Genomic DNA, 57,671 nt, shown 5'->3' with positions numbered 1-57,671 from the left:
CGGGCATCTCCTCGAGCAGGAGCGGCTCACCGTCCTGGGCCAGCACAGCGATCGCGGCAGCGACGTCGAGCGCCGGCACGTCGTGCTCGAGCTCGTAGGCGGCGACCAGCTCGCGGAACTGCGCGATCTGCGGGTCACCGAGGGCCTGGCCGATGGCGTCGGTGAACTTCGAGACCCGGAACGCGTTGACGTCCTCCACCGTCGGGAGCTTCATCTCCTCGAGCGTGGTGCGGTTGGTCTTCTCGATCGCGCGGAGCAGGTGGTTCTCGCGCGGGGTGACGAACGAGATCGCCACGCCCGGACGACCGGCCCGGCCGGTGCGGCCGATGCGGTGCACGTAGGACTCGGTGTCGGTCGGGATGTCGTGGTTGACGACGTGGCTGATCCGCGGCACGTCGAGGCCGCGCGCCGCCACGTCGGTGGCCACCAGGATGTCGAGCTTGCTCTTGCGCAGCTGCTCGATGGTGCGCTCACGCTGCACCTGGGCGACGTCGCCGTTGATCGCCGCGGCCGAGAAGCCCCGGGCACGGAGGCGCTCGGCCAGCTCCTCGGTGGCGTTCTTGGTGCGGACGAAGACGATCATCCCGTCGAAGTTCTCCACCTCGAGGATCCGGGTCAGCGCGTCGAGCTTCTGCGGGTGCGCGACCTTGAGGTAGCGCTGGCTGACGTTCGACGCCGTGGTCGAGGTGGACTTGACCTTCACCTCGGTCGCCCCGGGCGCGTGCTGCTTGACGATCCGGCGGATCTGCGGCGGCATGGTCGCGGAGAACAGCGCGACCTGCTTGTCCTCCGGCGTGCCGGAGAGGATCTGCTCGACGTCCTCGGCGAAGCCCATGTTGAGCATCTCGTCGGCCTCGTCGAGCACGACGAACCGGAGCTGGCTCAGGTCGAGCGTGCCCTTCTCGAGGTGGTCCATCACGCGGCCCGGCGTACCGACGACCACGTGGACGCCCCGACGCAGCGCGGACAGCTGCACGCCGTAGCCCTGGCCGCCGTAGACGGGCAGCACGTGCAGGCCCTTGACGTGGGCGGCGTACTTCTCGAACGCCTCGGCGACCTGGAGCGCCAGCTCACGGGTCGGCGCGAGGACGAGGACCTGCGGGGCCTTCGCGGAGAGGTCGATCCGCGACAGGATCGGCAGCGCGAACGCAGCCGTCTTGCCCGTGCCCGTCTGGGCCAGGCCGACGACGTGTTGTCCGGCCAGCAGCGGCGGGATCGCCTCGGCCTGGATCGGCGACGGCGTCTCGTAGCCCACGTCGCGGAGCGCCTTGAGCACCCGGGGGTCGAGACCGAGGTCGTCGAAGGAAAGCGTTGTCTCGGTCACCGAAGCAAGGGTAGTTGGCGCGCGCGCCGCCACCTATTTGAACGTGATCTCGTCGACAGCCGGGGCTAGCGTGCCATCCATGGACATGCCCCCGCCGCTGGAGACCCTCGACGAGACCTGGGAGCGCGCGCTGTGCATCGTCGCGCACCCCGACGACATGGAGTTCGGCGCCGCCGCTGCCGTCGCCCGCTGGACCGGCCAGGGCAAGTGGGTCGGCTACACGATGGTGACCAGCGGCGAGGCCGGCATCGACGCGATGGCGCCCGACGAGTGCCGGGTGGTTCGCGAGAAGGAGGAGATCGAGTCGGCGCGGATCGTCGGCGTCGACAGCGTGGACTTCCTGCACCAGCCCGACGGCGTCCTCGAGTACGGCGTGCCGCTGCGCCGGCTCCTCGCCGCCGAGGTGCGCCGGCACCGCCCGGACATCGTGGTCACCGGCAACCACCGCGACACCTGGGGCGGCAACAACCTCAACCAGGCCGACCACATCGCCGTGGGCAAGGCCGTGCTCGACGCGGTGCGCGACGCCGGCAACCGGTGGGTGTTCCCCGAGCAGATCACCGACGACGGCCTCGAGCCGTGGGGCGGGGTCAAGCAGGTCTGGGTCTTCGGGTCGCCGGCAGCGACGCACGCGGTGGACACCACCGACGCGTTCGATGCCGGCGTCGAGTCGCTGAAGGCCCATGCGGCGTACATCGACGGGCTCGGCTGGGAGAACTGGGACCCGCGCGAGTTCCTCGAGGGGATGGCCCGGGCGACGGGCCAGCGTCTCGGGGTCGCGTTCGCGGCGCCCTTCGAGGTCGTCCCGATGGGCTGGGGTGATTAGCCGCCCTCAGGTCTGTCCCCGGAGGTAGGCAAGGACGGCGGAGACCCGGCGATCGGAGGCCGGGTCGAGGTGCAGCTTGGCGAAGATGTTGCCGACGTGCTTGCGCACCGCGGCCTCACTGACGACGAGCACCTCGGCGATCGACCCGTTGGTGCGCCCCTCTGCCATCAAGCCGAGCACCTCGCGCTCGCGCTCGGTCAGCGCGGCGAGCGGACCGTCGGTGCGCCGCCGCCGGAGCAGCTGCCGGACGAGCTGCGGGTCGATGACGGTCCCACCGGCCGCGACCCGGTCGACGCTGTCGAGGAACTCCCGCACGTGCCCGACGCGGTCCTTGAGCAGGTAGCCGACGCCCGAGTCCTCCGTCGACTCGAGCAGCTCGGCGACGTATGCCTCCGCGACGTACGCCGAGAGCACGAGCACCGCCGTCCCCGGGTGCCGGGCGCGGATCGCCGCGGCCGCCCGGAGGCCCTCGTCGGTGTGCGTGGGCGGCATCCGGATGTCGGTGACCACGAGGTCCGGGCGGGTCTGCTCCACGAACGCCAGCAGCGCATCGGCGTCCGCGACGGCCGCCACGACCTCGTGCCCGGCCCGCTCGATGATCCCGACGAGCCCCTCGCGGAGCAGGGCGGCGTCCTCGGCGATCACGACCCTCAGGCTGCGTCGATCGGACACTCCATCCTCACCTCCGTCGGACCGCCGGAGGGGCTCGTGACCGTCAGCCTGCCGTCGAGGGCGTCGAGCCGGAGCGCGAGACCGGCGAGTCCCGTGCCGGCGTCGATGCTCGCTCCGCCGACACCGTCGTCGACGACGGTCAGCAGCAGCCGGCCGTCGTGGGTCCAGGCCTGCACCTGGACCAGTCGAGCCGATGCGTGCCGGGCGACGTTCGTGAGCGCCTCGCTGACCACGAAGTACGCCGCCGCCTCGACGGGACCCGGCAACCGCGCCGGCAGGGAGATCTCCGTCTGGACGGGCACCGTCGAGCGATCGGCGATCTCGTGCACGGCGGCTTCGAGCCCGTGGTCGACGAGCACGCGGGGATGGATCCCGCGCACGGTCGAGCGGAGCTCGTCGAGCGCGTCCTCGGCCTGCTGGTGGGCCCGGCGGACGAGTGCCTGTCCGGTACCGTCCGCGACGTCGAGCTCCGCCTGGCCCAGCGTCATGGTGAGCGCGACGAGCCGCTGCTGCACGCCGTCGTGCAGATCCCGCTCGATCCGGCGCCTCTCCGCCTCGAAGGCGTCGACGAGGTCGACCCGGGACCGGCGCAGGTCCTGGACGGCCTCGACGAGCCGGCCCTGCTGCGGATCGAGGAGCAGGTGGGTCAGGCCTGCCTGCGCGGCGGCGAGCGCCGTCACGGCGTACGCCGAAGCGAGGAGGACGAGCACCCCGAGCGGCACCGCGAGGTTCGCCTCACCGGTCGTGTCGATCCTCCAGATCCCGACGTCGATGGCGTCGGCCCTCACGAGGAGAGGCGCCAGCAGCAGGGACCCCGACGTGGTCACGACGATCGACACCACCACCGCGTCGACCACCCACAGCACCAGGGACAACAGCGCCGAGTAGCCGACCTCGGACCATGAGACCGGCAGGTCGCGGCTCGCCCGGAGGCGCTCGGCCAGCGAGCCCTCGGGCCTGGTGGCCGACCCGGGCAGCACGAGGCCGATGCGCCGCCGCTCGAGCGCCGCGACGCCGGTCGCGATGGTCGGCACCGCCGTCAGCACGAGCAGCCCGACGACCACGACGAGGGTGACCAGGCCGACGCCGAGCACGACGAAGAGGGCGACTGCGGTCGCCACGCCGACCGGCACCGTGGTGACCAGGTAGAGCAGTGAGCGCCACGGCCACCGGGAGCCGAGGAACCGCCACGGTCGCCCGCGCAGGGCCGTCCAGGCGTCGGGGAACGGGCTCACCCGCTGACCCTAGAAGGCTTTCGGCGGTTCCGCGGTAGCGCACGCGCTACCTGCGGTGTCGCTCACGGGCCACTGTGCAGGCCCCGCGGACCGCGTGGGATGGAGGCATGACCATCACCGCGCCCAGCCACCCCGCCAGCGACACCTCGATCGCCGTCGCGCTCGACGGCATCACGCGCACCTACCGATCGAAGGCCGGGGAGGTGCACGCGCTGCGAGGCGTCACCCACGTGTTCCCGAGGGGGAGCTTCACCGCGATCATGGGTCCGTCCGGCTCCGGCAAGTCGACCCTCCTGCAGGTGGCGGCCGGTCTCGACCGGCCGACCCGTGGCCAGGTGCTCGTCGCAGGCACGTCACTGACCGGCCTCGGCGAGACCGAGCTGACCCGGCTGCGGCGGAGCTCGATGGGCTTCGTCTTCCAGGCCTACAACCTGCTCGACGCGCTGACCGCCTTCGACAACGTGGCGCTGCCGGCCCGGCTGGCCGGCCAGCGGGTCACACGCGAAGCCGTCCTCGCGGCCCTCGCCCGGGTCGGCATGCGGGAGCTCGCCCGCCGCCGGCCACCGGAGCTCTCCGGCGGGCAGCAGCAGCGCGTCGCGCTCGCCCGGGCACTCCACTCACGGCCCGCGGTGCTGTTCGCCGACGAGCCGACGGGCGCACTGGACCGCAGCTCCGGTCGGCAGGTGCTGGAGGTGCTCCGCTCGCTCGCCGACCAGCACGGACAGACGATCGTGATGGTGACCCACGATCCGCTCGCTGCGTCGTACGCCCACAGCGTGCTGTTCCTCGCCGACGGCCAGATCGTCGGCCGGGTCGACCGCGCCGACGCCGCCCGGATCGCCGCGACGATGAGCGAGCTGGAGCGATGATCCTCGAGCTGAGCCGCCAGACCGTGCGGCAGACCTGGCGGCCGTACGCCGGCGCGTTCGTCGCGCTGGCGTGCGGTGTCGTCCTGATCGCGCTCACGGTGAACCTGATCGGAGCGGTCGAGGCCACCAGCGAGTCGTCCGGTGTGAGCCCCGCCGACCGGTCCCAGCTGGCGGACCTGTCCTCGATGTTCGGCTTCATGGCGGCGATCTCGCTGTTCATGGCGATGTTCGTCGTGGCGAGCACCTTCGGCTTCGTGGTGGCCACCCGGCGACGCGAGCTGGGGATGCTCCGGCTGGTCGGCGCGACGCCACGACAGGTGCGGCGGCTGATCCTCGGTGAGTCCGGCCCTGGTCGCGCTCGCGGCGAGCGTTGCCGGTGGCACCGTGGCCACCCTGCTCACGCCCGCGGCGCTCTGGCTGCTGCGCAACCGCGGCGTCACCTCACTCCACCTCCATGCTCCGGCCCCGTGGGTCGCCTGGTCGATCGCCGTGCCCTGCGGTGCAGGGGTCGCCCTCGTCGGCAGCTGGCGAGCGTCGCGCCGTGCCGCGAAGATCTCGCCGGTCCCCGCCCTGCAGGAGGCGGGCCTGGAACGGCGCCCGCTGAGCTTCTGGCAGGTCGTCATCGGCGGACTCTGCCTCGCCGGCGTGGTGACCGTAGTCGTGCTGAGCACGCGGATGGAGCCGCTGTTCGCGCTGGTCGTCTCGATCCTGCTGCCGGAGGTCGTCGTCATCGGCTGCGTCTGCTTCGGCGGCGTGCTGTTCCCGTTCCTGGCCGGCGCGCTCGCCGCGCCGTTCGCGCCCGGCAACATCTCCGCCCGACTCGCTCGCGACCACGTCCGGACGGCAGTCCGCACGCCCGCAGCCCTGGCGGCGCCGATCGTGGCGATCTCCTCGATCGCCGGCGCGCTGATCATCGCCTTGTCGTTCACCGCCGACTGGACCTCGGCGCTCGACCGCGGGCAGCTCCGGGCGCCGCTGGTGGTCGAGGCCGGGAACCGCGCGGCGGTCGCAGCAGTGGCCGCCGATCCGGACGTCGCGGTCGCCGACGCACGCACCACGATTCCCCTGCGTCTCGGTCCCGACCGCGACACCGAGGACGTCGAGGCGCTCGATCTCCCTGCTGCCGCGGCCGCACGCGGAGTCCGAGCCGTCCGGGGCGACCTCGGGGCCCTGCACGGCCCGACTGCAGCGGTGTCCGAGACCTATGCGAGCGATGCCTCGGTGGGCGTCGGCGACCGGATCAGCACGTTCGTCGCCGGCACCACGGTGCGGCTTCGGATCGTGGCGGTCGTCGCCGATGCTCCCGACCTGTACGGCGAGGTGCTGGTCCCCCGCGAGCTCGTCGCGGCACGGGCGCAGCGGGCAGCCGCCGACCTGGTCTTCGTGCTGCCCCGCGACGGCGTCACGGTCGCGACACTGCGCGCATCTCTGGAGAGGTCGCTGGCGGGCACCGGCAGCCACGTGCTCGCCGCGGAGACCTGGATCGACCGGACCGACGACCAGACCCGCGCCGCGAACAACCTCGGGCTGTGGGTGCTGCTCGGTCCGGCGGGCCTGTACGCCGGCATCGCGATCGTCAACGCGATCCTGATCGGCAGCTCCCAGCGTCGACGCCAGCTGCGGGTGGTCGCGCAGCTCGGCGGCACGCCTCAGCAGCTGCGCGCGATGGCGGTCTGGGAGGCAGGCCTGGTCGGCGCCGCGGCACTGGCCACCGGCACGCTGGTGACCGCGTTCGTCGGCTGGATGGTGCGCCGCGCGATCACCTCCGACGTCGCGGGCGCGACCCTGACGATCCCCTGGATCCCGCTCGCCGCAGTCGCCGCGACCTGCGCCGGGCTCGTCCTGGTCGCGGCCCTGGTCGGAGCTCGCGGTGCGACCCGCGCCTGAGCCGAGGCCGGCCCGCTCGACGCTCACGACCAGGTGTCGGCGTCCTCCGGGATCCAGACCCGCATGGTCGACGGGCCACGGTTGCCCCAGTGGTGGTACGGCACCAGCCGCACGGAGCTCGAGCGACCCGGGGCCACGCCCTCGGGCTCCTCCCCGTCCGTCAGGTACGGCCATCGCGTGGGCGGTGGTGGCTCGGTGGCGATCCGCGCGGTGACGGCCTCGCCGTCGACGCCCAGACCCGCGGACAGGTCGATACTCGCGGTGCCCACGTCCGGCTGCACGCCCTCGGGCCCGCCCGGCAGATCGACGGACTCCAGGCACATGACCTCTGGGCCACGCTCGACCGCGACGCAACCCCGGAGCGCGTCGATCCGCGGATCCGGTCGGACGGCACGCGGCTGCATCGGGAGCTCGAGGACGACCACGTCGCCGGCTCGGAACCGGCGACGCACGTCGACGACTCCCGGCGCCACCTGGGAGACGTGGCGGGCTCCCCCGTCGTCGGTCTCGACCAGACGTGCGCCGGACTCGGCCCACTCCGGCACCCGGAGCGAGAGAGTCCACTCCCGCTCGGCACTGGTGACGACCTCGACCGCGATCGTGCCCGAGGCCGGGTAGCTCGTGCGGACGTCGACCTCGACGGATGTGCCGTCGTCGAGGCGGGTCCGGATCGTGCTCGGCGCGTACTGGTGGATCTGCAGACCCTCGGCATCCCTCGTCGCGACGTACGCGGCCAGGCTCGCGAAGGTGCGGGCGACGTTCGGCGGGCAGCACGACACCGCGAACCACGGAGCCCGCATGGAGGACTGCGCACGGAGGTGTGGCCGGTCCGTCGGAGCCGGCTCTCCCGGCGTCCGCTTGTGCAGGGTGTTGGTGTAGAAGAACGACCTGCCGTCCTCGGCCGGGGAGGCGGCGACGTTGTTGAACAGCGTGCGCTCCACGAGGTCGGCGTACGTCGGGTCTCCCGACGCGAGCAGCAGCCGCCACGAGAACATCACCGACGCGATGCTCGCGCAGGTCTCGTTGTAGGCACGGTCCGGTGGCAGCTCGTAGTCGTCGCCGAAGGCCTCGTCCAGGTGGTGCGACCCCTGTCCGCCGGTGATGTAGGTCCGGCGGTCGCGGGTCGCGCGCCACTGCGTCCGGAGGGCGTCGAGGAGCCCCTGGTCGCCGTCCTCGACGGCGACGTCGACCGCGGCGGCCGAGAGGTAGCCCGCGCGCACCACGTGTCCGCGCAGGACCGTGGCGTCGCGCACCGGGACGTCGTCCTGGAAGTACGCCGAGCCGTACTCGACCGGCCCGAGTGTCCCGTGTCCGCGGCGCCGGATGAACAGCTCGGCCTGCCGGACGTAGCGCTGGTCGCCGGTCGCGCGGCCCAGCTCGACCAGACCCAGCTCGATCTCGGGGTGGCCGCAGATGCCGTCACGCGCGCCTTCGCCGAAGACCTCGCAGACGTGGTCCGCTGCCCGGATCGCGACCGCGACCAGACCGTCGTCGGCCGCGGGGCGTGTCCGCAGGCGCGCCACGGCCGCCTGGAACAGGTGGCCCAGGCAGTACAGCTCGTGGCCGAACTCCAGGTCGGACCAGCGGGGCGCCTGACCGGGTCTTCCGAACATCGTGTTGAGGTAGCCGTCCGCCTCCTGGGCCGCCGCGATCCGCGCGACCGTCGACCGGAAGCGCTCCTCGAGCTCCGACCGGCCGGACCGGCCGATCTCCCAGGCCATCGCCTCGAGGAACTTGTAGACCTCCGAGTCCGAGAACTCCCGGCCGCGTCGGCCGCGTGGCAGCAACCCCTCGGCCGCCAGGTCGAAGTTGCCGATCCAGCCCTCACGCTCGAGCCAGGACTCGATGTGCGGCAACGTCGCATCGGCGTTGACGCTCTGCCGTGAGCCCCAGAAGCCCCCGAGGATGGACACCTCGTCGAGGCCGAGCGGCGTGAGCCGGCCGTGGAAGGGATGCACCGGCGTGGCCGGTGTCCGGACGGTCCGAGAAGGGGTAGTGCTCATCCCTTGAGTGCTCCTGACATGAATCCGCGGACGTAGTGGCGTTGCAGGACGAGGAAGAGGACGACGCACGGCAGCGCGAGGACCACCACGCCCGCCTCGGTGGCGCCGTAGTCGACGACGCCCTGCACCTGCACGCGCAGGTTGGCGACGGCGAGCGGCAGGGTCAGCTTGTTGCTGTCGGTGATGAGGATCAGCGGCGCGAGGAAGTCGTTCCAGGCGGCGAGGAAGGAGAACAGCGCCACCGTGACGAGCCCCGGCTTGACGGCCGGCAGCAAGACGTTGAGCAGGCAGCGGACGGGTCCGCAGCCGTCCATGAGCGCGGCCTCGTCGAGCTCGCGCGGAACTGCCTCGAAGGAGACCCGCATCATGAACGTCGCGAACGGCAGCTGGAACATGACGAGCACCAGCGCCACGCCGAGCAGGGAGTTGCCGAGCCCGACCCAGTTGAGGATGACGTACAGCGGGATGAGCAGCGTCGCGTACGGGACCATCAGGATCGCGAGCGTGAGCAGGAACAGTGCGTTCTTGCCCCAGAAGGAGAACCGCGCGAACGCGTAGCCACCGAGCAGCGACACCAGGACGGTGAGCGCCATCGTCACCAGCGACACGAACGCCGAGTTGGCCAGGTAGCGCCAGATCCCGGCCTGGTAGTCCGCCAGCGCGGTGTAGTTGCCCATGCCCCAGCCGTCGTGCTGGCTGGTCCCCTGCTGGGGCGCGACGGAGGCGACCGCCGTCCAGATCAGCGGGAAGAGAAAGATCACCGCGAGTCCGCCGGTCAGCACCCAGTACGGCGTCCGGGTGGCCAGCGAGCGGAGCCCGGGCACCGCCGTACGGGCCTGCGCCGGAGCGTGGGTAGTCGTCGTCATCGTCACTCCCTACGCGTCGGGGCTGCGCAGCAGCCGGATCTGGACGGCGTTGACCAGGACGAGCACCAGCAGCACGATCACCGACAGGGCGGCCGCCACACCCAGGTCGTTGCGGCCCTGGAAGGCAACGCCGTAGATGAGCTGGACCAGCGTGATCGTGCTGTTGTCCGGTCCGCCCTTGGTCAGGATGTAGAACTGCTCGAAGGCCAGCATCGAGCCGGTCACGCACAGCACCGTGGTCAGCGCGAGCGTCGGCCGCAGCAGCGGGATGGTCACCCAGCGGAACGTCTGGAACCGACTGGCACCGTCGATCCGCGCGGCCTCGAAGACGTCACCGGGGATGGACTGCAGCCCGACGAGCATGAGGAGCATGTAGAAGCCGGCGAAGCGCCAGACGATCAGGAAGGTCGTCGAGAACAGGGCAGTGGTGGGCGTGCCGAGGAAGGACAGCCCGTGGCGATCCATGAAGCCGGCGAACGGCCCGGTCACCGGCGAGTAGAGCGTGTAGAAGAGCAGCGATGCGGACGCGAGCCCGAGGGCTCCGGGCACGAGCCAGGCCGTGCGCAGGAAGCTCGACCACCGTGAGGCCTCCTGGACGATAAGCGCCATCCCGAGGCCGAGGCCGAGGAGCAGGACCGTCGCGAGCACGGTGTACTTGGCAGTGAAGACGATCGACTCGACGAAGAACCGCGTCGTCACTGCTTCGTGGTAGTCGTCGGGGAAGTTCACACCCTGGTTGCCGCCGAGCAGCGACCAGTCCGAGCCGGACATCCGCAGCACGATGAGCAGCGGGATCACGAAGAGCGCGACGACGAAGGCAGCTGTCGGGAGGGCGAAGGCCCAGCCGGTCAGGCCGCGGCGCAGGCTCAGGGCCCGGGCCCGTCGGTTGCTCGTCACGACGACGTCACGCGCTTCCCGGACGGGAGGCACGGTGGTGCGCACAGACATGGCGTCTCCTGGATCGGTGGGGCGGCTCGTCCCGACCGGCCGTGGTGGAGACCGGTCGGGACGAGCGCTGTGCTGCGGGGCCGGGAGCGCGTCCCGTGTCGCTCGGGGTCACGCAGCCGTCATGTGGTCCCTCATGTGGTCACTGTCCCAGCACGGAGGTGATCTCGGTGTTGTCGGAGTCGACCGAGTCCTTGCCGTTGAGCACCTGGTTGCGGACGAGGGTCAGCCACGGGCTGCTCGGAGCGTTGAACGCCTGCTGGAAGTTCAGCGCCACCGGCGTCTTGCCCTTGGCCGCGACCTCGTTGATCTTGACCAGCCGCGGGTCCGCGGCGGCGTACTGGTTGTTCGCGAGGTCACCGCGGGAGACGACGTCCTTGTCCTTGGCGAGCACACCGACCTGGGCGTCCTCCGACATCAGCCACGACAGGAAGTTCCACGCCTGTGCGGCGTTCTTGGAGTCCTTGGAGATGCCGATGCCGTCACCGCCGACGAAGGTGGACTCGCCACCGTCGACCCCGGGAAGACCGGCCACGCCGACGTCGAACTTGTCGGTGGACGAGAGCAACGTCGCCGGGTAGGGCATCACGCCGACCTTGCCGTTGGTGAAGCCGGCCGTCCAGGTCGGGCCCGCCTCGTCCTTGGAGCTGGGCAGCACCGCGCCGCTGGTCCACAGGTCGCGCCAGGTGTCGTAGACCTTCTTCGCAGCGGTGCCGTCGAGCGTCGACTTCGCGCCGTTGTCGCTCATCACGTCGTCGCCCGAGGCCCAGATGGAGGGGAACCACGTGAACACCAGACAGCCGCCGCAGTTGAAGCCGGTCGCGGTGCCGTAGACGCCCGGCTTGTTCAATGCCTGCACCTTCTTGGCGTCGGCCGCGAACTCGTCGAGCGTGGCGGGTGCCTTCTCCGGGTCGAGGCCTGCCTCCTTGAAGAGGTCCTTGTTCCAGAACAGCATCGAGAGGTCGAGCACGAAGGGAAGCACGTACTTCTTGCCGTCGAGCGTGCCCGCGGCGATGTGGCCCTGGTTGATCGAGTCGGCGTACGAGAGGCCGCCGATCTGCTTGGTGATGTCGGTGAACAGGCCCTGCTTCACCCAGTTGGGCACGTAGACGATGTCCGCCGCGAAGAGATCGGGCAGGCCCTTCGCCCCGGCAGCCGCGCCCACCTTGGCGACGTAGTCGTCGTTGGGCACGACGGTCAGGTCGACATGGTTCTTGTGGGTGGAGTTGTACGCCGCGACCAGCAGCTTGGCCTGCTTCTCGAGCGGCGCCCGGGTCCACAGGGTCAGCTTGGTGCCGTCGTCGGTCCCGCCCGAGGGAATCTTCGCGCTGCCCTTGGTCGGTGAGTCCGAGCTGCCGCACCCGGCCAGGGTGAGCGCAACGACGGCAGCGAGGATGCCGGCGAGCACCCGTCCTCCGCGTCGTGCCTGGATTGCCTTCATGAAAGCTCCTCGTACGTGAGTGCCGAGAAAGGCCTCGGCCTGGTGGTCCCGGCGTCGCCCCTGGGCCGTCACGGCGACAAGAGACACTGTGACGAGGGCCACTCCGAAAGCGTTTTCGATCCTTGCACACGGATGCCGCGACGTAAAGCGTTTTCGGAGTACTATCTGCACGTGATTCCAGCACATCCCGGCGGACCCAGCGACGCCACCGCATGAGCTCGCCCACGCCGCGGCGCCCGGACGGGCCGGTGAAGCTCAGTGACGTCGCGCGCCTGGCGGGCGTCTCGCTCGCGACCGCGTCCAAGGCCATGAACGGCAGGGCCCAGGTCGCCGAGAGCACGCGGGCCAAGGTGCTCGACGCCGCGGCACGGCTGTCGTTCACGCCGAACCCGATCGCCCGCGGGCTGCAGGGCGGCCGCACCGGCACCGTCGGGCTGCTCACCAGCGACCTCGAGGGCCGGTTCGTGCTGCCGATCCTGATGGGGGCCGAGGACGCCTTCGGTGCCGGTGAGGTGAACGTCCTGCTCTGCGACGCCCGAGGCGACGCGGTCCGCGAGCGGCACCACCTGAGGACCCTGCTCGGACGCCGCGTCGACGCACTGATGGTCGTCGGTCGCCAGACCGACCCGCGACCGTCCCTCGGCCGGGACCTCCCGGTCCCGGTCATCTACGTCTACGCGCCGTCCGACGATCCGGCCGACCGATCACTGACCACCGACAACGTCGGCGCCGGTCGGACCGCCGTGGAGCACCTCACGGCAACCGGTCGCCGGCGGATCGCTCACATCGGCGGCGACCCGAGCTACGCCGCCGCGCTCGACCGCGCTGAGGGCGTGGCCCAGGCCCTCATCGACGCCGGCCTGGAACCCGTCGCCGAAACCACTTTCGGGGAATGGTCGGAGGGCTGGGGTCGCGATGCCGCGGCGATGCTCCTCGAGGCCGACCGGGAGATCGACGGGCTGATCTGCGCTTCCGACCAGATCGCCCGCGGCGCCCTCGAGACCGCCCGCGACCTCGGCCTGCGGGTGCCCGAGGACCTCGCGGTGATCGGCTTCGACAACTGGGAGGTGCTGACGCTGAACTCCCGACCGCAGCTGACCAGCGTCGATCCCAGGATGCAGACCCTGGGCCGCGAGGCGGCGCGGCTGCTCTTCGCCGCCCTGGACGGTGAGCAGCTCGGGTCGGGCAGCCAGACGCTTCCGGCCCAGCTGATCGTCCGCGGCTCCACGGTCTCCCGTCGCTGAGGGCGTGTCTGCGGCTCACCCGCTGAGGCCGGGCGGGTTGACGTTCTCCCTCCGACCTCTTGGCGTTGATACCCCTCGGGGGTATCGTCGCAGCCACCAGATCGCGGGTTGGAGGACACATGGCGGACATGATCGGCTCCCTCGGGGACGCGCTCCGGATGGCCGGCGCGATGGGGTGGGAGATCCTCTGGCCGCTGGTCCTCGGCTTCTTCCTGTCCGGCGTCGTGCAGGCCGTCGTACGCCGCGAGCAGGTGGTCCGCTTCCTTGCCGGCGACTCACCGCGTTCCCTGGCCTGGGCGACGGGCCTCGGCGCAGCCTCCTCGTCGTGCTCCTACGCGGCCGTCGCCCTCGCACGCTCGCTGTTCCGCAAGGGGGCGTCGTTCAGCGCGGCCATGGCCTTCGAGATCGCCTCGACGAACCTGGTGGTCGAGCTCGGGATCATCCTGGCCCTGCTCATGGGCTGGCAGTTCACGCTGGCCGAGTTCGTCGGTGGCCCGTTGATGATCGTGATCGTCGCGCTGCTGTTCCGGCTGTGGATGCGCGGGCGGATCCTCGAAGCCGCACGCGAGCAGGCCGAACGTGGCGTCGCCGGGTCGATGGAGGGTCATGCCGCGATGGACATGTCGGTGACCGGCGGCGGCACGCTGTGGCAGCGCCTGTGGTCCCGCGACGGGTTCACGTCGGTGTCGCACTACTACGTGATGGACTGGGCGTCGGTGCTGCGCGACATCGTGCTCGGCCTGCTGATCGCGGGTGCGTTCGCGGCCTGGGTCCCGACCAGCTGGCTGCAGAGCTTCTTCCTGCAGGGCGACCCGACCGCGGCCAAGCTGTGGGGCCCGTTGATCGGCCCACTCGTGGCCGCAGTGAGCTTCGTCTGCTCGATCGGCAACGTGCCGCTGGCCGCAGTCCTCTGGAACGGCGGGATCAGCTTCGGCGGGGTGATCAGCTTCATCTTCGCCGACCTGATCATCGTCCCGATCATCCTCATCTACCGGAAGTACTACGGGACCAAGGCTGCACTCCGGATCACCGGCATCTTCTACCTCGCCATGGCGGCCGCCGGCTACGTGGTCGAGATCCTCTTCGGCGCGCTCGGGTTGGTGCCGGAGACTCGCAGCGCGAAGGTGGTCGAGGCCACGGTCTCCTGGAACTACACCACCTGGCTCAACCTGGCGTTCCTGGTCCTGACCGTCGCCCTCGTCGTGCGGTTCGTGCGAACCGGAGGCGTTCCGATGCTGCGCATGATGGGTGGTCCGGCCGACAACGACTCGACCCCGCCCCACGACCACGAGCACCACGAGCACCACGAGCACCACGGCCACTGAGACGGTGCCGGGCCGGGTGGCGTCCTCGCCGTCAAGCGTGCAGGGCGACGGCCCAGGGGCGCACCTCGACGGTGAAGAACCCGGTCGCGACGCTGACATCGTCCTCGGTGGCGAGCCGGGTCGCCTCCTCGAGGCGGTCCGGGCCGGCCAGCCGCAGGATCGTCATACCCTCTCCCGGCCGGTCGGTCAGCGGGCCGGCGGCGACGAGGTGGCCCGCATCGGCCATCCGGCGGAGGAAGGCCAGGTGGTCGCCGAACCGTTCGTCGGCCATCACCGCAGTGCCGCCGCCGGACAGGTCCGTGGGCCGGTGGACCAGTGCGACCCAGGTGTCCTCCGGCACGGTCATCCGGCGGCGACCTGTTCGACAAAGCGGCCGAGCACGACGGGCCAGCCGTGGTCGTACTCGTTGCGGGCCTCGGCGGCCTGCTCGCCGAAGATCTCCCAACCGCCGTGCTCGAGGGTCACCAGCGTCCTGCCGTCGGTCTCCTCGAAGGTCACCGTGACCCGGCTGGCCTCCTCGGCGCTGTTGCCGGGATGCCAGCTGAAGGCGATCAGCGCGCCCGGCTCCCAGTCGGTGATGGTGCCCCAGACCGCGTCGTCGGCGCCGGCCTTGGACTCCACGATGTGGGCGCCCACTCCGGGGTCGACGAAGGCGACGGTGGCCTCCGCACCATGGACGCTGTGCTCGCCGAGTGGCCACCAGGCCGCGATGCGGTCGGTGAACACGCTGAACGCGAGATCGGGCAGGGCGTCGACGAGCACCTCTCGCCGCAGCGGCGGAACGGCTGCGCCGGAGCCCGGGCTGCCATGGCTGATGGCGCTGGTCATCTGAGGTCTCCTCGTCGTCTCGTGCTGGTGCGACTCGGCCGCTGCGACCGGGCCTGTGTCGGCTCCTACTCGCGCAGCTGGTCGGCGGCTTCCTCTTCGACGGCCGCGTCTACCGCCTCGGCGAATGCCGCGAGCGCGGTGTCCCACATGCCGACCAGCCACTGCTGGGCCAGGACCATCCCCTCCGGCGCGAGGGCGTAGAGATTGCGCGTGCCACGCGACTCGTGGCGCACCAGCCCGGCGCCTTCGAGCACGCGCAGGTGCTTGCTGACGGCCGGCCGGCCGACCGTCAACTGGTCGGCCAGCTTGCCGACCGGCGTCGGACCGCCTCGCAGCCGGGCGATGATCTGGCGACGCACGGGCTCCCCCAAGGCGTCGAAGACGTCCTCGGCGTCGGTGGCACGGGCGGAAGCTGAATGGTTGCTCATGGGTGACGGTTACTCTAGGGCAACGGTCGCTTGGGAGCAACGCTTTCCCAGGTGCAAGATGCCGACCTCGAGACATCGGCGGGTGAGGGTTCGAAACGCACAACCCGCCTCACCTGTCGTCGCAGGTCAGGCGGGGTGTCGATGGCTCCCCCGGTTGGACTCGTACCGACAACCCTCCGGTGCGCGACATTGAATCGGGCTGATCGTCGGAGCGGCTTGCTGTGTCGTGCTGAGGGCTGATCGCGCGTGCGCTCATGTGCTCTGGCCTGCGGAAACGCAGAATCGACGCACCCGCCACGTCGGTGCCGGTTACTGAGGTCAGCAACTCTGACGTGCCCTTGGCGAGCAGTCTCTGATCCACACGACAGATGTCACGGGTAGAGACCCCTCGCCTTGTGTGCCTCGGCGACGGTCTTCACGGCCAGGGACGTCGCTGCCGCGCGGAGGGTCAATCCGTGCTCGACGCTGTGGTCGCGGACTCGGACCCAGGCCCGGTCCATCCTGTCCTTGAGCCGTGACTCGATCTCGTCGACCGACCACCAGTAGGCCTGGTTCGCCTGCACCCACTCGAAGTAGGAGACGACTACTCCCCCGGCGTTCGCGAGGATGTCCGGAACGACAACCACGCCGTTCGCGGCAAGCACGTCGTCGGCGGCGGCGGTCGACGGCCCGTTGGCGCCTTCGACGACGATCCGCGCGCGGACCCGGGATGCGTTGTTCTCGTGGATCACACCTTCGGTCGCCGCGGGGACGAGAACGTCGACTTCGAGCTCGAGCAGGTCGGCCTTCTCCGGCATAGCGTCAGCGAGGTCGAAGCCGATGACACTGCCGGTGCGGTCGACGTGCTCCTCGAGGGCCGGGACGTCGAGACCGGCATCGTCGCGGACGGCTCCGTACTGGTCGCTCGCTGCCACCACGCGCATGCCGGCATCGAACAGGAACCGTGCAGCGTCGCGGCCGACCTTGCCGAATCCCTGCACCGCCGCCGAGCCGCTCGCCGGGTTCATGCGCTGGTCTGCGAGAGCTGCGAGCGCGATGTGAACGACACCCCGGGACGTGGCGCTCGCCCGGCCGAGTGATCCGCCGAGGGACAGCGGTTTGCCGGTGACGACGCCCAGGACGGTGTGACCCTGGGCGACGGAGTAGGTGTCCATGATCCAGCCCATGGTGCGTTCGTCGGTGCCGACGTCGGGAGCGGGGATGTCGATGTCAGGTCCCAGGATCGGGGACAGCTCGCTGGTGTACCGGCGTGTGACGCGTTCCAGCTCGGCCTGGCTGTAGAGGCGTGGGTCGATCTTGATGCCGCCCTTTGCGCCGCCGTAGGGGACGTCGAGCAGGGCGCACTTCCAGGTCATCCACATTGCCAGGGCTCGGACCTCGTCGAGGTTCACGTCCGGGGCGAACCTCAGACCCCCCTTCGCCGGTCCGCGGGAGAGATTGTGCTGGACCCGGTGCCCGGTGAGGACCTCGACGCTTCCGTCGTCGCGGCGTAGCGGGATGCTGACGGTCATCTCGCGGCGGGGTTTCGAGAGCATGCTGAAGACGCTCTCGTCGTACCCGAGGATCTGGACTGCCTGGCGCAGCTGGCTCCTGGCGTCGTCGAGGGGCCCGCGTGGCGTTGGGAGGACCAGGTCCTCGTCGGTCATCGTCATGGCGTCCGCTCGCTACTCGTCGTGTACTCGAAGAATCCGCGGCCGGACTTGCGGCCGAGCTCCTCGGCTCGCACCTTGCGCAGCAGGAGGGCCGGGGACGCGAACAGCGGCTCCTTGAACTCCTCGTAGAGCGATTCGGCGATCGCCTTCGTGGTGTCGAGGCCGATGAGGTCCGCCAGCTCGAGCGGCCCCATCGGGTGGGCACATCCGAGACGCATCGCCGCGTCGATGTCCTCGGCACTTGCGAACCCTGACTCGAGCATCCGGATTGCGGAGAGCAGGTAGGGAACGAGCAGTGTGTTGACGATGAATCCGGCTCGGTCCTGCGACTTCACGATCTGCTTGCCCAGGGGTCCCGAGGCAAGTGCCGTGACGACCTCGACGGTCCGGTCCGAGGTCTTCAGCGACGTGACGAGCTCGACCAGAGGCAGCACTGGCACCGGGTTGAAGAAGTGCATCCCGACGACCTTGTCCGGTCGGCCGGTTGCCATCCCGAGGTCGATGATCGGTACCGAGGAGGTGTTCGAGGCGATGATCGCTTCAGCACCGAGGACCCCGTCCAGTCGCTCCATCACCGCCAGCTTGGCGTCGACGTTCTCCACGACAGCCTCGATGACGACCTCGCGGTCGGCGAGGTCTGCGAGGTCGTGGACGTACCGGAGGTTGCGCAGGGCCCTGTCGTGCAGGTCGCGGGTGAGCTTCCCCTTGCGGAAGGCCCGGGCCAGCGAGCCCTCGGTGCGGTCCTTGGCGCGACCTGCCTGCTCTGCGCTGGACTCGCAGACGATGACGTCGATGCCGGATCGTGCACACACTTCAGCGATGCCGCTGCCCATCTGGCCGCCGCCGACGACTCCGACCCGTTCGACCGACGTCATCGAGAGGTCCTCCCCTGTGTCAGCGGAGTCACCGGAAGGCCGCCTGCCCGGTGAGCGCCTGGCCGACGACGAGCGTGTGCATCTCGACGGTGCCCTCGTAGGTCAGCACCGACTCGAGGTTGTTCATGTGGCGGATCACCGGGTACTCCAGCGAGATCCCGTTGGCGCCGAGGATGGTCCGGGCGGTGCGGCAGATCTCCAACGCCTCGCGGACGTTGTTGAGCTTGCCCAGGCTCACCTGCTCGGGACGGAGCACCCCGGCGTCCTTGCGGCGGCCGAGATGGAGAGCCAGCAGGACACCCTTCGTGTACTCGAGGCTCATGTCTGCGAGTTTCTGCTGGGTCAGCTGGAACCCGGAGATCGGGCGTCCGAACTGGGTCCGCTCGTTGGCGTACGAGAGGGCCGCGGCGAGGGAGGACCGCGCCGCTCCCATGGCGCCCCAGACGATGCCGTAGCGGGCCTCGTTGAGACAGCTCAGTGGGCCCTTCAGCCCGCGGACCTCGGGGAAGACGGCCGAGTCCGGGAGTCGAACGCCGTCCAGGACCAGCTCGCTGGTGACCGAGGCCCGCAGGGACAGCTTGTGCTTGATCTCGGGAGCAGAGAAGCCCGGCGTGCTGGTCGGCACCACGAAGCCGCGGACGCCCTCGTCGGTCTGGGCCCACACGACGGCCACGTCAGCGACGGTGCCGTTCGTGATCCACATCTTCCGGCCGTCGATGATCCAGTCGTCGCCGTCGCGGCGGGCACGCGTGCGCATCGCACCGGGGTCGGACCCGATGTCCGGCTCGGTGAGGCCGAAGCACCCGATTGCCTCGCCGGCAGCCATCGCCGGGAGCCACTCGTTCTTCTGGTCCTCCGTGCCGTGCTTCCAGATTGCGAACATCGCGAGCGAGCCCTGGACCGAGACCAGGGAGCGGATCCCGGAGTCGCTCGCCTCGAGCTCGACGCAGGCGAGGCCGTACTCCGTGGCGCTCATGCCGGCGCAGCCGTAGCCCTCCAGGTGCATACCGAGCACACCGAGCGACCCGAGCTCCTTGGCGAGGCTGCGGATGTCACCGATGCTTCCCTGCTCGAACCAGTCGGCGACGTAGGGGTCGATGCGGTCGTTGCACAGCTGCCGGACGGAGTCCCGGACGGCCTTCTCCTCGGGACTGAGCTGGTCGTCGATGCCGGCCAGGTCGAGCGGGTCGATCGGGCCCAGGGACTTCGTGTTCTGGTTGCTCATCAGGCTCTCTCTTCTTCCAGCCATCGGCGGATTTCGGTGCTGTGCTGACCCAGGGTGGGCGGGGCGTCGTACGTGGTGATCGGGGTGCGAGAGAAGCTGATCGGGCTTCGGACCTGCCGTGGTGCGTCGCCGACCTCGACAGTCGGTTCCAGGCCGAGGCGTTCGGCAAGCTGGATCGCCTCAGCGATCGATGAGATCCGACCAGCGGGGATGCCGGCTGCGTTGAGCCGGTCGGTCCATGCGTCGACGGTGTCGTTGCGAAGCAGAGGCTCGACAGCGGCGACGAGCGCTTCGCGGTTGTGGACGCGCTGGGCGTTCGTTGCGAATCGGGTGTCCGTCGCGAGCTCGGGCTGCCCGATCTCGCTCGCGAATCGCACGAACTGGGCGTCGTTACCGACGCACAGTGCGAGCTGGCCGTCCTTTGCCTCCAGGGTCTCGTACGGCGCGATCGACGGATGGGCGTTTCCGAGCAGGGTCGGGCTCTCCCCCGTCGTGAGGAAGGCACTTGCCTGGTTTGCCAGTGATCCGAGGAGGCTGGAGAGGAGGTTGACCTCGACTCGTTGCCCTTCACCGGTCGTGTCACGCACACGGAGCGCAGCCAGAGCCCCGACGACTGCGTCCTTCGCGGTGAGGATGTCGACGAGTGCGACACCGACCTTGGTGGGTCCGGTCTCTGGATGGCCGGTGATGCTCATGAGACCACCGACCGCCTGGACGAGGAAGTCGTACCCCGGCAGGTGGGCGCCGCCCTTGCTGCCGAATCCCGTGACGGAGACGTAGATCAGTCCCGGGTTGGTCGCAGTGAGCTGTTCGTAGCCGAGCCCGTAGCGCCCGAGGGTGCCGTCCCGGAAGTTCTCCACCAGGATGTCCGCTCTGTTGGCGAGCTCCACCGCAGCTCGAAGGTCGGCGGCGTCGGACAGGTCGAGCTCGATCGACTTCTTGTTCCGGTTCGCGGCCTGGAAGTAGGAGCTCGAGTTCGTGGTCCACGGCGGGCCCCAGGCACGGGTGTCGTCCCCCTGGCCGCGGCGCTCGACCTTGATCACGGTCGCTCCAAGGTCTGCGAGCGTCGCGGTGGCGAGCGGTCCGGCGAGCACGCGGCTGAAGTCGGCGACGACGACGCCGTCCAGCGGCATGCGGTCAGACATGGCTGCGATCCACCACCTTTCCGTTGATCCGTCGCGGGAGGGACCACGGGTTCTGCTCCTGGGCGGCCGCCGGCAGCCACTCCTCGGGCACAGCCTGGTACGCCACGGGCCGTACGAACCGGTCGAGACCGGCCGCACCGACCGAGGTCGCCGCCGGCGCGGACGTCGACGGCCACGGGCCACCGTGCTGCTGCGCCCACGTGTATGCGACGCCGGTCGGCCAGCCGTTGACCACGACCCGCCCGACGGTCCGGCTCAGCACCCGGATCAGCCGCGAGGCATCGACGTCGGAGAGACCACCCGAGAACACGCTGGCCACCAACGACGGCTGAAGCGCACCGAGCGCGCGATCGAAATCAGCGGTCGAGTTGTACTCGACGACGACGGCCACGGCGCCGAAGCACTCCTCCAGCACACGGCTACCGGCCCGTAGAGCGTGCGGTGCCGCACGCAGCACCGTTGCCGGGGCGCTCCAGCCCGGGCCTCGGTCGCCAACCTGGGCGACGACCTCGGCACCTGCTGCAAGCAGGGCGTCAATACCGCTCGCGACCCCGCCCGCGATCGACTCGGTCAGCATCACCGGGCTGGGATCGAGATCGACGAGCGCGCGGCCCACTTCCTCGGCCATGCCGTGACCGGCCGGGGCGAGCATGATGCCGGGTTTGGTGCAGAACTGACCGGATCCGAGGGTGAAGGACCCGACGAAGCCGCGGGCGATCTCGGCGAGGCGTTCGGCAGCGGCGGCTCGGGTGACCACGACGGGGTTCACCGTCCCCATCTCGGCGAAGACCGGGATCACCCGAGGGCGCTCGTTGGCGAGCCGCCACAGTGCCAGCCCGCCGGACTGCGATCCGGTGAAGGCGACGGCCTGGATCTCCGGTGCCTTGACGAGATCAACCCCCGCCTCGTGGCCGTGCACGAGGGCGAAGGTGCCGTCTGGGGCGCCGCCGGCCGACAGCGCACGCGTGGCCAGGTCGGCGAGCTCGACGCTCAGGCGGGGGTGGGCGGGATGACCCTTGATCACGACCGGGCATCCCGCCGCCAGTGCGGCGCCGGTGTCGTTGCCCAGGACGCTGAACGCGAATGGGAAGTTGCTCGCCCCGAAGACCGCCACCGGTCCCAACGGCTGGTTGACTCGGACCAGGCTCGGCGCCACGCCGTCGGACTCGTCGATCGTGACGCCGACGTACGAGCCCTCGACTGCCACCTGGCCGTAGAACCGCAGCTGGCCGGCCGCCCGGTCGAGCTCCGAGCGCAGCCGGTCCATGCCCAGGGCTGTCTCGGAGTCGGCCAGCGCGGCGAGCTCGTCGCGACGCGACTCGAGTGCGTCGGCGATCGCCCCGAGCCACCGTTGCCGTTCGCGCGGGGAGGCCGATCCGACGACACCAGCCGCGGCAGCGGCGCGCAGCACGACCCGGCGGACGTCGTCAGCCTCGGTCTCGGGAACTCGGCCGAGCTCGGCCCCGGTGCGGGGATCGTAGGAGACGATCACGGCTGCACCCTCCTGACGGCGGAGCAGATCACGTCCAGCGCGTCGTCGAGGAGCTCGTCGCCGATCACGAGAGGTGGCAGCAGCCGGACGACGTTTCCGAAGGTGCCACACACCAGGATGAGCACGCCCTCGGCGTGACACGCGGCCGCGACCGCCTTGGCGAGCTCAGGTGCCGGATCCGCCGTGCCGGGCCGGACGAACTCGATTGCCAGCATCGCGCCGCGACCGCGAACGTCACCGACGATCGACCCAGGTCCGGCGAGCCCTTCGAGCCGCGGCTTGATCCTGGCCTCGATGTCTCTGGCCCGCTGGACCAGACCATCGCGCTCGATGATCTCGAGGACGCCGAGCGCCGCGGCACAGGCGACCGGGTTGCCGGCGTACGTTCCGCCCAGGCCGCCGGAGGAAACGGCGTCCATGATCTCCGCACGGCCGGTGACCGCGGCCAGGGGCAGGCCGCCGGCGAGGGCCTTGGCGGTGGTGATCAGATCGGGCTCGATGCCCTCGTGCTCGCTGGCGAACATGGCGCCGGTCCGCGCGAACCCGGTCTGGATCTCGTCGGCAACGAACACGATGCCGTGCTCACGGGCGAAGTCCTGGACGCCGCGCAGGTAACCTTCCGGCGGCACGATGAACCCGCCCTCACCCTGGATCGGCTCGGCGATGATCGCGGCGACGTTGTCGGCGCCGATCTGCGTCAGGACGATCTCGCGGAGCGCCGCGAGCGCCCCGGCGGCTGCGTTCTTCTCGCCGGTCGGCCAGCGGTAGGGGTACGGCGACGGCACCCGGTAGACCTCCGGCGCGAATGGACCGAAGCCATCCTTGTACGGAACGTTCTTCGACGTCATGGTCATCGTCAACAGGCTGCGGCCGTGGTAGGCGTGGCTCAGGACGACGACCGCCGGGCGACCCGTGGCGACCCGAGCGATCTTCACCGCGTTCTCGACCGCCTCCGCGCCGGTGCTGAACAGTGCAGTCTTCTTCGCGAAGTCCCCAGGGGTCAGCCGGTTGAGCGCCGCGGCGACGTCGACGAACCCGTCGTACTGGGTGACCAGGAAGCACGTGTGGGTGAAGCGCTCCGCCTGCTCGGTCATCCGACGGACGACCTCCGGCGCCGAGGCGCCGACGCTGGTGACCGCGATGCCGGAGGCCATGTCGATGACGTGGTTCCCGTCGACGTCGACGATGATGCCGCCGCCGGCGTTCTCGACGAAGATCGGCATGGTCACGCCCAGCCCGTCGGCGAGCTCCGCGCTCCTGCGGGTCTGGAGCTTCCTCGACTTCGGGCCGGGGATCTCGGTCAGAAGCCGGCGCTTCTGCTCGGGCTGGTTCATCAGCACCTCCGTGTTCGTCTAGAACCGAGACACTAGGTGTGAACAAACCTCCGGTCTTTGTGCGATCTGTCGAATGAGGACCCACTTTGGTGCGTCCTGCACGACTATTGAAGCCCCCGTTCACGCATGAGCAGCCATAGTCGAGCGGCAACGTCAGGGTCATCAAGGTCCAGGTCAAGGAGGTCCCGAACGCGATCGATTCGATACCGCAGGGTGTTCCGGTGTGTGCCCGTGTCTCGCGATGCTTGCTCCCACTGCCCGCGGGCACGTAGATAGGCACCGGCGGCTTGCATCAATTGCGGACCTGCTTCTCCAAGCCTGTCGAGACGTCCGGAGATCTCGTCGAAGGATCCCGCAACAGGAGGGACCACGATCGCACCGGGCTTCACACGCGTGAGCGACTGCGCCTGACGGGCCCGCACCGCACCGATGTGGTCAGTGCGAACGAGCTCGGACAGAACGCCACGAGTGGCCGGATCGACCGAGAGTGCGCCTTCGATCAATCCATCCAGCGGAGGGTGGCTGAAGGGAATGATGAACCATTGAGTTGTACGGGACTCAGTCACTCCCAGCGCGGACTTGCACCAGCGCCTGACCGCCTCGCCGACGTCTTGGACGTCGCGGGCCGCCAGGCTCAGAACACGAACCTCCCGAGTCATGACTGGGACTCCGGACCGAGACGCAAGTCGCATGGCGGCTTCCGAATATCCATCTTCAAGAAGTGTTGCGACGCTCTCTCGTCGCGCTGCGTCTGCTGACTCCTCACCCGTGGCGCGCATGGCGTCGAGGCTGAGCAGGCCGCAGGCGGTGAGGACCACAGTGCGCTGCGAAGGATTCAACTGTTCTCGAGTGCCTACGGCCAGGTAGCCGACAATTCTGGCGTCAACAGCAAGGGGGTACAGGACGACGACACTCCCGGCCGCGGCGAACGAGGCCACCGAGTGGACTCCTGCCACCTCGAGTCGCTTGACTTCCGTCTGCATCACCTGGGCGGCGTCGCTGAACCCGGCTGGATGGACCTGGTCCAGTGTCCCGTTCTGATCGAGTGTCGCTGCCCAACCAGCGAGCCACCGCGCCAGCAGCCTCAACACCGACGCTGCAGGGTCGGGCGACGCTGCCGCGTCGACGAGCATCCGGTGAGCGGCGATCGCGTCCTTGAGGTGTTGCTCCGAAGAGCGCGACAGCGCCCGCCAATACGCCTTCGTCACGGTGAGGAACGGAGTGGCGACCGGCACGACGAGCAAGGGAAAGGACAGCTCTGCGCACACGGACGCAAGCTGGGCTGGGACCTCCTGATGGACCGGCCCCAGGCCGATTCCGACTGCACTGACGCCGCTGCGCTGGAGCGTCGTCACGTACCGCCGGCACGCCATCCTGCTTCTCGGCAGAGTGATTCCGGTCGTGAGGAGCAGCTCTCCGCCCGTGAGGTAGGGCGAAGGGTCGAGAAGCTCGCTGATATGGACTGCCGTGATGGGAGTGTCAGGCAGCGCCTCGCTGCCAGCCGGGGCGAGGTGGATCCCAAGCGATCCTGAGAGTGACTTCACCGTGGGCTGTGCCATGAGATCCAGTCTGTCTTTCTTGCACGGCCTGTGGACAGATTCAGATGGATCGGACAAGCCACCACGTCAAGACTCACTGCTGTGAACCTCGGCGCACCGACTGAAGTGCCTGAGGTGCCGACCAAGCCGGCAGAGCTAGAAAGCCGTGCGGATCAGCTTCCGGTTGACGAACTCCTCAATGCCGAGCCGACCCAGTTCACGACCACTGCCCGAGCGCTTGATACCCCCGAAGGGCAGTTCGGCACCATCCGCGTCAACGCAGTTGACAAACACCATGCCGGCCTCGATCTGATCAGCCACTCGCTGTGCCTGCTGAGGGTCGTTGGTGAACACGTACGAACCGAGTCCGAAGGGCGTGTCATTGGCAAGGCGGACAGCTTCGTCCTCGTCGGAGACTTTGAAGACCATGGCAACAGGCCCGAAGAGCTCCTCATGGAAGACCTCGTTCTCCGGAGTGACTCCTGTGAGCACGCCAGCCGGGAATGAGGCGCCGCTCCGCTCGGCGGCCGCAACGTAGGACGCTCCGGCGGCCGCGGCTCGGTCCACCTGCTCGCCCAGGCGATCGGCGGCCAGAACAGACGAGAGTGGCTGACTGCCGAACTTCATCATGCCGGCCGTGAACTTCGAGAGGAACTCGTCGTACAGATCTTCGAGCACGAGGAAACGCTTGCCCCCGTTGCAGGCCTGGCCCGTGTTGCCCAGCCGGGCGGCGAGCGCAGCGTCCACGGTCGCGTCCATGTCGTTGGTGCCGAGCAGGATGAACGGGTCGGATCCGCCAAGTTCGAGCACCACCTTCTTCAGATGCCGACCCGCGATCTCGGCCACTGCGGCACCAGCCTGCTCCGAGCCGGTCAGCGAGATGCCCTGGACCCTGGGGTCGGCGATGACGTCAGCGACCTGCTCGTTGGTGGCGTACAGGTTGATGAAGGCACCGTCCGGGAATCCAGCCTCGGCGAAGATCTCTGCGATCGTCGCGGACGATCCCGGGCACTGGGGAGCGTGCTTGAGCAGGATCGTGTTGCCCAGGCACAGGTTCGGTGCCGCAAAGCGCGCCACCTGATAGACCGGGAAGTTCCACGGCATGATCCCGAGCAGCACTCCCAGCGGCTCGCGCCTGATGGTCGCGCCGCCTTCCCCGGCGAGCAACGTGAGCTCCTCATCGGCCAGGAACTCGGCGGCGTTGTCGGCGTAGTAGTCGAAGATCGAGGCACTGAACTCCACCTCACCCTCCGCCTCTTCCAGCGGCTTCCCCATCTCCTGCACGATCAGGGCGGCAAGCTGAGCCGTGCGTTCGCGGTAGAGATCAGCCACCCGACGGATCAGGGCCGTGCGATCCTGGATCGTCGAGGAAGCTCGCCACGTGCGGTAGGCCGCGTGCGCTCTGGCAATAGCCGAAGCGACGTCGGAGTCGCTCGCGGTGTCGTAGGACTTGACCAGTTCGCCCGTAGCCGGGTTGCGGACCGCGTACTCAAGCATGATCGTGGCTCTCCTCTGACGTTGATGTGCTGGACATGCTGTCGCTCGACCGCGGGCTTCCACCCGCTCGATCCAGCTCCCTAGCGGTTGGTCGTCGTGCGTGCGGCGCGGAGACGGTTCGCGATGTCGATCGCGTCCCCTTCGGGGCCGGTGGACTTCCGGTCAGGCCGAGCCATCGCGAGATAGGCCGCACCAGTGCCGAGCACCAGGACGGCACCGATCAGGACGAGGTACTTGTCGGTTCCGGTCGCCAGCTTCGATGGCCACACGAGCAGGATCATTGCTGCGATCCCGTAGAGCAGTGCACCGACGTTGATGGCGGTGCCGGCGCGGCCGAGCGTGTACTCGCCGGCAGGCTGCCAGCCCCGCAGCCGCATCCGCAGTGCGGCGAAGACGACGGACTGGAAGGCGATGTAGATGCCGAGCACCGCGAACGCCGTGATCTGCGCCAGCGCACCGGGGCTGGCCCAGACCCAGACACACAACGCCATGGGCACGACGCAGGCCACGAGCAGCGCACGCGTGGGCACGGCGTGCCGGACCGACACCGTGGCGAGCCACCTGCTCTTGGGCGCCATTCCGTCGCGAGCGAAGGAGTAGATCAGCCGGCTCGCCGCTGCCTGGAGCGACAAGACGCACGAGACGAACGACATCATCGCGATGATGAGGAACAAGCGTGCTCCGGTGTGGCCGAGCGTGCCCTCGAGGATCGTCGGGATCGGGTCGGTCACCTCTCCGTTCACGATCCCCTGCAGGTCTGGCGCAGCGAGCAAGTACCCGAGGAAGGACATGACGGCCGAGACACCGCCGACGATGATCGTCAGACGCATCGCCCGGGGAATCTTTCGACCGGGATCCGACACCTCCTCCGCCACGTTGCCACAGGCCTCGAAACCGTAGAAGAGGAAGAGCCCCGTGAGCGCGGCGCCGAAGAACGTTCCTACGTAGCTGGAGTAGCCACCAGTGGCGCCCATGGAATCGAACAGGACCGAGAAGCTGTTCTGGCGCTCGAACAACAACAGGTAGAGACCGAGAGCCACCACGCCGGTGAGCTCAGCGATCAATCCGATCTGCGCGATGAGCGCCATGACGCGTGTGCCGCTGAAGTTGAAGAGCAGCGCGATGAGCAAGAGAGCCACCGCGGTGAGGAACCCGTTGCCTGGCGTGAGCTCGAACCCGAACAGGCTCGCCGCAAACACGCTGCCGAACTCAGCGACTGCCGTGACCGTCACGATCATGGCCCAGGCGTACACCCACGTGACGAGCCAGGCTGCTCGCTGATTCCACAACCGGCGAACCCACTGGTAGATGCCACCTGCGACTGGGTACTGAGAGGCAACCTCCCCGAACACCAGGGCGACGAGGAACTGGCCGACTCCGACGATCGCGAGCCACCAGAACGCAGGCGGGCCGGCCAGTCCCAGGCTGAGAGCGAACAGCGAGTACACGGCGACCAGGGGCGACAGGTAGGTGAACCCCAGAGAGATGTTCGCCCACAGGTTCATCGAACGCTTGAACTCGCTCTGGTAGCCCAGCAACGCCAGCTGGGCATCAGCAACCGCATCACTCGCTGCAACAGCAGAATCCTCAGCCATCTGAGCCGCCCTCCACCACGATAGGTTCTTCTCGGTGGCGAAAACATACAACTCCATATGTCATCGGTCAATGGGTTCAGACGAGTCCCTTTAGCCACCCGGCAAGGGTGAGCTTCGCGATCACAGCCGGAATGCGACTGATGTGCCGGTGGTGGCGTTCGACCATCTGCTACCGGGAATTCATCGCGACAGCGCGCAGATTCCAGTCAATCTCGTTGCTGAGGCTGCAGGATGAGCCGCCAGTCTCCATAAGGGCGCTTGCGCTCAGTGGACGGCCTGTCAGCGCCCGACGAGCGCATTCCGGGCAGAACGAGTGGCGTGGTCGAGAGAATGACGCGACCGTGTCCGTTCACCACGACGCATTCGTCGCGGGAAGCGAGCAACGGGAGCGCCTTCGCCTCCAACCGAGCGAGCGGCACGTCCGCGGCGACCACGGCGACCACGCCCGAGCGCGCCATCACCGGGTGAGCCAGCGTGAGGCCGTAGGAGTTCGTGCAGGCGTAGTCCACGTACGGGCCGGACACGTGCGATCGGCCGGTGTGTTGCGGGGTCGTGTACCAGTCTGTCGTCGTGTAGTCGTAGAAGTCCGGGGCAGCTGGGTCAAGATTGACACGAAGCGACTCGGCCGCGCGCCCACCTCGGTCCCACCACCATTCGAGGTGGTGGCTCTTGTCGGAGAGCACATCGGGTGCCAGCGCCACGCCTGCGCCGATGACGAGATCAGTGTGCTCGCGCAGAATCCGGTGTATGCGCGGACGGAGATCCGCCAGGCCGGCGCTGGCGAGCTGCGGGTTCGAGCCCAGCAGGTCGGTCGCCTGATCGGCGAGCTCGGATATGTCGTCGAGGATCCCGTCGAGCAAACCCGTCACGAGCCCGAGAGCCTTCGGGATTCGCCGGGTCTGGCCAGATGCCCTTGCGGGGCTCATCGATACAGCTCCAAGCGCCGAGCGATCAGACGTGCAGTATCAGCGACGACCACCCGCTCGGCAGAGGCGGCGGCGAGCCGCCCGTCGCCATGGGCGATCGCGTCGATCATCCGGTGCCGTTCCACCACCACTGCGGCGTGATCGTCGTCAGCGCGATCCCACCACATCAGGTCACCGACCCGACTGAGCACGGCGAGCTCCTCCCGAGCAAGAACCGCGGACTGGGCAGCCGCAGCCACCTCGACGATCAGCACCATGTCGGCGCGCCGACGCTGGCTCGTCGTGTCCGCCTGCGCCAGGCGGTCCAGGCGTCGCCGTAGCCCACTGACCTCGTGCGGCAGCGCACGATCAGCGGCGAGCGCGGCAGACATCGACGAGATCGCGCGTCGCAGATCGCCCAACTCACGCAGGTCGTGGACCGAGAAGGCCACCAGTCGCTGCCGCAGCAACTCCTCGCGGCTGAGGCCGGCGCCAGAAGGTGCCCCTGACCCACGCACGAATGTGCCGCCGCCGCGTCCTCGCCTCGTCTCGACGAGTCCGCGTTCCCGCAGGATCGCCAGCGCCTCCCTCAGCGTGACCGGCGCGGCGCCAAGCTCGTCGGCCAGCTGGAGCTCCGAAGGCAGCTTCTCACCCTCGAGGATCAAGCCAACCTGGATGGCTTCTGCCAACCGACCGGCGATGTGTTCTGCTCGCGCCACGGGCTCGATGGAGCCAAGGAGGGCAACAGAGATCGCCGTCGTGAGACCAACGGGTGCGGGCAGGACCGCCTGTTGATCAGGGGTCTCCCCCGCGACCGCTCGATCACGCTCAGACATGAGAACCATTGTGGCAGATGAGTGAAACGAAGCATTGACACTATAAACATATGGAGTCATAGTGTTGAATCGAGCACACCGAGGAGGGGGAGCGAATGGACATGCATGCTGGAGCCGTTGTGGGTGCAATCGTCATGGTCGCGAGCGGAGCGACCGGAGCCGTTTACTACGGCAGCGGGACCGGCGAGTCCGAGAGGAGCACCGCCCACAAGGTTACCTTCACTGTGGTCGAGCGGGCCACCAGTGACACCGTGGTCGACAACGGCGTGGCGGGAGACTCCGTGGGCGACCTCATCGCCTTCGGAAACCCGATCTACAACGCCACCAACACCGTGCGTGTCGGGCGTGACCAGGGCTCGTGCGTGCGCACGAACCCGGGGAAGTCCTACGAGTGTGAGTGGACACTGATCCTGCCCGAAGGTCACATCGTCGCTCAGGGCCCCTTCCAGGACAGTCACGACTCGACCATGGCGATCACCGGAGGGACTGGGCGCTACAGGCACGCCTCCGGCCAGATGGTTCTGCACGCCCGCAATGCCACGTCGTACCAGTTCCGGTGCACGGTCTACCAGTGAGCCCTTTCGGGCCTCCCCCGAGCGCGACCGGGGCCGCACTCCGTCGCGGTACTCCGCGGCAGCAGATCCATCAACCATGTCAGCCAAGCAGGAGGTAGTCACATGTCATTGGTGCTCAAGAGGGCCGCATCGATCCAACCTGAGCCGCTGGAGGTCGATGGCGGGCGGCTACATCTCGTCGACGTCATCGCCCAGGCAGAGGGTGCGCCGGTATCCGCCGGCGTGCTCGAGATCTGGAATTCGAAGGCCGTCGAGTTCGACTACGACAACGACTGCGCGGTGTGCTTCATGCTCGAGGGCGAGGTGGAACTGACCGAAGGCGGTGAGACGCACCGCTTCGAGCCCGGCGACGTACTGTACGTACCTCAGCAAAGTGGCCTCGTGGTCAATTGGCACACGCCCTCATACGGGAAGGTCGCCTACGTCACCTACCCCCACTGGCGTTGATCTGGCGCGTGCTCGGGAAGGTTGCAGTCGGGCTCGAGCACGACCCTCAACCGGCTGCGGCGGCTGAACGCTCTGCCGTAGCGCGGGTGCGCCACAGCGTGTCAGCCCGCGTATCCCGAGGTCAGGCACGGAGTTCTGCGCACTGCAGTGCCGAGGTGGCAGCTCAATCCGAGATGTCGGCTCCGAGTCCTGGCATCGGGGAGGGCAGCGGTGGGCCGTAGGCGAGGTACTCAGACAGGGCGGCAGCCTCGGCCACGGAGAAGCGACTGAGGTCGCCCGACAGGGGCTCGAGGATGACCTCGGCACCAGCCAACCGCGGGTCGTGCAAGAACGCGCGCCGGCTCACTGGGGTGTCGAGCAAGGCGATCTCCACCGCGGCAGCCAGCGTGGCATGACTCGCCGCGTCGTGGTCGAGCCAGCCCTCGTCCGGAGCGCCAGCAACACATGGTCCGGTGACCCAGCCCACTCCCCAGATGCCGGGTTCGTGCAGCGGGTCGCCGTCACCGACCCACAAGAACACCTGGTGACCGTGCTGCATGGCTGCCGATCGCTCGGTCGGGCTCACGGACCATCGACGCACCAGACGATCCTCTGCTGCGAAGACCAGGTGCGAGGCATATACGTAGGGCGAGAGCTTGAGCACCCATGCTCCGAGCGCGTCGCCGTCGTCGGCAGCTGGGGTCGATGTGTCCTCCGAGTGCCGGTCCAGGACGCCGGGAACGTCGTCGGTAGCCGGGGAGACCTGGATCGACGATCCGCTGCTCGATCCTCGTCGGATCGCACCCTGCGCCTCGAGTGCGTCGTAGACGTCTTGGCGCAACTGTCGGAGACGTCGATCCTCGGCCACGCTGAGCTCGGCGACGGCGACCCACCAGCGGGCCATGCCCGCGATGCGCGGCGACACCGACATCCACCCCTCGATCGAGGACGGCTTGCCCGGACGCGACCTCAGATACGCAAGTGAGGCGTCCGTCAGCTCGATGAACGCTGCGCCGCTCACATGCTCCGACCGCACCTGGCCGGCGTCGGCCCGAGCCGCTTCGGCCAGTCCTTCGTGGAGGATACGAGCGACAGCTGCGGCTTCCTGGCCAGTGGCGTCCATGACGACTCCCCTTCCGGGGTCGAGGCGAGACGAGGCGCGGCGACGCTCCGTCGATGGACAGTCTAGACCTATATCTTCTGGATCCATAGTTTTAAGGCAACTTGGATCCCGGCCATAGAACGCGTGTCAGCCCCGGCGACTCCCGCAAACCTGCGAACCGCTGTCCGCCGAAAGGCCAGCTGCCTGACTCTGGTCCCCACCCCGCGCGGCCAGGTGGGCTCCAGCGGCGACGAATGCGCGGATGGTGTCAATGAGAGCTACTGCGTCCTGGGCGGAGGGCCAGGTCGACATCTTCACCGAGACTGTCCGTGTCGCCCGGTCCACCATCACCATCTGACCGTGAATTCCCAAGCAGAGCTGCAGTTCCGCCACGGGGCCAGGTACGAACCAGAACTGGTTGCGGTACCACCCACCCGTGAGGTACGGCTCGGACGACGACGCTGCGAAGGCCTTCCGAGTGGCGTCGTCCAGAGTGCGAGCCTGACGCAGCCATGCTTCGGGCACGACAGACCTTCCCCCAACCTCTCCGTGATCAAGGAGCATCTGGCCGAACCGAGCCATGTCTCGGGCGCGAGCCGACATGCCGCCGTCATGGACCGCGGCACCGAGAGCGTCACAGGTGATTTCGGCCTCGAACTCGGCACCGAGCGGTTGCCACAGCAGGTTCGAGATCAGCTCTGCCATCGGTCTCCCCGAGGCGCGTTCGCACACCCAACCCAGCAAGTCGGTGTCAGCGGAGCGATAGACGAAGCTGCCACCATGTTCGCCGTCACGACCGACGGACGCCAAGTAGGCGTACATGCCGCCTGCCTCTTCGCCAGGAACCGCGGGGCGCCAGCCCATCGCGCGCTCCATGAGACGCACCTCGGCGTTCGGGTCGGTGTACTCCTCGCTGTAAGCCACACCAGTGCGCATGTCGAGCAGGTGACGGACCGTCGTGCCGCCATATCCGGAGTGCGCGACCTCAGGGACGTACCGGGTCGTCGGTGCATCGGTGTCGAGCACCCCTCCCTCGGCAAGGATCCCCGCGATGCAGCCGACGACCGACTTCGACACTGACATGAGCAGATGCGGCGTCTGTGCGGTCATCCCGTTGTCGTAGGTCTCGTGCACGACCATGCCTTCGTGCAAGATCACCACGGCGTCGGTCCACGTCTCGGCGATGACGCTCTCGAGTGTCGATACGCCGCCGTTCAGCCGTCGCACGGTGACATCAGATGGGTCGAGGAGGCGCTCATGGGCCGTCAGCGAGCGGCTGGGCCCCGACCCCTTGGCGATCGGCTGCGTGGGGATCAACTCGCGCACGTGTTGGAAGGCCCAGCGGTTGAACGGAGGGTCCTGCCAGTTCGCCAACGTTACCTCTGCTCCGCCCGGGGGTGAGAAACCTGTCATCGGTGACTCCTCAGTCGTGCGATCGATCCTACGGTCCCCGTCCTGGGCGGCGCGCTCGCACAGCCGACGGCGGGCGCGGTCCGAGATCGTGGCCGCGATCCCACCAGCCCACTCACTCAACGTTCGGGGCCGGCGCCCTTTGGAATGACGTGCCATTGCTTCCCTCTCGCTCATGTACCGCTCCCCCACCAGGTGTCACCGCATCCGACTGCTGCCGACCGTGTCTACTCAGGTGGGTGACTCGCTCAGGCTGCTCCAGAGTTGTGCCATCGGGCGGACGCCGAGCTGACGTACCACCATTTGCGCGGCCTGGCCGACGCTCTCGGTGAAGGTCGGGAACGCGAACTGAAGCTCGGCCACCTCTTCGATCCGCATGCCTGATGCCATGCAGACCGCGACCATCTGGATGACCTCCGCGGAGTACTCGCCGAGCACATGGGCGCCAACGATCCTTCGGTGCGCCGTCTCGACGATCAGCTTGCAGAAGCCATCTGGTTGTCCGTCGGCGACAGGGCGCAACAGGTCTTCGTAGCTGGCTACCGCTACCACGCATTCCTGGCGGTCGCGGGCTTGCTCTTCGGTGAGACCGACGCTGCCGTACTCGGGGTTGGTGAAGCTGCCAACCGGAACGACGTCGTGGAACGCAGGGCGCCCGGAGCCCAGCACTGCATTCTCGGCGGCGACGCGTCCCTCGAGGACGGCGCTGGCAACCAGCATGCTGTTTCCGTTCACATCACCCGCGGCGAAGATGTGCGGGACGTTGGTGCGGAGGCACTCGTCCGTGGCCATGTACCCGGCGTTCGTCACGACACCAGCAGCGGACGCATCGACAAGGTCTGCGTTCCCGGGCCAACCAACAGCGAAGAATGCGGCGTCGACGTCGACCTTCTCCGGCCGGTCGGCGGCGTGGTAGTCGACCCGCACACCAGCGGAGAGCCGTCGGAGCTGCTGGACTGCCGCGCCGGTGATGATCTCGATGCCACGTCTTCGCAGAGCCTGCTCGAGCGCCTCTGAAACATCGTGATCGGCGCGGGGCAAGATCCGCGGTGCGAACTCGACCAGGGTCACGGCACACCTGAAATCCGCCAGGATCGAAGCGAGCTGGCACCCGGTGTCGGCGGCACCGATGACGCACACCCGCTCGGGCAGGGCGGGCAGGGTACGGACATCCTCATAGGTCAGACCGTGCTCAGCGCCTGGAACGGGAAGACGGCCAGGTCGTCCTCCCACCGCAACGATGAACCTGTCGGCCCGCCATGTCTGACCACCAGCCGCAGCAACGGTGTTGCAGTCGAGGAAATGCGCGTCGCCGACGTCCTCGACAAGGTCCACCCCCGCCGCCCGGACGTGGTCGGCCATGCGTTTGCGCTCGTAGGCGTGTCTCGACACCCGCTCGGCATTGGCCAGCGTGCCCGCCAGATCCACCTCCGGGCGCCGCCCCCGAAGACCGAAGGCCTCCCACGAATTCCAGTCACGGACGAGACGGGCAGCCCGAGCCAAGGCCCGCACGGGTGCCGGGCCGCTGTTGAAGGCGGTGCCACCCACTCGCCCGCGTTCGATGAGCGTGACGTGCGCACCCAACTCGGCCGCGTGAAGGGCTGCCGAGACTCCAGCAGGGCCGCCGCCGACGACCAAGACCCGCATCGCAGATGTCCCTACTTCAGGTACGCCAGATGGCTGGCACGGGGTGGCAACTCGTCGGCTGGGGTAGTTACGTACCTGCTCTTGATCCCCTCGATGAATGCCACGCACTCGTCGGTGAGGCCCCGATCGGTCTGCATGCGCGCCTTGGTGACGAGGATGCCGAGATCGGCGCCCTTGTAGAGGTACTCGCCCTCGCCGTGCACACGAAGGAAGAAGGCATCGTCGGTGTCGTGCAGGTCGTGCCAGTCGAGCGTGTTGCGCTCGAACTCCAAAGAGCCGTCCGGCTGGAGCCGGTAGATGCCCGTGGTAGGTGCATCGTCGATCAGCCTGACCTGCGGGTCGGAGGTCTTCATGATCAACTGGCTCCACACATCGACCGCCGCGAGCTCACGCCACCGTTGGTTGATCTCGGCCACGTCGAGGTCGTAGTCGACGTCAAGATGCTCCAGCAAGTGGAACAGGAACAAGGGAACGTCGGCATACGCGCCAGCCGTCACGTTGGTCATCGAACTCGCCCCGGAGATGCGGGGGTTCAGTTCACCGAGGTAGACCTCGTCGCTGTCGGTGTCGACCAGGACGTCCACCTCGAAGAACCCGTGGTAGCCCTCCTCCCGCAGCCGGTCCCCCAGCCGCGACACGTGCTGGATCGCGCGGGCCCGCTGGTTCTCGGTGAGCGCCTCAGGATAGAGGTCGTTCCCGCACCAGCCGCCCCGGTAGGGGGTGAGCTCGAGGTATCCGGTCAGGTCCGTCATGAACGGACCGACCACAGTGCCGTGGCGGGTGTTGACGGCTTCGACCGCTGTAGCGAGATTGTTGATGCGCTTCATCACCTTCAGCAACTCGCCCGCGATCTCGGTGGCGCACTTGTTCCAGTCTTCGCGCGAGGCCACGAAGAACGTCGTCTTTCCGGAGTCGCCGTACGCCGTCTGCAGGACGAGGTCCGAGCCGAGGCCGGCCGCGGTGGCCTGCGAAACGAGGTCCTCGTAGTCCGCCACGGTCGTCAGGACGTTCGGCACCGAGGGGGCACCTGCCTCGTTCCCGAGCCGCGTCGTGGTGATCTTGGAGTCCAGTCGGTTGCGCAGCTCGTACGACGGCAGGATCAGGTCGTAACCCTCGTCGCGGCAGATCTGTTCGGTCCGCTCGTCGGTGAACACCATCGCCACCTTGGGACGGTCGCCGGGACGCTTCACGGCCCTCAGCATCCGCTCCTTCACCGCGGGGTGGCGCAGCAGGTAGTTGTTGATGTCCTCGCCGCTCGTGAACTCCTCGTGCTCGATCTCCTCGGGTGAGAAGACACGCGGGTGGTGACCGTCCCACGAGTCGAAGTAGGAGATGAACGACAGGTTGCGCACCCACCGGTCGAGGCCCAGGAGGTTGAATGCTGTCGGTCCCACGAAGAAGATCGGTACTTGGTTCGTCCGGAAGAACGCGCGTATCTCGGACATGTTGCGCAAGTGCCGGCGCGAGCCTGCACTGTCCCCACTCGCCGGGGCGTCGGCGAGGATGGCGACTGCGGACGAGGTGGTCTCGCCCGGGGTTGGTTCAGCGGTCGGCACGAGCGGCGGCTCGGGGCGGCGGTTGGAGCACACGATGGGTCCCTTCGGTCAGGCGATGAGCGTCGAGCGTTTGCTCGTGTAGCCACCGAGGGCTTCAGCTGCGCCGACAGCGCAGTTGAAACCCAGAGTGAACAGATGGGGGTCGCGCGGCGCCGGCCAGCTCGAAAGCTTGACGACCACCGTGTCGTTGTCCGGGTCGACGTATAGGAGCTGCCCGTGGATGCCGATGCAGAGGAGTTGACGACCACCCTGCTCGGGCACCCAGAACTGGTTGCGATAGATCGTCGAGACCGCCATGGGCGCGAGCGCGGCCGCTCGATCGAGCCCGGCCACGAAGGCCGCGTGGGAGTCGTCGCCACCCGATCGGGTATCCCTGAGAAACTGGATCGGGACGACTTGCTTGTCCCCGACGGCGCCCCCATGGAGCATGAGCAGACCGACGCGGGCCAGATCGCGCGGGGTGAGCGCGAGCCCTCCGGCGTGGTGCGCGTCGAAGGCAGTGTCAACTGCCATCGATCCCAGGGTCTCCAGGCCGAGCAGCCCCAAGAGCTCGTCCTCCAGCAGTTGCGGCATGGCGCGACCAGCGATTCGCTCCAACACCCACCCGAGCACCTCGGTGTCCAGTGATCGGTAGCTGAACGAGCCTCGGCTTGCGGCGACCCGTGGGGTGTTGAGGACCAGTCCGTGCAGGGTCGGCGGCGCGGGGACCGTAGGCAGCAGAGCCCTCACGATCAGGCCCAGCTCGCTGTCAGGATCGTCGTGGACCTCCGCATAGTCCCCGCCGGTCCGCATGTCGAGCAGGTCCTGCACCGTGGCTCGTGAGTACCCGCCCATCACCTCCGGGAGGTAGCGGCTGACTGGGTCCTCGCGGTCGAGCAGCTCCTGGTTGACGAGGATGCCGGACAGACAGCCGATGAGTGATTTCGTGATCGACATCAACGCCTGCGGCGTCGTCTCGACCTCGGGCTCTGCGTACCACTCCGCCACCACGTCGCCACCGTGGACCACGACGAACGCATCTGTATGCGACTCAGCCAGGTGCTCCTCGACGGTCGTGACCCTCCCATCGCTCCCCGCCAAGGTGGCGTCGAGCAAGGAGCCATGGCGTCGGGGAAGGACCCGCACCGGACCTGTCCCGCGGCCGACCGGCACCCGTAATCCCACCGGGATCACCGGAGAGCATCCAGCTCGCGCGTCCCGACCATGCCCGATAACATACAGGATTAGAGGATTAAATGCAGGCTGGTGGGAGCCAGTTGCTGTCTCGGTCAAACGCAGGAGGACATGTGCAGGAGTTCGTTGACTTCCTCGGCAGGCATTCTCCGTACGACCGGCTCGGCTCAGACGAGCTTTCGCAGCTCGGTCGCCACATCAACGTCGCCTACTATCCCGCCAACACGACGATCATCGACAGCACCACCGGCACGCTCGACTACCTGGGCATCGTGAGGACCGGGGTCGTGCAAGTCCTCGATCGGTCGGCGGTCGTCGACGAGCTGGGCCCTGGCGACACCTTCGGCCAGTACTCGGTAATGAGCCGCCAGGCGCCGTCCATGACCGCTCGAGCCGCCTCTGACACGCTCATCTACTGGCTGCCCGACCCACGCACGGTCCTAGACCATCCGGAAAAGCTCGCTTTCGACAAGGCCGAACGCAGCTTCGGCCGCCGCACCCTCATGACCAGCAACGCGGTGGACTCCACACTGAGGCCGGTGACGGACTTCATGGCACCGCCGCTTTGGTGCGAGAGCCACCAGACCATCCGCGACGCGGCACGGATGATGACCGACGAATGGCGCTCCTGCGTCCTGGTTCAGCTGGGTCACGACATCGGCATCATGACCGACAGCGATTGCCGCAAGCGCGTCGCGACCGGAGAGATCTCGGTCCAGGCGCCCATCTCGACCATCGTGTCTGCTCCGGCGATCACGATCCGACCTGACGCGACCGCGGCCGAGGCCTTCATCGCGATGGTCCACCACGGGGTCCACCACCTGGTGGTGGTCGACCGCGGCGGCCGGGTGGTTGGTGTGTGTCGCGTGATCGACCTCGCGGCGGCAGAGATCAGGGATCCGTTGACGATCCGGTCGGCGATTGACTCCTCCCAGGACATGACGCAACTCGCCGACGCGGCGACCCAGCTGCGACCGACCGCCGTCGCGCTGTACGACGCCGGCGTCCCCCCGCTGCGGGTGGGCGCCTTGCTCAGCGCCATGGTCGACGCGATCCTCGAGAAGATCGTCCGGTGGACAGAGCCGTTCGACGTCAGTGAGAACGACTTTGCCTGGCTGGTGCTGGGCTCGCACGCGCGCCGAGAGCCCCTGCCGACGTCTGACATCGATACGGCCATCATCTGGGCCGGTTCCTCGGCGAGCGACAGAGGGGAGCAGTTGCGCGCGGCTGCGGAACGAGTGATCGCAGGATTGGAACTCTGCGGACTCGAACGCTGCCCCGACGGGGCGAATGCGACCAATCCACTGTTCAGTCGTTCCTATGACGAATGGCTTCAGCGAGCCGGACAGTGGCGCGAGCACTCCGATGCCAACGGCGCCGTGCTGCTCGGGGCCATGCTGGCGGACAGTCGCCCGGTGACGGGTCTGCTGCTCGGTCGCCGGCTCACCGAGAGTGTTCAGGCGCTGCCGGGGGACGAAGCTTTCGTACGCCGCGTCCTGGCCGAGTCGCTGGTCCACCGTCCGCCGATCGGTTTCGTCAAGGACTTCATCGTCGATCACGACGGCGCCCACCGTGGACAGCTGGACCTCAAGCGCGGCGGACTCCGCCCGATTGTCGCCATCGGACGCTGGATCGCACTTCACACGAAGTCCGCGATCGCCAGTACCCAAGACCGGCTGCAGCTCGGCGCGAACGAAGGCCTGCTCAGCGAAGACGAAGCCGCGCAGCTCCGCTACGCCCATCGAGAGATCTACGAGATGCTCTTCACGACCCAGATCGACGCACTCCGCGACGGTGTAGCCGCGACGACCTGGCTCGACCCACGTGACATCGACTCGTTGCGTCGTCGTCACCTGCGTCAGTCGTTCAAGGCGATACATCAGGTCCAAACGCGCCTCGACACCGAGTGGCTGGGCCACACGAGGTGAGCTGGATACGTCCTACTCGAACCTGGACCATCCCGTTGAAGACCGACTGGCGCGCCGCCCGATTCACGGTGATCGACGTGGAGACCACCGGTCTGAACCTCAAGGCCGACGACATCGTCTCCATCGGCGTGGTGGACGTCGTCCAGGGATGGGTTGACAGTGCCACCTCTTGGTACCAGCTCGTGCGGCCAAGCTGTGGGATTGGGATCGAGGCAGCCAAGACTCATGGACTGACCCGCGACGAGCTGGCCTCAGCTCCCGACATTGCCGATGTGATCGGTCCGCTCCACGAGCGAATGCGAGGGTCCGTGCTCGTCGCCCACGCAGCGTGGATCGAACGGGCCTTCATCGACCGTGCGCTCGCGCCGCTTCGGTGGAGGATGCCTCGAGACTTGGTCGACACCGCAGGCCTCTCTCAGGCGGCAGGGCTGTCGACGAAGGCCGGCCACGCGCCCCACCTCGAGTCGCTTGCTCAGGAGCTCGGTCTGCCAGTGTTCACTCCGCACCATGCACTTGGTGACACCATGTCGACTGCAATCATCATGATTGCCTTGGCGACCCGACTCGAGGCCGAGCGGGGCAGTCTCTTGGTCGGCGACCTGGTTCGGATCTCCAGACACGCAGATCGGTAGGTCAGCGGTCGAGCGGGCGCTGGCGTCGGCCCGCAGCAGAGGTACAAGATGCCGGCGGCGCCGACCTCGTTCATCCAGTTCGAGCCGCTCGTGCCTGGTTCCTCCTAGCGCCGCACAGGTCGGCCGCGTGGTGATCACCTCGCTACTCATCAGTTCCTGTAGCGGGCTGTCCACCGCAGGCAAGCTGAACACGCCTACATGAATCTCGACGTCCTCGAAGTGGATCACGAGCGGGTCGCAGGCCAAGTAGCCCCCGATCGCGACAGCGAGTCGTTCGGCGTACGGCGTCGCCGGAAACACTTCGAGGTGATCCTCGATGCGATTCCACTCCATCCGCAAGAGGTAGGTCCCGGGTTGGCCCGCGCTGCGCCGGAAGCTCACATCGCGGCAACCCGGGACTAACGCGGCGGTGTGCGACCGCCCGGAGCAAGGGCATGCTCGCCAAGCCGAAAAGTGGCTCAAAGATGCGAAATTCGAAGTATCGACGGGTTATGGATCGAAACGCAGAACCCCGCCCGACCTGTCTTCGCAGGTCAGGCGGGGTTCGGTGGCTCCCCCGGTTGGACTCGAACCAACAACCCTCCGGTGCCAGACGTTGAATTGCAGGCCCACTGCCGGAAGGGCTTGCTCCGTTGCGCCGACGGTTGCTCGCGTTTGCGCTTATGTGCTTTGACCTGCGGAAACGCACGATCGAGGCACTCGCGACCGCGTCAACCCAGATCGTCACAACCGCCTCACCATTGATCAGTCTTTTGCACCCGGGCGCGCACTTGGGAGCCGCAAAAGTGGCACAAAAATGTCAACGCTCGCATCGCAGCGCCCTTGGCCCGACCCTACTCGTTGTCCACCCCGCGAAGGGGCGGGAGAACCGTGAATGCCACTGCACAGCGATGCTCGTAGGCAGCGACTGCCTTCGAGCACGTCCAGGCCGCGGCGTCGCCAGGAGTACGACTTCTGAGCGCGGCAACCGCCTTCCGAGACGCGGTGATACGCCCGTGCATGTGCCGCCTGGTGTGCCTACGTGCAGCGCCGTTCGCTCCGCGGCGTCTAGGTCTGGGCCGGCACGAGAAGACGGCCCGCCCAGACCTCGAAGCGACGTCAGAGGACTTCCGCGCCCAGGGCGAGGTCGAAGGAGGAACCGAAGCACTGCCGTCAACACTCTTCGTCCCCACAGGCTGGACCGTCGCGGCCGGCGGCTCACCTCGGGGCGGCGATCATGCCGCCCCGTCGGTCGGTACCCAGTCGAAGCCTTGCAGGGCGTCGCGCAGCTGCTGCCGCGACGTGATCGATAGCTTGGCGAAGACCTTACGGAGGTGCCACTCGACGGTGCGGGGGCTGAGGAAGAGACGAGCACCGACTTCGGGGTTCGACAACCCGGCTCGCACCATCACTGCGATCTGACGCTCCTGCGGCGTCAATTCGTCGTTAGCGGTGAAGCGGCTGGCTCGTCGCCCGACCTTCTCTCCGGCTGCCAGAAGTTCTCGACGCGCCCGTTCTGCGAAAGCCTCCATGCCGATCGCGTCGAACATGTCGTACGCCTTCCGCAGAGACTCGCGGGCATCCTCGCGCCGCCCATTCCCTCGCAGCCACTCACCGTGCAGGAGGTGCGCCCTGGCCAGCTCGGGGCGCAACCGGGTGCGGCTCAGGCGATTCACGGCTTCAGCGAACAGCTCCGTCGAGCGGTCCTCATCTGCCAGCAGCGCCCGCGAGCGAGCCAGGACCCCTAGTGCCCAATCGGTGCCACAAGGTTCTGTCGCGTCCTCGAGTCGGGTGAGCGCCGCCCGCGCGGTCTCCTCGTCTCCCGCACGCGTCGCCGCTTCCACCATCTCCGGGAGCGCCCAGACCGAGATCCAGAGGTCGCCTATATCCGCACAAACGCGAGCCGCGCGTACGGCGTCGTCGTACTTGGCGAGCCCGTTGTACAGGATGGCAGCGGCCCAGTTGGCATACGTGACTCCCATGAGTTGATGCGCCGCGCCCGCTTGCTCGGTGATCGCCTGGATGAGCGGCGCAGCCTCTGGCTCTCGGCCACGAAGCGCGGCCAAGATGAGGCCCGCGCTTGGCGCCAGCTGAGTGCCGATCGCAGAAGCTGCCAGATCCCCTTCGGCGACGATGACTTCAGCGGCGGCGAAATCGCCGGTCCAGATCACAGTCACTGCTTTGGAGACGAGGTGGATCGGAAGCTCGGTCAACGCACCCGCCGCTCGGACCACATCGACCTCGCGGCTGTGCACGGCGCGCTGGAGTGCGTCGTCCCAGATGGCGGCAAAGACACCGCTTGCCTGCCAACCCCAGGTGAGCACATCGCGAGCCGGTAGCTCGGCGATGGCTTCCGCAGCCTCCTTCAGCAGGGGGATAGCTGCCGCCCGACCGTCGGTCACCAAGCGGGCGCAACCATCCAGCACGAGGTCGAGCGGCCGCGGGTCAGCGGTCAAGGGCGGCAGTGCCACGACTGCACGGGAGATCTTCTCGACATTCTCTTGGTCGGCGGCGAGCACGGCCGCCGACCCCCAGGCGACCAGGTAGGTCTCCCTCGCGAGGGCCATGTCCAGCGGCTCCAGGCGCCGGGCTGCTTCGACCAGCAGCGGGATGGCTTTGTCGCTGAGCCCTGAAGCGAAGGCGATGTGACCCTGGATCAGTAGCGCCCTCGCCTCCTGCGACTCGTCCTGCGCCTCCCGGCTCGCTATCTCGGCGAACCGGCCGGCGGTCTCGAGGTCGGCCGCGTGAAGGCTCGCGCGCGCCGCGGCCACGGCTCGGTCGGCACGTCGGGCCGCGTCGGTGGTGAGGGTCACGGCTCGCTGCAGGAACGCGGCTGCTGCTGGCAGTCCGCCTCTGGCTTGAGCCCTCTCTGCAGAGCGCTCCAGTTCGGCGGCTACAGACTCGTCGGGACCGGCTGCCGCGGAAGCGAGGTGCCACGCTCGACGGTCGGGATCGAGGTCCTTGTCGGTGACCGCTGCCAGGGCACGGTGGACCGTACGGCGATCCGACGAGTTGGCCGCGCCGTACACCGCTGAGCGCACCAGCGGGTGCCTGAAGGTGACGCGTTCGTGAATCGCCAAGAGATCCTCGGTGTCGTTGTCGAGGGCGGTGCTGAGCTGGATGCCGAGGCGCTCCGCGGCTCGCCACATGATGGCCGGGTCCCCGACGGGCTCAGCCGCGGCGATGAGGAGAAGCGTCCTGGTGCCCTCAGACAAACCGTCGATGCGACGCTTGAAACTCTCCTCGATCCGATCCGGCAGCGCGCCAGCCTGCAACAGACCGAATCCGCCGGCCAACTCGGTGGTGGTGAGGCCGCGAGGAAGCTCCAGCAGGGCCAGCGGGTTGCCCCTGGTCTCCGCGACAATCTGATCGCGGATGTCCGCATCGAGCCGCGCGCGCGTGACCCAGTTCAGGAGGACGCGGGCGTCATCGTCACGGAGACCGGCGAGTTCGAGCTCCGGCAGCCCGAGGAGCCCCACCGGCGGTTGCCGCGCAGCGAACGCGATTGCGATCGGTTCAGCAAGGAGTCGGCGAGCGACGAACCCGAGAACCTGGGCCGAGGAGATATCCAGCCACTGTGCGTCGTCCACGACACAGAACAGCGGCTGGTCGTCGGCAGCCTGGGACAGGAGGCTGAGCGCCGAGAGACCGACAAGAAAGCGGTCAGGGGGTGGACCGGTCTGTATGCCGAACACCGTTGCCAGAGCTTCGCTTTGCGGTGCCGGAAGCTTGGGCAGAAAAGGCAGGAGTGGCGCGCAGAGCTGGTGCAAGGCGGCATAGGCGAGCTCCATCTCGGATTCGACCCCGAGTGCACGGAGGATCCGCATGTCCTTCGCTCTGCCGACGGCATGCTCCAGCACCATCGACTTCCCGAGCCCGGGGCCTCCACGGATCATGATGACCCCGCTCGTCCCGGACCGAGCCGATGCCAGCAACTCGTCGAACCGGTCGGACTCGGCGTCGCGTCCGAACAGGCGGCCGTCCTTTCCGCCGGGGAACAGGCGTTCGTTGACCTCCATCTTTGGTCGCCTTCCCTGTTCAAGACCACGTCGACAATGCGAGGGCAAGAACCACCAGGATCACAAACAGGCGACCGCCGCAGGATGCCGGCCGGTCCAGCGCGATCGGTGATCGATCATGGAACTTGGATGTGGCGGCCGGCGTTGTGGATCACGAAGCCAGTCTGTCGGCCACTCTACGAGTTCGTCCGAGTGGTTGCTACTTATCTGCGCGCCCGTGAGCGCTGTCAGATTGGTCAGTCCGCCGCGGTCGAGCGCACAAGCCGTGACGAGCTTGGCGTCAGCGGTTCAGAGATGCTGTTGGGCGCACGTCCGGAGCCCCGGCCAGCCCGTTCACTGGGACGTCGATTCAGCCTCCAATCGGGATGAGCGGAGCTGGCGGCCGTTGCCACCGGACATCCCGCGCTCTAGTGTCCGAAGAACTGTTCCTCGGCGACATCTCCTTCTCAGCGCCGTGGGTGCGCGCCGGGCCGAGACTAGGGGCCGTACGAAATGTGAAGCCGAGAGCATCGACCGAGCGGGGAACGCTTCGCGGGCGTCAGGATGAGTGCACGGTTCTCGAGACGATGATCGATGCCGTGAGAAAAGGCGAGAGCCGCGCTCTTGTCCTCACTGGCGATGCGGGCATTGGAAAGACCGCACTCCTGGACCATGTCATTGCATCGGCGCATGACGTGCGGGTCCTGCGGGCTGCAGGAGTCCAGTCTGAGATGGAACTGCCCTTCGCGGCGCTTCACCAGCTCTGCGCACCGATTCTCGACCGGTTAGGGCACTTGCCCGAGCCTCAGCGTACGGCCCTCGAGACCGTCTTCGGTCTCAGCCACGGAGAGGCTCCGGATCGGTTCCTCGTCGGCCTTGCCGTCTTGGGACTGATCGCGGAGGTTGCCGCGGAGCGACCACTCCTGTGCGTCGTGGACGATGCTCACTGGCTGGATCCGGCCTCCGCCCGAGTGATGGGATTCGTGGCGCGACGCCTACAAGCGGAGTCGGTGGCGATCCTGTTCGGCACCAGGGGCCCCATCGGGCAGCTGCGCGGGCTCCCGAACCTCGAGATCCTGGGCCTGGGCCCCGATGACGCACGTGCGCTCCTGAGGTCCAAGGTGAGCTTTCGCCTGGACAGGCGGATTCTTGAGCAAATTGTGGCGGAGACCAGGGGCAATCCACTGGCCTTGCTCGAGCTTCCCAGAGGCTTGACGTCTAGTGAGCTGGCGACCGGTTTCGGAGCGATCGCGCAGGACTCGTTGACTGGCCGAATCGACGAAGGATTTCGAGAGCGGTTCTCCGCACTGCCCGCGGATAGCCAACTCCTGGCGCTCATCGCGGCCGCAGAGCCTGGGGGTGACGCGGCGCTGGTCTGGGCGGCAGCCGGCAGGCTTGGTGTCCCCCCATCCGCGGCGACCGCAGTACACACCGATCAGATTGTCTCTATGACGGAGCGGGTCGTCTTCCGCGATCCGCTTGTGCGGTCGGCGATCTACCATGCGGCGACGCCCGCGACGCGTCGCGAGGTGCATCTCGTGTTGGCTGAGGTCTCGCACCAGGAGATCAATGCCGAACGACGCGGCTGGCATCTCGCCGCGGCCGCCGCGGGACCGGACGAAGAGGTCGCCGCGGAGTTGGAACGATGCGCCGGGCGGGCCCGGGCACGTGGCGGACTCGTCGCGGCGGCGGCGTTCCTGCAACGAGCACTGGAACTCACACCGGAGCCGAGGCTGCGCGCCGACCGAGCCTTGGCCGCTGCCAAGGCAAGCCTGAATGCGGGCTCGTTCAAGGTCGCTCTCCGGATGTTGGCTGCGGCGGGATCAGCGAACCTCGACACCGTCCAGCGCGCGCGGCTGAACCTCCTGCGAGGTCAACTCGCGTTCAGCTCAGGGGCGACCAGCGCGGCTGCCCAACTGCTGCTCGGCGCCGCCAGAGAACTCGAACCGCTCGACATCGAACTCGCTCGCGAGACCTACCTGAACGCGTGGGGAGCGGCGCTCTTCGCTGAGCGGGCCGGCGCTGGCGATCTGCCTGAGATCAGCCGAGCCGTCGTCCAGTTCGGAACGCCAGCCGGATCACCACGCGCCATGGATCATCTCCTGGACGGACTCGCCGTGTTGGTCACTGCTGGGCGCGCCGCTGCGGTGGCGGAGTTGCGGCGGGCAACGGACATGTTCGCGCGCGAGGAGGCCACTATTTCCTGGGGATGGATGGCCGTGACCGCCCCGTTTCTCCTGTGGGACGACGACGGGGCGAGGGCCATCTGCTCTCGGCAGATCCAGCTCGTGCGGGACACAGGAGCACTCGAGCAGCTGCCCTTCTACCTCGCCGCGTTGAGTGTCGTCGTGGCACGTTCGGGCGATCTCGCGGGGGCGGAGAGTCTCGGCGCGGAAGGTGCCGAGGTACGCGCCGCCACCGGCACCGGTCTCGTCGCCAATGGACCGATGTACGTCGCTTCCCTGCGCGGCACCGATCCCGCCACGGCAATGATCGAGGCCACGTTGAGTCAGGCCACCGAGCAGGGACAAGGACTTTCCGCCGATATCGCCCACTGGGCGGCAGCAGTGCTGCACAACGGCCATGGCCGCTACGAGGAGGCATTGACCCAGGCTCAACTGGCCAGTCGGGACCCTTTGGACCTGCATCCATCAGCCTGGGCGCTGCCCGAGCTGGTCGAGGCGGCCGTGCGGACCGGGAAGCCGGCTGTTGCACAAGAGGCTGTCAACCGGCTGGTCCGCACGACAGCGCCCGCGGCAACCGACTTTGCTCGTGGCGTCGAAGCACGGGCTCGCGCGTTGCTGAGTGCAGGACCGACGGCTGAGGAGTACTACCTGCAAGCGATCGCTTGCTTCGACCGTGCGCGGCTCCGCGGCGAACTGGGACGTGCGCATCTGCTGTATGGCGAGTGGTTGCGCCGCGAGAACCGCCGGATCGACGGACGACGTCAGTTGCGTGCCGCCCAGGACCTCTTCTCTGCAATCGGGATGGAGGCGTTCGCCGAGCGGGCGCGGCGCGAGCTGTCGGCGACCAGCGAAACGGTGCGCAAGCGAGCCCACGTGAAGGACCCGACCGAACTGACGGCTCAAGAGATGCAGATCGCACAGCTCGCCATCTCTGGTCTCACCAACGCCGACATCGCAGAGCGTCTCTTCATCAGCGCTCGCACGGTCGAGTGGCATCTACGGAAAGTGTTCGCAAAGCTCGTCATCAGCTCGCGCAAGGACCTGCGAAGCGCTCTGGGAGATCGATGAGCATCGTCGGCTCTGTGCAGTCGTCTGCCGGAACTGTCCGTGGCCATGAAATGGCCCACTGATCCCCGGCTCGATTTGAAGCTCCCGCCGCGGATCGAGCGACGGGTTCACCCGGCAGCTCAGCGGGTGATGTGACGCCGACCGCTGCTCGGCTGTTCGGCTGTTCGCCGGTTGGATCATGGCTGAAGGACCAGCTGTGGTGGCCCGGCTGCCCGCGCTCGATTGACCTCCTCGGGTGACATCCGGTCCCACCCGTGGAAGGACGAGACGTCGCCCTTGTCCCAGGCGTCGCGGAGTCCCGGCGTACTGAGGTCCCAGTCGGGGCGGATCTCACTCGACGCATTCCGCAGGTCACGCCAGAGGTCGTCCACGGACGGACGTCCCCAGAACCAGTAGCCGTTGTAGATGCTGTGCACGACGAGGCCGGGCTTGAGGACGAGCGTGTGCGGGATCATCGGGTCGTGCTCGGGGTCGGTGTACTCCTGGATGTCGAGGTCCTTCTGGACGACGCGTTCCGGGTCTGACAGGAACGTCCAGTCCGCACCCACCGACGCGCGGAACTCCTGCAAGACGTGGTGCTCGTCCGTCGCGATCGTGACGACCTGCGTGTAGGAAACGGCGATCTTCGACTGCATGGCAGCCAGCTCCAGGTGCTGCTGGTGCTCCTTCGGGCAGTAGTGACCGCGGGCAAGAGTCAGGACCATCGGGTCGTCTCCCTGCAACTCGCTGAGCGTGCGGATCGTGTCGGTGTGGTCGGGCAGTTGGTAGTCGGGAAAGACCCCGCCAGGACTGATGTCGGATCGCATGTGGACCTCTCTCGTCTGTGCCGGTCGATGCATCGACGCCGGGACGGGCCGACGTAGCGAACATGTCAGTTGGGGGCGGGGCATCGCGCCCGTGAGTCTCACTGGCTTGACGACCAGTGCACCGGCCCGTGTGGGCACGGGCGCGACCAACGTCTCGGCTTGCGAGCGTGGGAAGCGCAGTGCAAACCGCCTGCCGGACCGATGAGGAGACGTTGACGTGGCCGAGTACGAGATCCGCATTGATCGCTCAGTTCCGTTGGCCAAGGAGCCGGCGAGTGGGCACAACCGCTGGCACCCCGACATCGAGCCGGTCGTGAGGTGCCGGCCCGGTGACGTCGTCGAGATGGAGACGCGCGACGCCTTCGACCTGCAGTTCGCTGCCGACGACCTGACCGACGTGGAGATCGCCGGAGTCGACCTCGACCGCGTGCATCCGCTCACGGGTCCGGTCTTCGTCGAGGGCGCTGCTCCTGGTGACCTTCTGGTTGTGGAGATCCTCGACGTGGTACCCGCCGGGATTCCGTACACGGCGCAGGTCCCAGGCTTCGGGTTCCTTCGCGACGACTTCCCAGAGGCGTACATCGTCAAGTGGGACCTCGAGGACGGGTACGCCACCTCCGCCGCCCTTCCCGGCGTACGGGTCCCCGGAGCACCGTTCATGGGCATCATGGGCGTTGCTCCGTCGCGTGAGCTACTCGAGCAGATCACGGCCCGCGAGCGGCTCCTGCTGGACCGGGGCGGTTTCGTCCTTCCCCCCGACGCATCCGGGGCGGTGCCGCCGGCCCCGCCGATCGCTGACGAGGCGCTGCGCACCATCCCCCCACGCGAGAACGGGGGCAACATGGACATCAGACACACCGCTGTAGGGGCTCGGCTGCTCATGCCGGTGTTCGCAAGAGGGGCGCTGTTCTCCGCCGGCGACGCGCACTACGCGCAAGGGGACTGCGAGACCTGCGGCACGGCCATCGAGATGGCGGCGACCTTCCGGGCCCGCTTCGACCTCCGCAAGGGCGTGGCCGCCGAGCGTGGCATCCGCGACGTGCAGTTCGAGCGCGACGACTACTTCCTGCCACCCGAGCTCCAGGCACCGCAGCGCTTCTTCGCGACCACCGGCATCGCCGTCGACACCACCGGCACGAACTACTCCGAGAACGTGACCGAGGCTGCCCGCAACGCCCTGCGCAACATGATCAAGCACCTCGGCGACGAGTACGGCTACAGCCCCCAGCAGGCGTACGCGATCTGCAGCGTCGCCGTCGACCTGAAGATCAGCGAGCTCGTCGACGTCCCCAACTTCATCGTGTCCGCGGTACTGCCACTCGCGGTCGTCGAGAACTGACGGGAGGCGCGCAACAGATGAACATCGCCGAGCAACTCGTCGAGGTCCTCGTCCAGGCCGGTGTCCGGCGCGTGTACGGCGTGGCCGGCGACAGCCTCAACCCCATCGTCGATGCGATCAGGCGCGCGCCCGGCATCGACTGGGTGCACGTCCACAACGAGGAGGCTGGAGCTTTCGCCGCCTGCGCGGAGGCGCAGCTCACCGGGCGGCTCGCCGTCTGCGCCGGAAGCTCAGGGCCGGGCAACACCCACCTCGTCCAGGGCCTGTACGACGCCAACCGCTCTGGCGCACCGGTGCTTGCGCTCGCGTCGCACATCCCCAGCGACCAGATTGGCAGCGCGTACTTCCAGGAGACGCACCCCGCGTCGCTGTTCGCGGACTGCAGCACCTGGTGCGAGACGCTGGGCGGAGCCAACCAGATGCCCCGGATGTTGCGCATCGCGATCCAGCACGCGCTCGCGGAGAAGGGCGTCTCCGTGCTGATCGTCCCCGGGGACGTCGCTGACCTTGGTGTAGAGCATGCGACTGGCGACCACACCTACTGCGCGGAACAGGGCCGCGTGGTGCCGCCGTCTGACCAGCTCCAGGCGCTCGCCGACGCCGTGAACGAGGCGGAGACGGTCACGCTCTACTGCGGTGCCGGCGTTCGCGATGCCCGCACCGACGTCCTGGCGTTCGCGGAGCGGGTGCATGCGCCGATCGGTCACACACTTCGTGGGAAGGAGTGGATCCAGTACGAGAATCCGTTCGATGTCGGGATGATCGGCCTGCTCGGGTACGGCGCCTGCCACCAGGCGATGCACCAGGCCGACTTGGTCGTGCTGCTCGGGACGGACTTTCCCTACGACGACCTGCTGCCTGGACGCCGTACCGCCCAGGTCGATGCGAACGCCGCGCACCTCGGGCGGCGTACACCGCTCGAGGTCGCCGTGCACGGTGATGTGGGAGAGACCCTGCGCTCCCTGGAGAGCCTCGTGAAGCCCAAGGAGTCCCGAGCCTTCCTCGATGACATGTTGAGGCGCCACGAACGGGCACTGGCCCGTGCGATCACCACCTACACCGGGGAGGCGCACCAGCAGACCCCGGTCCATCCCGAGTACGTCGCCGCGGTGCTCGACGAGCTTGCAGCCGACGACGCAATCTTCTCCGTCGACACCGGGATGAACAACGTGTGGGCTGCCCGGTACCTCACGCCCAACGGGCGTCGCAGGGTCATCGGGTCGTTCGTGCACGGCACCATGGCGAACGCGTTACCCCACGCAATCGGCGCGTCGTTCGCGTACCCGGACCGGCAGGTCGTGGCCATGTCGGGCGACGGCGGCCTGGCCATGCTGCTCGGCGAGCTGATCACGCTGCGACAGCACGACCTCGGTGTGACGGTCGTCGTCTTCAACAACTCGGCTCTGGGCATGGTCGAGCTCGAGATGCTCGTCGAGGGCTTTCCCCCTCACGGCACCAGCTTCTCCTCCGTGAACTACGCGGACATTGCGGCGGCTGTCGGCCTCGATGCGGTCCGCGTGACCGATCCAGGGCAGCTGCGACCGGAGTTGACGCGTTGCCTGGCCAACCGCGGTCCCACGCTCCTCGAAGTGGTCACGACCAAGAACGCGCTGTCGCTGCCTCCACAGGTCACCGGCGCGCAGATCCGCGGGTTCGCCACCGCGGTGGGCAAGACAGTGCTCGACGGAGGGGTCGGCAGCATGCTCGACCTCGCCCGCACCAACATCCGCAACATCGGGGCAATCGGAGGAACGAGATGACGCTGATCCGCAACGCCGTCGCCGGCGTCGTCGCCGGAGCCGTCGGCACCGCAGCCATGGATCTGGTCTGGTACCGGCGCTACCGACGCGACGGCGGCCAGGACGCGCTGTGGCAGTGGGAGTCCGCACGGGACGTGACCACCTGGGAGCAGGCGTCGGCCCCGGGACAGCTCGGTCGGAAAGCACTGGACGCAGTCATGGGGAAGCCCGCTCCGGACCGATGGGCTCGGAGCACGACCCAACTCGTGCACTGGGCCACCGGCGTGGGCTGGGGAGTCCAGTACGGCGTCCTTGCCGGCCGAACCGCGCGCCATCCCTGGCTGCGCGCTCTCGCACTGGGGCCTACGGCCTGGTCGGCCAGCTACGTGGTGCTTCCGCTCGCGAAGGTGTACCGGCCGGTGTGGACCTATGACGCGCCCACTCTGGAGAAGGACCTCTCTGCGCACCTCGTGTACGGAGCCGTCGCCAGCGCCACGTTCGCGCTGCTGACCACCTGATCGGTCAGCGGCGCGAACGCCTCACCAGGTCTGGTCGCCGGCGCGGATCAGCATCTCGTTGACGGCGACCCGTCGATCGCGGGTGACGATGTAGCCGACTGCATCCGCGATGTCGGCGGGCCGGAGCGGCTCGATGCTGTCGACCTGCCGCCGTGCCGCGTCACGGATCGAGTCGCTCAGGTGGTCGACCAGCTCGGTGTCGACGGTGCCCGGCGCGACCACGCTGACCCGCACGCGTTCGCTCAGGAGCTCTTGGCGAAGTGACTCTGTGAACCCATTCACCCCGAACTTCGTCAGGGTGTAGACGCTGCTGCTCGGTCGCGCGACCCTGCCGGCGGTCGAGCTGACGTTCACGATGTCGGAGACCCCGCGCGGCGACGTCGCCGCCGCGTCGATCAGGAAGGGGACGGCGGCATGGGTGACGTGCAACATTGCCGAGACGTTGAGGGCAACCATCCGGTCCCAGTCCTCGGTCGTGGTGTGCAGTGCCGTGCCGAGCAGCATGATCCCGGCGTTGTTCACCAGGACGTCCAGTCGCCCGAGGCGGTCGATCGTCTCCTGCACCATGTCTTCGGCGCCCTTCGGGTCCGTGAGGTCGCCCTCCAGGACGAGCACCTTCGCGCCGAGTTCCGTGACGTCGTCCGCAACGCCGTCGAGCCGGTCACGGCGCCGCCCGACCAGCGCCACCGACGCGCCCCTCTCCGCCAGCGCGAGGGCCGTCGCCGCACCGATGCCGCTGCTGGCGCCGGTGACCAGAGCGACTCCCCCGTCCAGTGTGGTCACGACGGGGGCTCGATCCCAGCCTGTTCGCGGACGATGTACTCGGCGTACCAGTCCGGCCAGTCCGGGTCCTCTGCACCGGTCCGCGCCTCGTGCTCGCCGTGCGCAGCCGCCGCCCGCCGCAACGCCCCTGCCAGGTCGGCGCCGGAGGCGAAGGAGGTGACAGCGGGGTCGACACGCCCGGGCAGCCGGCTGGTGATCTCCTGCAGCACCCAACCGTTGCCATCGGGGTCGCTGAAGGACAGGAACGAGCCGTAGCTGCGCCCTTCGGGATCCGGACCCACCACTCGGCCCTGGGTGCCGGCGTGGTGGAAGACACCACCGGCGTCGTGGAACACCTCACTTACCTCTGCGCCGAGGCGCGTCAGCTCGTCGTGTGCAGCCTCGATGTCGCTGACGATCAGGTGCAGGCCCTGGGCAGAGCCCGCTGGCTGGGAGCTGACCTGGGTACCGAAGATGACTGAGGCCGGCGACCCGGGTGGGGTCAGCTGGACGACCCGGAAATCCGCGTCGGTGGCGATGTCGGCGTCCAACCGCCAACCCAAGGCCTTGTAGAAGTCCTTCGACCGGTCGACGTCGGAGACGGGGATGACGACGAGCTCGAGCTTCATGTCCATGGTGCGCTCCTTGCGCTCGGGGGTGATGCCACGACCATGACCCGCTCTGGTGCTCGGTCGCGCCCGTGGCTGTCACTGGTCGGCCCGCACCAGTGACAGTCACGGGCGCGAGCGACGACTGGAGCCCGAAGACTGAGCCGTGCCGGACGAAGCCCGAGCCTGGAGGTGGAGCATGGAGTTCCTCGTCACGATGACCACGCAGGTGCCGGCGGACGTGTCGGACCGTGAGGTTGCCCGAGTGCGTGAGCGTGAGGCGGCCCACACGGGTGAGCTCGTCCTCCAAGGGCGGGTTCGTCGCCTGTGGCGTCCGCCCGTACGGCCAGGTCAGTGGCGCACGCTGGGCTTGTTCGTGGCCGACGACCCCGAGCAGCTGGAGCAGACACTCGCCTCGATGCCGCTGCGCATCTGGCGCACCGACGAGGTCACCGCGCTGGGTCCGCATCCCAACGACCCGGGTCCCGCACGAACGACCGTCGACCTGAGCGATACCGAGTTCCTGACGACGTTCGTCGTCACCGTTCCACCGGGAACCAGCCGCGACCTGGTCGACTCCGTCACCGCTCGGGAGGCCGACCGTGCGGACGAGCTCGCCCGGGAGGGCCGGCTGGTCCGGCTCTGGACTCTTCAGAGTCCAGCGCGCGTCCTGGGTCAATGGCAGGCCCGGGACAGCGTGGCGTTGGGGCAGATCCTGCGGTCGCTTCCGATGAGGGACTGGCTCGCCGTCGACACCGTGCCACTGACCCGACACCCCAGCGATCCGGCGTCGACAGGCGCGCCGGTGGGGACGCCGAGATGACTTTCGACACGCGGTCGACGATCGGTGCCGCACCCGAGACCTTGTTCGGGCTGCGGAGCCGAACGGGTGCGGCACTCGTCGCCGCGACAGTCCTGGCCTCCATGGTGGCGTTCCTCGACGCGTACATGATCAACGTCGCTGTACCTGCCATCGGCGCGGACCTCCACGCAACGGTCAGTGAACTGCAGTGGGTGCTGACCGGATACCTGATCACTGTCGCCGCCCTGTTGCTCCTGGCCGGAGCCCTGGCTGACCACTTCGGGCGTCGACGCATCCTCGTCGTCGGCCTCCTCGTGATGCTCCTGACCTCGCTGGGCTGCGCCGCGGCTCCGACGTCGGGCGCCCTGATCGCGGCCCGGCTGGCCCAGGGTGTCGGTGCCGCGCTGGTCGTGCCGAGCAGTCTGGCCCTCCTGAACGGCACGCTGCGGGGTCCCGACCGGGCCCGGGGCATCGGCCTCTGGGCCGGCCTCGCGACTCTCGGCACCACCTTCGGTCCGTATGGCGGCGGCTGGCTGGTCGACCACGCGTCCTGGCGGTGGGTGTTCCTGCTCAACATCCCTCTGATCGTCGCGGCCGTCCTGGTGCTCCGCATGGTGCCGGAGGTCGACATCCATCGTCGCCCTTTGTCCGTCGACCTGCTGGGCGGTCTGCTCGCCGTCGTCGGACTCGGTGGGGTGATCTATGCCTTGACCAAAGGCCCGACATCAGGGTGGAACGACGCCTACGTGCTCGTAGCTGCAGGCGTGGGCAGCCTCTGTCTTGCCGCCCTGGTGCCGGTTGAACAGCGACGGAGCCGACCGATGCTGAGGACCACGTTGTTCAGGTCCCGTCAGTTCGACGCCATCAACATCGCGACCGTGCTGCTCTATGGGGCACTCGCCGCCGCGAGTTACCTGATCGTCTTGGAGTGTGAGCTCCGACTCGGCTACACCGCGACGGCGGCCGGCGCGGCTCTGATCCCGGAGTCCGTGGTGTTCCTGCTGGTCTCCCCGCTCGTCGGCGGCCTCGTGGCGCGGGTCGGAACCCGAGTCCCGATGGCGGTCGGCATCCTGCTCGTCTCCGGCGGGTTCGCATGGCTCTCGACGGCGGAACCGGGCACCAGCTACGCGCAGACGATCCTCCCCGGGGCGATCCTGTGGGGCCTGGGGATCGGCCTGACGGTGGCACCACTGACTGCCGGGGTGCTCGCGGCCGTCGACGACTCCGACCTCGGCGAGGCAACCGCGATTAACGACGCCGCGTCGCGCGTCGGTGGGGTGGTGATGATCGCCCTGGTCCCAGTCCTGCTCGGCGCGGGCGGCGCACGGGACCTCACCGAATCTCTCAGCCACTACCCCACGGCCATGCTGGTCATGTCAGGCCTCTGCCTGGCCGCCGCCGTGGTCACCGTGCTGTTCGTCTCGCACGGTCGCGTCCCCATCCCGCAGCTGCCCACCGCCACACCACGAGTCTCCGCCTGCGCCCTGCCCGTACCCGCCGTTCCACGGAGGGCCTCATGAACGAAACCAGCCTTGCCGGACAGACCGTCGTGATCATCGGGGGGAGCTCCGGCATCGGCCTGGCAACCGCCCGGCAGGCGCGGTCCGCCGGCGCCGAGCTCATCATCACCGGTCGGAACAAGGAACGACTGGAGCGCGCCGGGAACGAGGTCGGCGCGCTCACGACCGCGACCGTGGACCTGGCGGACCCGGTCGCACTCGACGGCTTCTTCACCGGTCTATCGGCGCGGATCGACCACGTCCTCGTCACCGGTGGCGGTCCGACCTACTCGCCGATCGTCGACCTCGACTTCGCTGAGGCGCTCCGCGTGCTCGACGAGCACCTCTTGGGCTCGCTGAGGATCGCGCGTGCATGCGCGACCCGCGTCCGCCCTGGCGGTTCGCTCACGCTGATCACCGGCACCCACGCACGCCGCCCGGGTGCCGGGCTGAGCATCGCGGGCATCACCGCCGCCGCTGTTCCCGTCATTGCCGCGAACATCGCGGTCGAGCTGGCACCGATGCGGGCCAACGTGATCGCAGCCGGCTTCGTCGACACACCACTGTCCGCCCGCCTTCTCGGCGACGAGCTCGACCGTCGCCGCGACGAGCTCCGCGCCACCCTGCCGATCCATCGGGTCGTGGGTCCGGACGACGTCGCCGCGGTGGCCATTCAGCTGATGACCAACACGGCGGTGACCGGAGCCACCTACGACGTCGACGGCGGCCAACAGCTCATCCCCTGAAGCAGCCGGCCGACTCGGCGAAAACTGGCCGGTCTCAAGACGGGAGCGGCCGGGGATCTTCGTTGCCGGTCGAGCACCGGCGCACAGAGCTGATCCAACGCCGCGAAAGGGAGCTCCATCTCGGACTCGACACCGAGTGCACCCAGCACCCGCATTCATCCGTCGAACTACCCAGGTGTTCGAGGGGCGCAGACTTCCCGACACCTGTGTCGCCTCGCACCACCGGTACCTGACCTCACGGCACTCCGCACCCGCGTACGACGCCCCCGGACCGGTGACCAGGCACGGGTGGTCACGGGCGCGAAGCAGACGCTGGCCGGGACACGGTGGACGCAGAGACATCCAGGGAGACGCCCTCACTGCGCCGGAAGGAACCCCATGACCGCCACCAACGTGCCCACCTCCACCTCCGAAAGGTTCGGACTGCCCTCGGCCTCGGCTCTGGTTGTGGGCTCCGTGATCGGCACCGGGGTCTTCGCACTCCCCGGCGCCCTCGCGACGTACGGCCCGATCTCTCTGGTGGCGTTCGTGCTCGTCACCGTGGGCGCGCTGGCACTGGCGCTCACCTTCCGCTCGCTGAACGCCCGGCTCCCGGGCTCCGGCGGCCCGTACGTGTACGCGCGGGACGCGTTCGGCGAGTTCGCCGGATTTCTCAACGCCTGGAGCTACTGGATCACGGCCTGGGCCGGCAACGCAGCGATCGTGGTCGCCTGGGTCGGCTACGTCGAGGTGTTCTGGAACACCGGCCACAGCAAGGGCGGCTCGATCGCGATCGCACTCGCCGGGCTCTGGCTGCCGGCCGCGGTCAACCTGGCGGGGCTGCGCAGCATCGCGGCGTTCCAGGTGGTCACGACGGTGCTGAAGTTCGTGCCGCTGCTCCTCGTGGCGGTCATCGGGCTGTTCTTCATGAGCCGCGCGAACTTCGGTGAGTTCAACGCCTCGGGCGGATCGGGCTGGAGCGCCATCTCTTCCGCCGGTGCGATCGCCCTGTTCAGCTACCTGGGCATCGAGACGGCGTCCGTGGCAGCGGGCCGGGTGCGCAACCCGGCTCGCAACGTCGGCCGGGCGACGGTCCTCGGGACGCTCGCGTGCGCGGTCGTCTACCTGATCGGCACGTTGGCCGTCTTCGGGACAGTCCCGCACGCGCAGCTCATCGGGTCCTCGGCGCCCTTCACGGACTCTGCG

The 57,671-nt window shown here is 68.3% G+C and carries 47 protein-coding genes and 1 pseudogene (2 of these 48 cut by a window edge); 18 read left to right on the top strand and 30 right to left on the bottom strand.

What is annotated here, in order from left to right:
• Positions 1–1,324: the 5' portion of a DEAD/DEAH box helicase gene (locus tag ACVW00_RS07945; RefSeq protein ID WP_457110359.1), read on the bottom strand. 377 nt of this gene lie to the left of the window's left edge; only the first 1,324 of its 1,701 coding nucleotides appear in the window; the start codon lies at positions 1,322–1,324; the stop codon falls past the left edge of the window.
• Positions 1,325–1,403: 79 nt separating this feature from the next.
• On the opposite strand from ACVW00_RS07945, the gene ACVW00_RS07940 reads away from it, so the two are divergent.
• Positions 1,404–2,150 (top strand): PIG-L deacetylase family protein, encoded by a 747-nt coding sequence (locus tag ACVW00_RS07940; RefSeq protein WP_457110358.1) that lies wholly within the window; start codon positions 1,404–1,406, stop codon positions 2,148–2,150.
• A 6-nt stretch (positions 2,151–2,156) separates the two neighbouring features.
• Here ACVW00_RS07940 and ACVW00_RS07935 read toward each other — a convergent pair whose 3' ends face one another.
• Together ACVW00_RS07935 and ACVW00_RS07930 are read right to left on the bottom strand one after the other, a co-directional pair.
• Positions 2,157–2,822 carry a response regulator transcription factor gene (locus tag ACVW00_RS07935; RefSeq protein ID WP_457110357.1) on the bottom strand — a complete coding sequence of 222 codons (666 nt, stop codon included), beginning with the start codon at positions 2,820–2,822 and terminating at the stop codon, positions 2,157–2,159.
• Positions 2,801–4,057: a sensor domain-containing protein gene (locus tag ACVW00_RS07930; protein ID WP_457110356.1), complete on the bottom strand. Its 1,257-nt coding sequence runs from the start codon at positions 4,055–4,057 to the stop codon at positions 2,801–2,803. Before ACVW00_RS07930 ends, ACVW00_RS07935 begins: the two co-directional genes overlap by 22 nt.
• A gap of 107 nt (positions 4,058–4,164) precedes the next feature.
• Between ACVW00_RS07930 and ACVW00_RS07925 the strand changes: the two genes are divergently transcribed.
• The 3 genes and pseudogenes from ACVW00_RS07925 to ACVW00_RS07915 all read left to right on the top strand — a co-directional run bounded on the left by ACVW00_RS07925 (position 4,165) and on the right by ACVW00_RS07915 (position 6,813).
• Positions 4,165–4,926 carry an ABC transporter ATP-binding protein gene (locus ACVW00_RS07925; RefSeq protein ID WP_457110355.1) on the top strand — a complete coding sequence of 254 codons (762 nt, stop codon included), beginning with the start codon at positions 4,165–4,167 and terminating at the stop codon, positions 4,924–4,926.
• Positions 4,923–5,210: pseudogene (locus tag ACVW00_RS07920) on the top strand (FtsX-like permease family protein); the annotation flags it as partial. The gene ACVW00_RS07925 and the pseudogene ACVW00_RS07920, both read left to right, overlap by 4 nt.
• 52 nt (positions 5,211–5,262) lie before the next feature.
• Positions 5,263–6,813 carry an FtsX-like permease family protein gene (locus ACVW00_RS07915; protein ID WP_457110354.1) on the top strand — a complete coding sequence of 517 codons (1,551 nt, stop codon included), beginning with the start codon at positions 5,263–5,265 and terminating at the stop codon, positions 6,811–6,813.
• A gap of 23 nt (positions 6,814–6,836) precedes the next feature.
• Here the strand turns inward: ACVW00_RS07915 and ACVW00_RS07910 are convergent, their stop codons facing one another.
• The 4 genes from ACVW00_RS07910 to ACVW00_RS07895 all read right to left on the bottom strand — a co-directional run bounded on the left by ACVW00_RS07910 (position 6,837) and on the right by ACVW00_RS07895 (position 12,068).
• The gene (locus ACVW00_RS07910) at positions 6,837–8,816 is read right to left on the bottom strand and encodes a glycoside hydrolase family 127 protein (protein WP_457110353.1); all 1,980 of its coding nucleotides are present in this window, start codon (positions 8,814–8,816) and stop codon (positions 6,837–6,839) included.
• Complete coding sequence (locus ACVW00_RS07905) at positions 8,813–9,682, bottom strand: carbohydrate ABC transporter permease (RefSeq protein WP_457110352.1); 870 nt, start codon at positions 9,680–9,682, stop codon at positions 8,813–8,815. Before ACVW00_RS07905 ends, ACVW00_RS07910 begins: the two co-directional genes overlap by 4 nt.
• Positions 9,683–9,691: 9 nt before the next feature.
• Positions 9,692–10,630, bottom strand: a complete 939-nt coding sequence (locus ACVW00_RS07900; protein WP_457110351.1) for a carbohydrate ABC transporter permease — start codon at positions 10,628–10,630, stop codon at positions 9,692–9,694.
• 139 nt (positions 10,631–10,769) lie between these two features.
• Positions 10,770–12,068 (bottom strand): ABC transporter substrate-binding protein, encoded by a 1,299-nt coding sequence (locus ACVW00_RS07895; RefSeq protein ID WP_457110350.1) that lies wholly within the window; start codon positions 12,066–12,068, stop codon positions 10,770–10,772.
• A gap of 212 nt (positions 12,069–12,280) precedes the next feature.
• On the opposite strand from ACVW00_RS07895, the gene ACVW00_RS07890 reads away from it, so the two are divergent.
• Positions 12,281–13,312 (top strand): LacI family DNA-binding transcriptional regulator, encoded by a 1,032-nt coding sequence (locus ACVW00_RS07890; protein WP_457110349.1) that lies wholly within the window; start codon positions 12,281–12,283, stop codon positions 13,310–13,312.
• 119 nt (positions 13,313–13,431) lie between these two features.
• Positions 13,432–14,637 carry a permease gene (locus ACVW00_RS07885; RefSeq protein WP_457110348.1) on the top strand — a complete coding sequence of 402 codons (1,206 nt, stop codon included), beginning with the start codon at positions 13,432–13,434 and terminating at the stop codon, positions 14,635–14,637.
• A 31-nt stretch (positions 14,638–14,668) separates the two neighbouring features.
• Here ACVW00_RS07885 and ACVW00_RS07880 read toward each other — a convergent pair whose 3' ends face one another.
• The 14 genes from ACVW00_RS07880 to ACVW00_RS07815 all read right to left on the bottom strand — a co-directional run bounded on the left by ACVW00_RS07880 (position 14,669) and on the right by ACVW00_RS07815 (position 29,987).
• Entirely contained in the window at positions 14,669–14,983 is a 315-nt protein-coding gene (locus ACVW00_RS07880) for a YciI family protein (protein WP_457110347.1), read from the bottom strand.
• A complete protein-coding gene (locus ACVW00_RS07875; RefSeq protein ID WP_457110346.1) occupies positions 14,980–15,465 on the bottom strand; it encodes an SRPBCC domain-containing protein in 486 nt (161 codons plus the stop codon). Before ACVW00_RS07875 ends, ACVW00_RS07880 begins: the two co-directional genes overlap by 4 nt.
• 65 nt (positions 15,466–15,530) lie before the next feature.
• Complete coding sequence (locus ACVW00_RS07870) at positions 15,531–15,893, bottom strand: ArsR/SmtB family transcription factor (protein ID WP_457110345.1); 363 nt, start codon at positions 15,891–15,893, stop codon at positions 15,531–15,533.
• 371 nt (positions 15,894–16,264) lie between these two features.
• Positions 16,265–17,545 (bottom strand): Glu/Leu/Phe/Val family dehydrogenase, encoded by a 1,281-nt coding sequence (locus tag ACVW00_RS07865; protein ID WP_457110344.1) that lies wholly within the window; start codon positions 17,543–17,545, stop codon positions 16,265–16,267.
• Positions 17,542–18,420, bottom strand: a complete 879-nt coding sequence (locus tag ACVW00_RS07860; protein WP_457110343.1) for a 3-hydroxybutyryl-CoA dehydrogenase — start codon at positions 18,418–18,420, stop codon at positions 17,542–17,544. Before ACVW00_RS07860 ends, ACVW00_RS07865 begins: the two co-directional genes overlap by 4 nt.
• 28 nt (positions 18,421–18,448) lie before the next feature.
• Positions 18,449–19,645: an acyl-CoA dehydrogenase family protein gene (locus ACVW00_RS07855; RefSeq protein ID WP_457110342.1), complete on the bottom strand. Its 1,197-nt coding sequence runs from the start codon at positions 19,643–19,645 to the stop codon at positions 18,449–18,451.
• Positions 19,645–20,790, bottom strand: coding sequence for a CaiB/BaiF CoA transferase family protein (locus tag ACVW00_RS07850; protein WP_457110341.1), 1,146 nt, complete (start codon positions 20,788–20,790; stop codon positions 19,645–19,647). The genes ACVW00_RS07855 and ACVW00_RS07850 overlap by 1 nt, the downstream gene beginning before the upstream one ends.
• Positions 20,783–22,282, bottom strand: a complete 1,500-nt coding sequence (locus ACVW00_RS07845) for an aldehyde dehydrogenase family protein (protein ID WP_457110340.1) — start codon at positions 22,280–22,282, stop codon at positions 20,783–20,785. Before ACVW00_RS07845 ends, ACVW00_RS07850 begins: the two co-directional genes overlap by 8 nt.
• A complete protein-coding gene (gene gabT / locus ACVW00_RS07840; RefSeq protein WP_457110339.1) occupies positions 22,279–23,616 on the bottom strand; it encodes a 4-aminobutyrate--2-oxoglutarate transaminase in 1,338 nt (445 codons plus the stop codon). Before gabT ends, ACVW00_RS07845 begins: the two co-directional genes overlap by 4 nt.
• 104 nt (positions 23,617–23,720) lie before the next feature.
• Positions 23,721–25,175 carry a PucR family transcriptional regulator ligand-binding domain-containing protein gene (locus ACVW00_RS07835; protein ID WP_457110338.1) on the bottom strand — a complete coding sequence of 485 codons (1,455 nt, stop codon included), beginning with the start codon at positions 25,173–25,175 and terminating at the stop codon, positions 23,721–23,723.
• A gap of 135 nt (positions 25,176–25,310) precedes the next feature.
• The gene (locus ACVW00_RS07830) at positions 25,311–26,651 is read right to left on the bottom strand and encodes an NAD-dependent succinate-semialdehyde dehydrogenase (RefSeq protein ID WP_457110337.1); all 1,341 of its coding nucleotides are present in this window, start codon (positions 26,649–26,651) and stop codon (positions 25,311–25,313) included.
• Positions 26,652–26,731: 80 nt separating this feature from the next.
• Entirely contained in the window at positions 26,732–28,246 is a 1,515-nt protein-coding gene (locus ACVW00_RS07825) for an APC family permease (protein WP_457110336.1), read from the bottom strand.
• Between the two features lie 206 nt (positions 28,247–28,452).
• Complete coding sequence (locus ACVW00_RS07820; protein WP_457110335.1) at positions 28,453–29,115, bottom strand: PDC sensor domain-containing protein; 663 nt, start codon at positions 29,113–29,115, stop codon at positions 28,453–28,455.
• A 53-nt stretch (positions 29,116–29,168) separates the two neighbouring features.
• A complete protein-coding gene (locus ACVW00_RS07815) occupies positions 29,169–29,987 on the bottom strand; it encodes a FadR/GntR family transcriptional regulator (RefSeq protein WP_457110334.1) in 819 nt (272 codons plus the stop codon).
• 119 nt (positions 29,988–30,106) lie between these two features.
• Between ACVW00_RS07815 and ACVW00_RS07810 the strand changes: the two genes are divergently transcribed.
• On the top strand, positions 30,107–30,562 hold the full coding sequence (locus ACVW00_RS07810) for a dirigent protein (RefSeq protein ID WP_457110333.1): 456 nt from the start codon (positions 30,107–30,109) through the stop codon (positions 30,560–30,562).
• Between the two features lie 102 nt (positions 30,563–30,664).
• On the top strand, positions 30,665–31,009 hold the full coding sequence (locus ACVW00_RS07805; protein WP_457110332.1) for a cupin domain-containing protein: 345 nt from the start codon (positions 30,665–30,667) through the stop codon (positions 31,007–31,009).
• Positions 31,010–31,172: 163 nt separating this feature from the next.
• Here the strand turns inward: ACVW00_RS07805 and ACVW00_RS07800 are convergent, their stop codons facing one another.
• The 5 genes from ACVW00_RS07800 to ACVW00_RS07780 form a co-directional block, all read right to left on the bottom strand.
• Positions 31,173–32,111, bottom strand: coding sequence for a hypothetical protein (locus ACVW00_RS07800; protein WP_457110331.1), 939 nt, complete (start codon positions 32,109–32,111; stop codon positions 31,173–31,175).
• A gap of 126 nt (positions 32,112–32,237) precedes the next feature.
• The gene (locus ACVW00_RS07795) at positions 32,238–33,464 is read right to left on the bottom strand and encodes a serine hydrolase domain-containing protein (protein WP_457110330.1); all 1,227 of its coding nucleotides are present in this window, start codon (positions 33,462–33,464) and stop codon (positions 32,238–32,240) included.
• Between the two features lie 267 nt (positions 33,465–33,731).
• A complete protein-coding gene (locus ACVW00_RS07790; protein WP_457110329.1) occupies positions 33,732–35,147 on the bottom strand; it encodes a dihydrolipoyl dehydrogenase family protein in 1,416 nt (471 codons plus the stop codon).
• Positions 35,148–35,158: 11 nt separating this feature from the next.
• The gene (locus tag ACVW00_RS07785; RefSeq protein WP_457113087.1) at positions 35,159–36,703 is read right to left on the bottom strand and encodes a biotin carboxylase; all 1,545 of its coding nucleotides are present in this window, start codon (positions 36,701–36,703) and stop codon (positions 35,159–35,161) included.
• A gap of 48 nt (positions 36,704–36,751) precedes the next feature.
• The gene (locus ACVW00_RS07780) at positions 36,752–37,798 is read right to left on the bottom strand and encodes a serine hydrolase domain-containing protein (protein ID WP_457110328.1); all 1,047 of its coding nucleotides are present in this window, start codon (positions 37,796–37,798) and stop codon (positions 36,752–36,754) included.
• 191 nt (positions 37,799–37,989) lie between these two features.
• Here ACVW00_RS07780 and ACVW00_RS07775 point away from each other — a divergent pair, with 191 nt between their 5' ends.
• Both ACVW00_RS07775 and ACVW00_RS07770 read left to right on the top strand, forming a co-directional pair.
• Positions 37,990–39,804, top strand: a complete 1,815-nt coding sequence (locus ACVW00_RS07775) for a putative nucleotidyltransferase substrate binding domain-containing protein (RefSeq protein WP_457110327.1) — start codon at positions 37,990–37,992, stop codon at positions 39,802–39,804.
• Between the two features lie 35 nt (positions 39,805–39,839).
• Positions 39,840–40,436 (top strand): 3'-5' exonuclease, encoded by a 597-nt coding sequence (locus tag ACVW00_RS07770; RefSeq protein WP_457110326.1) that lies wholly within the window; start codon positions 39,840–39,842, stop codon positions 40,434–40,436.
• 1,214 nt (positions 40,437–41,650) lie between these two features.
• Here ACVW00_RS07770 and ACVW00_RS07765 read toward each other — a convergent pair.
• Positions 41,651–44,434, bottom strand: coding sequence for an ATP-binding protein (locus ACVW00_RS07765; protein WP_457110325.1), 2,784 nt, complete (start codon positions 44,432–44,434; stop codon positions 41,651–41,653).
• Positions 44,435–44,799: 365 nt separating this feature from the next.
• Between ACVW00_RS07765 and ACVW00_RS07760 the strand changes: the two genes are divergently transcribed.
• A complete protein-coding gene (locus ACVW00_RS07760) occupies positions 44,800–47,667 on the top strand; it encodes an ATP-binding protein (RefSeq protein ID WP_457110324.1) in 2,868 nt (955 codons plus the stop codon).
• A gap of 176 nt (positions 47,668–47,843) precedes the next feature.
• On the opposite strand, the gene ACVW00_RS07755 is transcribed toward ACVW00_RS07760, so the two are convergent.
• Entirely contained in the window at positions 47,844–48,473 is a 630-nt protein-coding gene (locus ACVW00_RS07755) for a redoxin domain-containing protein (protein WP_457110323.1), read from the bottom strand.
• A gap of 217 nt (positions 48,474–48,690) precedes the next feature.
• Here ACVW00_RS07755 and ACVW00_RS07750 point away from each other — a divergent pair, with 217 nt between their 5' ends.
• The 3 genes from ACVW00_RS07750 to ACVW00_RS07740 are packed head-to-tail and all read left to right on the top strand — an operon-like array spanning position 48,691 to position 52,069.
• Complete coding sequence (locus tag ACVW00_RS07750; protein ID WP_457110322.1) at positions 48,691–49,812, top strand: acetamidase/formamidase family protein; 1,122 nt, start codon at positions 48,691–48,693, stop codon at positions 49,810–49,812.
• Between the two features lie 17 nt (positions 49,813–49,829).
• Entirely contained in the window at positions 49,830–51,572 is a 1,743-nt protein-coding gene (locus ACVW00_RS07745; protein WP_457110321.1) for a pyruvate dehydrogenase, read from the top strand.
• Positions 51,569–52,069, top strand: coding sequence for a hypothetical protein (locus tag ACVW00_RS07740; protein WP_457110320.1), 501 nt, complete (start codon positions 51,569–51,571; stop codon positions 52,067–52,069). Before ACVW00_RS07745 ends, ACVW00_RS07740 begins: the two co-directional genes overlap by 4 nt.
• Positions 52,070–52,090: 21 nt before the next feature.
• On the opposite strand, the gene ACVW00_RS07735 is transcribed toward ACVW00_RS07740, so the two are convergent.
• Together ACVW00_RS07735 and ACVW00_RS07730 are read right to left on the bottom strand one after the other, a co-directional pair.
• A complete protein-coding gene (locus ACVW00_RS07735; RefSeq protein ID WP_457110319.1) occupies positions 52,091–52,852 on the bottom strand; it encodes an SDR family NAD(P)-dependent oxidoreductase in 762 nt (253 codons plus the stop codon).
• A complete protein-coding gene (locus ACVW00_RS07730) occupies positions 52,849–53,466 on the bottom strand; it encodes a VOC family protein (protein WP_457110318.1) in 618 nt (205 codons plus the stop codon). The genes ACVW00_RS07735 and ACVW00_RS07730 overlap by 4 nt, the downstream gene beginning before the upstream one ends.
• A gap of 172 nt (positions 53,467–53,638) precedes the next feature.
• On the opposite strand from ACVW00_RS07730, the gene ACVW00_RS07725 reads away from it, so the two are divergent.
• From ACVW00_RS07725 to ACVW00_RS07710, 4 genes are all read left to right on the top strand, one after another.
• Entirely contained in the window at positions 53,639–54,262 is a 624-nt protein-coding gene (locus tag ACVW00_RS07725; RefSeq protein WP_457110317.1) for a muconolactone Delta-isomerase family protein, read from the top strand.
• Entirely contained in the window at positions 54,259–55,761 is a 1,503-nt protein-coding gene (locus tag ACVW00_RS07720) for a DHA2 family efflux MFS transporter permease subunit (RefSeq protein ID WP_457110316.1), read from the top strand. The genes ACVW00_RS07725 and ACVW00_RS07720 overlap by 4 nt, the downstream gene beginning before the upstream one ends.
• Positions 55,758–56,486: an SDR family oxidoreductase gene (locus tag ACVW00_RS07715; protein WP_457110315.1), complete on the top strand. Its 729-nt coding sequence runs from the start codon at positions 55,758–55,760 to the stop codon at positions 56,484–56,486. Before ACVW00_RS07720 ends, ACVW00_RS07715 begins: the two co-directional genes overlap by 4 nt.
• 378 nt (positions 56,487–56,864) lie before the next feature.
• Positions 56,865–57,671, top strand: partial view of an amino acid permease gene (locus tag ACVW00_RS07710; RefSeq protein WP_457110314.1) — the 5' portion only. 585 nt of this gene lie beyond the right edge of the window; 807 of the gene's 1,392 nt are visible here — the first part of the coding sequence; its start codon is at positions 56,865–56,867; the stop codon falls past the right edge of the window.

Source organism: Marmoricola sp. URHA0025 HA25 (genome assembly GCF_054059435.1).
The sequence above is the reverse complement of the archived record's forward strand: the minus strand, read 5'-3'. Positions and strand labels throughout refer to the sequence as shown.

Bases quoted from the DNA above. Each gene is read 5' to 3' on its own strand.
- ACVW00_RS07940 (WP_457110358.1), top strand. From the start codon at position 1,404: ATGGACATGCCCCCGCCGCTGGAGACCCTCGACGAGACCTGGGAGCGC.
- ACVW00_RS07925 (WP_457110355.1), top strand. From the start codon at position 4,165: ATGACCATCACCGCGCCCAGCCACCCCGCCAGCGACACCTCGATCGCC.
- ACVW00_RS07910 (WP_457110353.1), bottom strand. From the start codon at position 8,816: ATGAGCACTACCCCTTCTCGGACCGTCCGGACACCGGCCACGCCGGTG.
- ACVW00_RS07905 (WP_457110352.1), bottom strand. From the start codon at position 9,682: ATGACGACGACTACCCACGCTCCGGCGCAGGCCCGTACGGCGGTGCCC.
- ACVW00_RS07900 (WP_457110351.1), bottom strand. From the start codon at position 10,630: ATGTCTGTGCGCACCACCGTGCCTCCCGTCCGGGAAGCGCGTGACGTC.
- ACVW00_RS07895 (WP_457110350.1), bottom strand. From the start codon at position 12,068: ATGAAGGCAATCCAGGCACGACGCGGAGGACGGGTGCTCGCCGGCATC.
- ACVW00_RS07890 (WP_457110349.1), top strand. From the start codon at position 12,281: ATGAGCTCGCCCACGCCGCGGCGCCCGGACGGGCCGGTGAAGCTCAGT.
- ACVW00_RS07885 (WP_457110348.1), top strand. From the start codon at position 13,432: ATGGCGGACATGATCGGCTCCCTCGGGGACGCGCTCCGGATGGCCGGC.
- ACVW00_RS07880 (WP_457110347.1), bottom strand. From the start codon at position 14,983: ATGACCGTGCCGGAGGACACCTGGGTCGCACTGGTCCACCGGCCCACG.
- ACVW00_RS07875 (WP_457110346.1), bottom strand. From the start codon at position 15,465: ATGACCAGCGCCATCAGCCATGGCAGCCCGGGCTCCGGCGCAGCCGTT.
- ACVW00_RS07870 (WP_457110345.1), bottom strand. From the start codon at position 15,893: ATGAGCAACCATTCAGCTTCCGCCCGTGCCACCGACGCCGAGGACGTC.
- ACVW00_RS07865 (WP_457110344.1), bottom strand. From the start codon at position 17,545: ATGACGATGACCGACGAGGACCTGGTCCTCCCAACGCCACGCGGGCCC.
- ACVW00_RS07860 (WP_457110343.1), bottom strand. From the start codon at position 18,420: ATGACGTCGGTCGAACGGGTCGGAGTCGTCGGCGGCGGCCAGATGGGC.
- ACVW00_RS07855 (WP_457110342.1), bottom strand. From the start codon at position 19,645: ATGAGCAACCAGAACACGAAGTCCCTGGGCCCGATCGACCCGCTCGAC.
- ACVW00_RS07850 (WP_457110341.1), bottom strand. From the start codon at position 20,790: ATGTCTGACCGCATGCCGCTGGACGGCGTCGTCGTCGCCGACTTCAGC.
- gabT (WP_457110339.1), bottom strand. From the start codon at position 23,616: ATGAACCAGCCCGAGCAGAAGCGCCGGCTTCTGACCGAGATCCCCGGC.
- ACVW00_RS07835 (WP_457110338.1), bottom strand. From the start codon at position 25,175: ATGGCACAGCCCACGGTGAAGTCACTCTCAGGATCGCTTGGGATCCAC.
- ACVW00_RS07830 (WP_457110337.1), bottom strand. From the start codon at position 26,651: ATGCTTGAGTACGCGGTCCGCAACCCGGCTACGGGCGAACTGGTCAAG.
- ACVW00_RS07825 (WP_457110336.1), bottom strand. From the start codon at position 28,246: ATGGCTGAGGATTCTGCTGTTGCAGCGAGTGATGCGGTTGCTGATGCC.
- ACVW00_RS07815 (WP_457110334.1), bottom strand. From the start codon at position 29,987: ATGTCTGAGCGTGATCGAGCGGTCGCGGGGGAGACCCCTGATCAACAG.
- ACVW00_RS07805 (WP_457110332.1), top strand. From the start codon at position 30,665: ATGTCATTGGTGCTCAAGAGGGCCGCATCGATCCAACCTGAGCCGCTG.
- ACVW00_RS07800 (WP_457110331.1), bottom strand. From the start codon at position 32,111: ATGGACGCCACTGGCCAGGAAGCCGCAGCTGTCGCTCGTATCCTCCAC.
- ACVW00_RS07790 (WP_457110329.1), bottom strand. From the start codon at position 35,147: ATGCGGGTCTTGGTCGTCGGCGGCGGCCCTGCTGGAGTCTCGGCAGCC.
- ACVW00_RS07765 (WP_457110325.1), bottom strand. From the start codon at position 44,434: ATGGAGGTCAACGAACGCCTGTTCCCCGGCGGAAAGGACGGCCGCCTG.
- ACVW00_RS07760 (WP_457110324.1), top strand. From the start codon at position 44,800: ATGAGCGGAGCTGGCGGCCGTTGCCACCGGACATCCCGCGCTCTAGTG.
- ACVW00_RS07755 (WP_457110323.1), bottom strand. From the start codon at position 48,473: ATGCGATCCGACATCAGTCCTGGCGGGGTCTTTCCCGACTACCAACTG.
- ACVW00_RS07745 (WP_457110321.1), top strand. From the start codon at position 49,830: ATGAACATCGCCGAGCAACTCGTCGAGGTCCTCGTCCAGGCCGGTGTC.
- ACVW00_RS07740 (WP_457110320.1), top strand. From the start codon at position 51,569: ATGACGCTGATCCGCAACGCCGTCGCCGGCGTCGTCGCCGGAGCCGTC.
- ACVW00_RS07730 (WP_457110318.1), bottom strand. From the start codon at position 53,466: ATGGACATGAAGCTCGAGCTCGTCGTCATCCCCGTCTCCGACGTCGAC.
- ACVW00_RS07725 (WP_457110317.1), top strand. From the start codon at position 53,639: ATGGAGTTCCTCGTCACGATGACCACGCAGGTGCCGGCGGACGTGTCG.
- ACVW00_RS07720 (WP_457110316.1), top strand. From the start codon at position 54,259: ATGACTTTCGACACGCGGTCGACGATCGGTGCCGCACCCGAGACCTTG.
- ACVW00_RS07715 (WP_457110315.1), top strand. From the start codon at position 55,758: ATGAACGAAACCAGCCTTGCCGGACAGACCGTCGTGATCATCGGGGGG.